At 67.7% G+C, this 55,800-nt stretch carries 51 protein-coding genes and 1 riboswitch (1 of these 52 only partly in view); of the genes, 26 read left to right on the plus strand and 25 right to left on the minus strand.

What is annotated here, in order from left to right:
- Positions 1-111: 111 nt before the first annotated feature.
- Complete coding sequence (locus FYM52_RS10205) at positions 112-1,083, minus strand: tripartite tricarboxylate transporter substrate binding protein (protein ID WP_154164009.1); 972 nt, start codon at positions 1,081-1,083, stop codon at positions 112-114.
- A gap of 130 nt (positions 1,084-1,213) precedes the next feature.
- Entirely contained in the window at positions 1,214-2,134 is a 921-nt protein-coding gene (locus FYM52_RS10210; RefSeq protein WP_154164010.1) for a LysR family transcriptional regulator, read from the minus strand.
- 70 nt (positions 2,135-2,204) lie between these two features.
- Here FYM52_RS10210 and FYM52_RS10215 point away from each other — a divergent pair, with 70 nt between their 5' ends.
- Positions 2,205-2,693, plus strand: coding sequence for a PACE efflux transporter (locus tag FYM52_RS10215; protein ID WP_154164011.1), 489 nt, complete (start codon positions 2,205-2,207; stop codon positions 2,691-2,693).
- A 147-nt stretch (positions 2,694-2,840) separates the two neighbouring features.
- A riboswitch (S-adenosyl-L-homocysteine riboswitch) is annotated at positions 2,841-2,950 on the plus strand.
- Between the two features lie 38 nt (positions 2,951-2,988).
- Positions 2,989-5,727 carry a methionine synthase gene (metH, locus tag FYM52_RS10220; RefSeq protein WP_154164012.1) on the plus strand — a complete coding sequence of 913 codons (2,739 nt, stop codon included), beginning with the start codon at positions 2,989-2,991 and terminating at the stop codon, positions 5,725-5,727.
- A 47-nt stretch (positions 5,728-5,774) separates the two neighbouring features.
- Here the strand turns inward: metH and FYM52_RS10225 are convergent, their stop codons facing one another.
- The 3 genes from FYM52_RS10225 to FYM52_RS10235 all read right to left on the minus strand — a co-directional run bounded on the left by FYM52_RS10225 (position 5,775) and on the right by FYM52_RS10235 (position 7,722).
- Complete coding sequence (locus FYM52_RS10225; protein WP_043378690.1) at positions 5,775-6,224, minus strand: hypothetical protein; 450 nt, start codon at positions 6,222-6,224, stop codon at positions 5,775-5,777.
- A gap of 405 nt (positions 6,225-6,629) precedes the next feature.
- On the minus strand, positions 6,630-7,010 hold the full coding sequence (locus tag FYM52_RS18770; protein ID WP_043378236.1) for a hypothetical protein: 381 nt from the start codon (positions 7,008-7,010) through the stop codon (positions 6,630-6,632).
- Positions 7,011-7,230: 220 nt separating this feature from the next.
- Positions 7,231-7,722 carry a copper resistance protein NlpE N-terminal domain-containing protein gene (locus tag FYM52_RS10235; protein ID WP_051519301.1) on the minus strand — a complete coding sequence of 164 codons (492 nt, stop codon included), beginning with the start codon at positions 7,720-7,722 and terminating at the stop codon, positions 7,231-7,233.
- A gap of 124 nt (positions 7,723-7,846) precedes the next feature.
- Between FYM52_RS10235 and FYM52_RS10240 the strand changes: the two genes are divergently transcribed.
- Complete coding sequence (locus FYM52_RS10240) at positions 7,847-8,908, plus strand: NAD(P)-dependent alcohol dehydrogenase (protein WP_154164013.1); 1,062 nt, start codon at positions 7,847-7,849, stop codon at positions 8,906-8,908.
- Positions 8,909-9,012: 104 nt separating this feature from the next.
- On the opposite strand, the gene FYM52_RS10245 is transcribed toward FYM52_RS10240, so the two are convergent.
- Positions 9,013-11,043 carry an acetate--CoA ligase family protein gene (locus FYM52_RS10245; RefSeq protein WP_154164014.1) on the minus strand — a complete coding sequence of 677 codons (2,031 nt, stop codon included), beginning with the start codon at positions 11,041-11,043 and terminating at the stop codon, positions 9,013-9,015.
- Between the two features lie 531 nt (positions 11,044-11,574).
- Here FYM52_RS10245 and argE point away from each other — a divergent pair.
- The gene (argE, locus tag FYM52_RS10250; protein ID WP_154164015.1) at positions 11,575-12,735 is read left to right on the plus strand and encodes an acetylornithine deacetylase; all 1,161 of its coding nucleotides are present in this window, start codon (positions 11,575-11,577) and stop codon (positions 12,733-12,735) included.
- A 40-nt stretch (positions 12,736-12,775) separates the two neighbouring features.
- A protein-coding gene (locus tag FYM52_RS10255) for an IS5 family transposase (RefSeq protein WP_231907183.1) occupies positions 12,776-13,575 on the plus strand; the annotation gives its coding sequence in 2 pieces (ribosomal slippage) (positions 12,776-13,039 and positions 13,042-13,575; 798 coding nt in all).
- A gap of 60 nt (positions 13,576-13,635) precedes the next feature.
- Here the strand turns inward: FYM52_RS10255 and FYM52_RS10260 are convergent.
- Positions 13,636-14,547: a LysR family transcriptional regulator gene (locus FYM52_RS10260; RefSeq protein ID WP_154164016.1), complete on the minus strand. Its 912-nt coding sequence runs from the start codon at positions 14,545-14,547 to the stop codon at positions 13,636-13,638.
- Positions 14,548-14,624: 77 nt separating this feature from the next.
- Here FYM52_RS10260 and FYM52_RS10265 point away from each other — a divergent pair, with 77 nt between their 5' ends.
- A complete protein-coding gene (locus FYM52_RS10265; protein ID WP_154164017.1) occupies positions 14,625-15,092 on the plus strand; it encodes a CidA/LrgA family protein in 468 nt (155 codons plus the stop codon).
- 3 nt (positions 15,093-15,095) lie between these two features.
- Positions 15,096-15,791, plus strand: coding sequence for an LrgB family protein (locus FYM52_RS10270; RefSeq protein WP_154164018.1), 696 nt, complete (start codon positions 15,096-15,098; stop codon positions 15,789-15,791).
- 72 nt (positions 15,792-15,863) lie between these two features.
- Here the strand turns inward: FYM52_RS10270 and FYM52_RS10275 are convergent, their stop codons facing one another.
- Positions 15,864-17,426, minus strand: coding sequence for an acetyl-CoA hydrolase/transferase family protein (locus FYM52_RS10275; RefSeq protein WP_154164019.1), 1,563 nt, complete (start codon positions 17,424-17,426; stop codon positions 15,864-15,866).
- Between the two features lie 270 nt (positions 17,427-17,696).
- Here FYM52_RS10275 and FYM52_RS10280 point away from each other — a divergent pair, with 270 nt between their 5' ends.
- Complete coding sequence (locus FYM52_RS10280; RefSeq protein WP_154164020.1) at positions 17,697-18,596, plus strand: YihY/virulence factor BrkB family protein; 900 nt, start codon at positions 17,697-17,699, stop codon at positions 18,594-18,596.
- A 186-nt stretch (positions 18,597-18,782) separates the two neighbouring features.
- Here FYM52_RS10280 and FYM52_RS10285 read toward each other — a convergent pair whose 3' ends face one another.
- From FYM52_RS10285 to FYM52_RS10320, 8 genes are all read right to left on the minus strand, one after another.
- A complete protein-coding gene (locus FYM52_RS10285) occupies positions 18,783-20,231 on the minus strand; it encodes an aldehyde dehydrogenase family protein (protein WP_154164021.1) in 1,449 nt (482 codons plus the stop codon).
- A gap of 33 nt (positions 20,232-20,264) precedes the next feature.
- Positions 20,265-21,365, minus strand: coding sequence for an SMP-30/gluconolactonase/LRE family protein (locus FYM52_RS10290; RefSeq protein ID WP_154164022.1), 1,101 nt, complete (start codon positions 21,363-21,365; stop codon positions 20,265-20,267).
- Positions 21,366-21,412: 47 nt separating this feature from the next.
- The gene (locus FYM52_RS10295) at positions 21,413-22,750 is read right to left on the minus strand and encodes an enolase C-terminal domain-like protein (RefSeq protein ID WP_154164023.1); all 1,338 of its coding nucleotides are present in this window, start codon (positions 22,748-22,750) and stop codon (positions 21,413-21,415) included.
- Positions 22,751-22,786: 36 nt separating this feature from the next.
- On the minus strand, positions 22,787-23,770 hold the full coding sequence (locus tag FYM52_RS10300; RefSeq protein WP_154164024.1) for a 2-hydroxyacid dehydrogenase: 984 nt from the start codon (positions 23,768-23,770) through the stop codon (positions 22,787-22,789).
- A gap of 251 nt (positions 23,771-24,021) precedes the next feature.
- Positions 24,022-24,981 (minus strand): tripartite tricarboxylate transporter substrate binding protein, encoded by a 960-nt coding sequence (locus tag FYM52_RS10305; RefSeq protein WP_154164025.1) that lies wholly within the window; start codon positions 24,979-24,981, stop codon positions 24,022-24,024.
- 49 nt (positions 24,982-25,030) lie between these two features.
- Positions 25,031-25,942, minus strand: a complete 912-nt coding sequence (kdgD, locus tag FYM52_RS10310) for a 5-dehydro-4-deoxyglucarate dehydratase (RefSeq protein ID WP_045267600.1) — start codon at positions 25,940-25,942, stop codon at positions 25,031-25,033.
- Positions 25,943-25,989: 47 nt separating this feature from the next.
- A complete protein-coding gene (locus FYM52_RS10315; RefSeq protein WP_154164026.1) occupies positions 25,990-26,967 on the minus strand; it encodes a tripartite tricarboxylate transporter substrate binding protein in 978 nt (325 codons plus the stop codon).
- 236 nt (positions 26,968-27,203) lie between these two features.
- Positions 27,204-28,013, minus strand: coding sequence for a FadR/GntR family transcriptional regulator (locus tag FYM52_RS10320; RefSeq protein WP_154164027.1), 810 nt, complete (start codon positions 28,011-28,013; stop codon positions 27,204-27,206).
- Between the two features lie 186 nt (positions 28,014-28,199).
- Between FYM52_RS10320 and FYM52_RS10325 the strand changes: the two genes are divergently transcribed.
- From FYM52_RS10325 to garD, 3 genes are all read left to right on the plus strand, one after another.
- On the plus strand, positions 28,200-29,495 hold the full coding sequence (locus tag FYM52_RS10325; protein WP_154164028.1) for a glucarate dehydratase family protein: 1,296 nt from the start codon (positions 28,200-28,202) through the stop codon (positions 29,493-29,495).
- A gap of 54 nt (positions 29,496-29,549) precedes the next feature.
- A complete protein-coding gene (locus FYM52_RS10330) occupies positions 29,550-30,551 on the plus strand; it encodes a tripartite tricarboxylate transporter substrate binding protein (RefSeq protein WP_154164029.1) in 1,002 nt (333 codons plus the stop codon).
- A gap of 97 nt (positions 30,552-30,648) precedes the next feature.
- The gene (gene garD / locus FYM52_RS10335; protein ID WP_043385573.1) at positions 30,649-32,202 is read left to right on the plus strand and encodes a galactarate dehydratase; all 1,554 of its coding nucleotides are present in this window, start codon (positions 30,649-30,651) and stop codon (positions 32,200-32,202) included.
- A 75-nt stretch (positions 32,203-32,277) separates the two neighbouring features.
- Here garD and FYM52_RS10340 read toward each other — a convergent pair whose 3' ends face one another.
- The gene (locus FYM52_RS10340; RefSeq protein WP_154164030.1) at positions 32,278-32,619 is read right to left on the minus strand and encodes a YqcC family protein; all 342 of its coding nucleotides are present in this window, start codon (positions 32,617-32,619) and stop codon (positions 32,278-32,280) included.
- 297 nt (positions 32,620-32,916) lie between these two features.
- On the opposite strand from FYM52_RS10340, the gene FYM52_RS10345 reads away from it, so the two are divergent.
- From FYM52_RS10345 to FYM52_RS10365, 5 genes are all read left to right on the plus strand, one after another.
- Complete coding sequence (locus tag FYM52_RS10345; RefSeq protein WP_154164031.1) at positions 32,917-33,780, plus strand: branched-chain amino acid ABC transporter permease; 864 nt, start codon at positions 32,917-32,919, stop codon at positions 33,778-33,780.
- 1 nt (position 33,781) lies between these two features.
- Positions 33,782-34,756 (plus strand): branched-chain amino acid ABC transporter permease, encoded by a 975-nt coding sequence (locus tag FYM52_RS10350; protein WP_154164032.1) that lies wholly within the window; start codon positions 33,782-33,784, stop codon positions 34,754-34,756.
- The gene (locus FYM52_RS10355; RefSeq protein WP_043385576.1) at positions 34,743-35,507 is read left to right on the plus strand and encodes an ABC transporter ATP-binding protein; all 765 of its coding nucleotides are present in this window, start codon (positions 34,743-34,745) and stop codon (positions 35,505-35,507) included. Before FYM52_RS10350 ends, FYM52_RS10355 begins: the two co-directional genes overlap by 14 nt.
- Complete coding sequence (locus tag FYM52_RS10360; RefSeq protein ID WP_154164033.1) at positions 35,494-36,201, plus strand: ABC transporter ATP-binding protein; 708 nt, start codon at positions 35,494-35,496, stop codon at positions 36,199-36,201. The genes FYM52_RS10355 and FYM52_RS10360 overlap by 14 nt, the downstream gene beginning before the upstream one ends.
- A 182-nt stretch (positions 36,202-36,383) precedes the next feature.
- On the plus strand, positions 36,384-37,553 hold the full coding sequence (locus FYM52_RS10365; RefSeq protein ID WP_042411934.1) for an ABC transporter substrate-binding protein: 1,170 nt from the start codon (positions 36,384-36,386) through the stop codon (positions 37,551-37,553).
- A gap of 176 nt (positions 37,554-37,729) precedes the next feature.
- Here FYM52_RS10365 and FYM52_RS10370 read toward each other — a convergent pair whose 3' ends face one another.
- From FYM52_RS10370 to FYM52_RS10380, 3 genes are all read right to left on the minus strand, one after another.
- On the minus strand, positions 37,730-38,503 hold the full coding sequence (locus FYM52_RS10370; protein WP_043385581.1) for an SDR family oxidoreductase: 774 nt from the start codon (positions 38,501-38,503) through the stop codon (positions 37,730-37,732).
- 121 nt (positions 38,504-38,624) lie between these two features.
- The gene (locus tag FYM52_RS10375; protein ID WP_042411930.1) at positions 38,625-39,428 is read right to left on the minus strand and encodes an IclR family transcriptional regulator; all 804 of its coding nucleotides are present in this window, start codon (positions 39,426-39,428) and stop codon (positions 38,625-38,627) included.
- A gap of 104 nt (positions 39,429-39,532) precedes the next feature.
- Positions 39,533-40,303, minus strand: coding sequence for a ferredoxin--NADP reductase (locus tag FYM52_RS10380; protein WP_043385586.1), 771 nt, complete (start codon positions 40,301-40,303; stop codon positions 39,533-39,535).
- Between the two features lie 367 nt (positions 40,304-40,670).
- On the opposite strand from FYM52_RS10380, the gene FYM52_RS10385 reads away from it, so the two are divergent.
- The 5 genes from FYM52_RS10385 to FYM52_RS10405 all read left to right on the plus strand — a co-directional run bounded on the left by FYM52_RS10385 (position 40,671) and on the right by FYM52_RS10405 (position 45,824).
- Positions 40,671-41,870: an ABC transporter substrate-binding protein gene (locus FYM52_RS10385; RefSeq protein ID WP_043385587.1), complete on the plus strand. Its 1,200-nt coding sequence runs from the start codon at positions 40,671-40,673 to the stop codon at positions 41,868-41,870.
- 93 nt (positions 41,871-41,963) lie between these two features.
- Entirely contained in the window at positions 41,964-43,859 is a 1,896-nt protein-coding gene (locus FYM52_RS10390; protein ID WP_154164034.1) for an ABC transporter permease, read from the plus strand.
- Entirely contained in the window at positions 43,856-44,617 is a 762-nt protein-coding gene (locus FYM52_RS10395) for an ABC transporter ATP-binding protein (RefSeq protein WP_154164035.1), read from the plus strand. Before FYM52_RS10390 ends, FYM52_RS10395 begins: the two co-directional genes overlap by 4 nt.
- Positions 44,614-45,390, plus strand: coding sequence for an ABC transporter ATP-binding protein (locus FYM52_RS10400; RefSeq protein ID WP_154164036.1), 777 nt, complete (start codon positions 44,614-44,616; stop codon positions 45,388-45,390). Before FYM52_RS10395 ends, FYM52_RS10400 begins: the two co-directional genes overlap by 4 nt.
- Positions 45,391-45,404: 14 nt before the next feature.
- Positions 45,405-45,824 carry a GIY-YIG nuclease family protein gene (locus tag FYM52_RS10405; protein ID WP_202981137.1) on the plus strand — a complete coding sequence of 140 codons (420 nt, stop codon included), beginning with the start codon at positions 45,405-45,407 and terminating at the stop codon, positions 45,822-45,824.
- A gap of 288 nt (positions 45,825-46,112) precedes the next feature.
- Here FYM52_RS10405 and FYM52_RS10410 read toward each other — a convergent pair whose 3' ends face one another.
- From FYM52_RS10410 to FYM52_RS10425, 4 genes are all read right to left on the minus strand, one after another.
- On the minus strand, positions 46,113-46,712 hold the full coding sequence (locus FYM52_RS10410) for a YiiX/YebB-like N1pC/P60 family cysteine hydrolase (protein WP_162524692.1): 600 nt from the start codon (positions 46,710-46,712) through the stop codon (positions 46,113-46,115).
- On the minus strand, positions 46,709-47,173 hold the full coding sequence (locus tag FYM52_RS10415) for a DUF4878 domain-containing protein (RefSeq protein WP_162524693.1): 465 nt from the start codon (positions 47,171-47,173) through the stop codon (positions 46,709-46,711). The genes FYM52_RS10410 and FYM52_RS10415 overlap by 4 nt, the downstream gene beginning before the upstream one ends.
- Positions 47,174-47,328: 155 nt before the next feature.
- A complete protein-coding gene (locus FYM52_RS10420) occupies positions 47,329-47,928 on the minus strand; it encodes a glutathione S-transferase family protein (protein WP_154164038.1) in 600 nt (199 codons plus the stop codon).
- A gap of 45 nt (positions 47,929-47,973) precedes the next feature.
- On the minus strand, positions 47,974-49,191 hold the full coding sequence (locus FYM52_RS10425; protein WP_370513831.1) for a YbfB/YjiJ family MFS transporter: 1,218 nt from the start codon (positions 49,189-49,191) through the stop codon (positions 47,974-47,976).
- Positions 49,192-49,267: 76 nt separating this feature from the next.
- On the opposite strand from FYM52_RS10425, the gene FYM52_RS10430 reads away from it, so the two are divergent.
- Positions 49,268-50,185, plus strand: coding sequence for a LysR family transcriptional regulator (locus tag FYM52_RS10430; protein ID WP_154164039.1), 918 nt, complete (start codon positions 49,268-49,270; stop codon positions 50,183-50,185).
- A gap of 61 nt (positions 50,186-50,246) precedes the next feature.
- Here FYM52_RS10430 and FYM52_RS10435 read toward each other — a convergent pair whose 3' ends face one another.
- Positions 50,247-51,785, minus strand: a complete 1,539-nt coding sequence (locus FYM52_RS10435; RefSeq protein ID WP_154164040.1) for a YifB family Mg chelatase-like AAA ATPase — start codon at positions 51,783-51,785, stop codon at positions 50,247-50,249.
- A 206-nt stretch (positions 51,786-51,991) separates the two neighbouring features.
- Here FYM52_RS10435 and FYM52_RS10440 point away from each other — a divergent pair, with 206 nt between their 5' ends.
- The 4 genes from FYM52_RS10440 to glcF all read left to right on the plus strand — a co-directional run.
- Positions 51,992-52,330, plus strand: a complete 339-nt coding sequence (locus FYM52_RS10440; RefSeq protein WP_042411906.1) for a P-II family nitrogen regulator — start codon at positions 51,992-51,994, stop codon at positions 52,328-52,330.
- A 26-nt stretch (positions 52,331-52,356) separates the two neighbouring features.
- Complete coding sequence (locus FYM52_RS10445; protein ID WP_081770788.1) at positions 52,357-53,721, plus strand: ammonium transporter; 1,365 nt, start codon at positions 52,357-52,359, stop codon at positions 53,719-53,721.
- Positions 53,722-53,983: 262 nt separating this feature from the next.
- Positions 53,984-55,096 (plus strand): glycolate oxidase subunit GlcE, encoded by a 1,113-nt coding sequence (gene glcE / locus FYM52_RS10450; RefSeq protein WP_154164041.1) that lies wholly within the window; start codon positions 53,984-53,986, stop codon positions 55,094-55,096.
- A 55-nt stretch (positions 55,097-55,151) separates the two neighbouring features.
- On the plus strand, positions 55,152-55,800 hold the 5' portion of the coding sequence (gene glcF, locus FYM52_RS10455; protein WP_154164042.1) for a glycolate oxidase subunit GlcF. Its footprint extends 593 nt past the window's final position; only the first 649 of its 1,242 coding nucleotides appear in the window; it begins with the start codon at positions 55,152-55,154; its stop codon lies off the right edge, out of view.

Consider the following 55,800-nt stretch of genomic DNA (forward strand, 5'->3'; position numbering starts at 1 on the left):
GCCGCCAGGGGCGGGGTGCTGCTGGAGGGAGGAAGGGCTTGGGTCACGCGCCGACTGTAGTGCAAAACCCGGCATGCCCGTGCACGGCCGGGGGGCGCGTGCGCCGGTGGCTCAGAGCTGGATGTTGGCCTGCCGGATGATGGCGGCGTTGTTGCGGCTTTCCTGCTGCAGCAGGGCGGCAAATTCCTGCGGGCTGTGGTGCAGGGCCACGTTGTCGGTGCTGCGCAGCGTGTGCTGCACGTCGGCGGCGGCCAGGGCGCGCTGCACCTCCTGGTTCAGCCGGGCCACGATCTCGGAGGGCGTACCGGCGGGCGCCATGAAGCCAAACAGCGAGGTCAGGTTGGCCGCGGGCACGCCCAGTTCGTCCAGCGTCGGCACCTGGGGCTGGTTGGGCGCGCGCTGCGGGCCGGTGGTGGCCAGCACGCGCAGGCGGCCTTGTTCGATCAGGCTGTTGATCGTGCCAAAGGGGTTGCCCAGCATGACCTCGAAGTGGCCGCCGGCCGCATCGTTCACGGTCTGGCCCACGCCCTTGTAGGGGATGTGGGTGAAGCGGGCGCCGGTCTGGGCCTGGATCTGCTCCAGCATGATGTGCCCGACCGAGCCCATGCCCGAGGTGGCCATGCGGATGCTGCCAGGCTGGGCCTTGGCGCGCGCCAGCAGCTCCGGCCAGTTGGTGGCCGACAGTGCGCTGGTGCCTAGCACATAGACCGGCGAATACATCATCGGGGCCACGGCCACGATGTCCTTGAACGGGTCGTAGGGCAGCTTGCCCAGGTGGGGCGACAGGGTCAGCGGGCTGATGGCGCTCAGGGCCAGGGTGTAGCCGTCGGCCGGGGCGCGGGCCACGTCGGCCATGCCCAGGGTGCCGCCGGCGCCGCCCTTGTTCTCCACCACCAGGGCCTGGCCCAGTTGCTGGCCCAGGTGTTCGGCCAGCTTGCGGCCCACGCTGTCGGTGACGCCGCCGGCGGCGTAGGGAATCACCACGCGCACCGGGCGGGTGGGCCAGGCGGTTTGCGCCAGCACGCTGCTGGGCAGACCCAGGGCGGCGGCACTGACGGAGAGGAACTGGCGGCGATCGATCATGCGGGGGACTCCTTGGTGTGGGGCGGGGCAGACAGGCATGCTGGCGCACCGCGGTCACCCCCTCAAGAGGGTGGACCCGAGGCCGTCAGCCGGTGCCCCCCACAAGCAAGGACAGTGCCGCGCCGTGCGGTCAGGGCGAGCCCCCCCAGGGCGCGTGCTGGCGCAGCCCCTGCACGAAGTGCTGCGCCGCCAGGCCCAGCGGCCGCTGCTGGGACCACACCCAGTCGACGAACAGGCGCGTGCCGTTGCTCAGGTTCTGCATGGGGATCTCCAGCAGCGTCTGGGCCGCGATGTGCGATTCCACCAGGCCCTTGGGCAGCCAGCCCCAGCCCAGGCCGGCGCTGATGAGCTGCAGCGCCGCCTGGTGGCTGTCGGTGCGGCACAGCTGGCGCGAGAAGACAAAGCGCGGGTCGGTCTGCTGCAGGTCGCGGCTGGCGACGAGTACCTGGCGCTGGCCCAGCAGGTGGTCCACGCTCAGGCGCGCGCTGGTGCCGTGCAGGGCCTGCTGCGCCTGCCACGGGGCGAAGTGCGGGGCCATCACGGCCACCAGCACCTCGTGGCCCATCTCCTGGAAGTCCTCGCGGCCGTCCAGGCTGCTGCGCTCGAACACCAGGGCCAGCTGGGCCCGGCCGGCGTGCAGCAGCTCCAGCGCATCGGCCTGCGGGGCGACCAGCACTTCCAGCGCCAGGGCCGGGTAGCGCTCGGTCACCGGGCGCAGCGCGTCGGCCCAGGGGGTGGTCAGCAGCTCCGGGGCAATCGCCAGCGTCAGCCGCTCTTCCAGACCCTGGTGCAGGGCCAGGGCCTGCTGGTTCAACTGCTGCAGCTGCTGGGCCAGCAGCCGGGCCTGGGGTTCCAGGGCGCGCGCGGCGGCCGTGGGCGTGGGCTCGCGGCCCCGGCGGTCGAACAGCTGCAGGCCCAGCTCGGCCTCCAGCTGGCCCACGGCCATGCTGACGGCGGAGGGCACGCGCCCCAGCTGGCGCGCGGCGGCCGAGAACGAGCCGGTGTCGAGCACGGCCAGGAACAGCGGCACTTGTTCGGGGGGGAAGGGCATGGCTGACCTATCAATAAAACTGAAATAACCTAACTTTTGCTGTCAATTTTATGAACATACACTGCGCCGCATGTCTGTTTCTTCCGTGTCTTCTACCGTGTCAGTTGCTTCCCAGGCCGTGGGCCTGCAAGGCGCCAAGCGCCGCATCGTGTTTGTCGGTCTGTACGAGCTCATCGCCATCGTGGCCTCCAGCCTGCTGTTCATGGCCATCGGCCAGGGCGCGGGCAGCTCCGGCGCGATGGCCGTGGTGGCCTCGACCCTGGCCATCCTGTGGAACCTCAGCTTCAACTGGCTGTTCGAGCGCTGGGAGGCCCGCCAGGCCACCAGGGGCCGTTCGGTGCTGCGCCGCGTGGTGCATGCCGTGGGTTTCGAGGGCGGCCTGGCGCTGATCCTGATCCCGCTGATGGCCTGGTGGTTCGGCATCTCGCTGTGGGAAGCCACGGTGCTGGAGGCCGGCCTGCTGGTGTTCTTCCTGATCTACACCTACGTCTTCAACTGGTGTTTCGACCGTGTCTTCGGCCTGCCGGCCTCGGCCCAGGTGCTGGCGCCCCAGGCCTGATCTCCGTTTTTGATAGCTGCCGGCGCTGACTGCATAAGCGCTGGTGGCCAAAAACACCTTCCATCGCCCGCCAGCGCCCCCGCCGTCACCGGGCATAGCGCATGCAGGCTGCCGCAATCCGCCGCAGCCCTCTAAAATCATGGGCTTCGCCCCAAGGAGCGCTGCAGCAGCGCGCGAGCCAGTGATTGGCTGCGCTGTCAGGCTTGGGGCCTGCGGCTGTTGTGCAGCAGCCGCCACTGCAACGGCGTTCACCTGTTCCCACGATTGACTGAGTTTTTTCACACAGGTGAGTGCGATGACCGTTGCTGCCCCCGTTTCTATTCCTCCCATGCGCCTGTCGGGCCTGGAGCCCGTGTTCATCGGCGAGGACACGCTGTTCGTCAACGTGGGCGAGCGCACCAACGTCACCGGCTCCAAGGCCTTTGCGCGCCTGATCCTGAACGAGCAGTACGAGGAAGCCCTGGCCGTGGCGCGCCAGCAGGTGGAAAACGGCGCCCAGATCATCGACGTGAACATGGACGAGGCCATGCTGGACAGCAAGGCCGCCATGGTGCGCTTTCTGAACCTGATCGCCTCCGAGCCCGACATCGCCAAGGTGCCGGTGATGGTGGACAGCTCCAAGTGGGAGGTGATCGAGGCCGGCCTGCGCTGCCTGCAGGGCAAGGGCATCGTCAACTCCATCTCCATGAAGGAAGGCGTCGACGAGTTCAAGAAGCACGCCAAGCTGGTCAAGCGCTACGGCGCGGCCGCCGTGGTGATGGCGTTTGACGAAAAGGGCCAGGCCGACACCTTTGCCCGCAAGATCGAGATCTGCGAGCGCGCCTACCGCATCCTGGTCGATGAAGTCGGCTTTGCGCCCGAGGACATCATCTTCGACCCCAACATCTTCGCCGTCGCCACCGGCATCGAAGAGCACAACAACTACGGCGTCGATTTCATCGAGGCCGTGCGCTGGATCAAGCAGCACCTGCCCGGTGCCAAGGTGTCCGGCGGCGTGTCCAACGTCTCGTTCTCTTTCCGCGGCAACGACCCCGTGCGCGAGGCCATCCACACCGTGTTCCTGTACCACGCGATTGCCGCCGGCATGGACATGGGCATCGTCAACGCCGGCATGATCGGCGTCTACGACGACCTGGAGCCCACGCTGCGCGAGCGCGTCGAGGACGTGGTGCTGAACCGCCGCCCTGATGCCGCCGAGCGCCTGCTGGAGATCGCCGACAGCGCCAAGGGCGCCGCCAAGGACGACAGCAAGAAGCTGGAATGGCGCGGCACGCCCGAGGCCCCCAAGACCGTGGGCGAGCGCCTGGCGCACGCGCTGGTGCACGGCATCACCGACTTCATCACCGAGGACACGGAAGAGGCCTACCAGCAGGTGCTGGCCAAGGGCGGCCGTCCGTTGCACGTGATCGAAGGCCCGCTGATGGACGGCATGAACATCGTCGGCGACCTGTTCGGCGCCGGCAAGATGTTCCTGCCCCAGGTGGTCAAGTCCGCGCGCGTGATGAAGCAGGCCGTGGCCCACCTGGTGCCCTACATCGAGGAAGAAAAGCGCCAGCAGGAAGCCGCCGGCCTGGACGTGACCAGCAAGGGCAAGATCGTCATCGCCACCGTCAAGGGCGACGTGCACGACATCGGCAAGAACATCGTCACCGTGGTCCTGCAGTGCAACAACTTCGAGGTCATCAACATGGGTGTGATGGTGCCCTGCCACGAGATCCTGGCGCGCGCCAAGGCTGAGGGGGCGGACATCATCGGCCTGTCCGGCCTGATCACCCCCAGCCTGGAAGAGATGCAGTACGTGGCCGGCGAGATGCACAAGGACGACTACTTCCGCATCAAGAAGATCCCGCTGCTGATCGGCGGCGCCACCTGCTCGCGCGTGCACACCGCCGTGAAGATTGCGCCCAACTACGAAGGGCCGGTGGTCTATGTGCCCGATGCCTCGCGCTCGGTCAGCGTGGCGCAAAGCCTGCTGGGCGAGGGCAAGCAGGCCTATCTGGACGAGCTGGGCGCCGACTACGACAAGGTGCGCAGCCAGCACGCCAACAAGAAGAAGACCCCGCTGTGGCCCCTGGACCAGGCGCGCGCCAATGCCGCCGTGGTGGCCCACACCCCCGTGGTGCCACGCGTGCTGGGCCGCCGCGTGTTCAAGAACTTCGACCTGGCCGAGATCGCCAGGTACATCGACTGGGGCCCGTTCTTCCAGACCTGGGACCTGGCCGGCCCTTACCCCGCCATCCTGCAGGACGAGATCGTCGGCGAGCAGGCGCGCAAGGTGCTGGCCGATGCCCAGGCCATGCTCAAGAAGATCATCGAAGGCCGCTGGCTGCAGGCCAACGGCGTGATGGGCCTGTTCCCCGCCAACCGCGTGGGCGACGACATCGTGTTCTACACCGACGAGTCACGCAGCCAGGTGCTGACCACCTGGTATGGCCTGCGCCAGCAGACCGAAAAACAGGCCGTGGACGGCGTGCTGCGCCCCAGCCGCTGCCTGAGCGACTTCGTGGCCACCAAGGATTCGGGTATTGCCGATTACGCCGGCCTGTTCGCTGTCACGGCCGGCATTGGCGCCGAGAAGAAGGACAAGGAATTTGAAGCCGCGCTGGACGACTACAGCGGCATCATGTTCAAGGCCCTGGCCGACCGCCTGGCCGAGGCCTTTGCCGAATGCCTGCACGAGCGCGTGCGCAAGGACCTGTGGGGCTATGCCGCCGACGAGCAGCTGAGCAACGAGCAGCTGATCAAGGAGCAGTACCAGGGCATCCGCCCCGCGCCCGGCTACCCTGCCTGCCCGGACCACACAGCCAAGATCGACCTGTTCAAGGTGCTGCAGGCCGAAGAGATCGGCATGACGCTGACCGAAAGCCTGGCGATGAACCCCGCCTCCAGCGTCAGCGGCTTCTACATCGGCAACCCCGAGGCCAGCTATTTCAACGTGGGCCAGATCGGTGAAGACCAGCTGGCCGACATGGCCGAGCGCCGTGGCATGGACATCGACGCATTGCGCCGTTTCCTGGCGCCGAATTTGGGGTGACATCGCCCAGAGGTAAAAAAGGCCGCGTCAGCGGCCTTTTTTTGTTGTTATGTGCCTTGCTCTGCAGCAACCGTTGGTTGCCCCTCTTTTTCTGCACTACGGTCAAACACCAAACTCTTGCCGAAAATGAGTTGAATCCAAGTGGGATAGGTGTATGCAGTGCCTTTGTTGTGATCGATGATGGCGCCAATCCCGCCACCCAGGATGATGTTGCCGAACATGCCCCCGTTGGCTCTGGAGATGGCGCGGCCTGTGGCGTCGTTCTGTTCAGCTGTTTTGCAAACAATATCAAGATCCTTGCTGGATCTTCGAATCTGCACGGTTTCTCCTGATTTGGTGCTAAAGCTACCGTAGTCGTTCGTCAGCTTGCAGTCGGCGCCAGTGACCAGTTTGCCGTCCACTGTTTTGGTTTCAATTCTTACGGGGTGCGTCGAGTCGTTGACAACCGATGCGCAGCCCGTCAGCCACAGGGCGGCTGTGAGTGCTAAATATTTCAAGATGTATCTCCTCCGGCGCGCAATATAGCCGAGTTGCCTTGCCGCTTTGGCACCGGACAACAAGCCGCACTCCATACCGTTTGTGGTGGCTACAGCATCACGTCAACCCGGGTGTATGGCACTCGGTTTGCAAGACGTTAGGTTTGTGCCTGTCTGCCGCCAAGCGTTTTTGTCTCGTGGAGATGTTGATCTTGCTGTGCAGAAAATTCCAAATACCTCAACGACATGCGTCGCACTGTGCGTTGTGCGCGCCAGGCGAGCAACGACTTACCGCATGGGCGGTGTCGCGGTGGTGCAGGTCGCAGGCGCTGCGGTGGACTGAAAAAGAGAGCTGCTTGCGCTTGCTGTGCAAGCGCTACAGGCCAAAAAGGCTTGCAACTTGCAGGCGCCCACCCGCAGGCCGGCTCAGTACGGTGCCAGCTGGATGTTGGCGTGTTCGTCGTGCCGGCCGGTGGTGCTGAGCAGGCGGCGGCCCTGGGCGTCCTGGACGATGAAGCGCACGGGGTCCTGCGGGTCGCGGATGGCGGTCAGGGCGACTTCGCGCACTTGCTGGCCCGACAGGATGACGCCGGTGGCGCGCGGTTCGTGCGGGGGGAAGATCAGGCAGGAGTTGCCGGTCAGCTGGCCCTGGGCGCACTGTGAGGTGCCGTAGAGCTTGGCGGGCTTGCCGAGGTATTCGATATCGATCCCGGGTGGAAACATCAGGGTCTCAGGCAGGGCGTGCTCGTCAAAGCACCCGGACAGAACGAACGCAGCGGCCAGTGCCGCCCAATGTGGCAAACGCATGAACAATTTCTCTTGGCAGCACGACTGAAACCGTTTTCAGCCCGATGGCAGCTGCGCGGGGCAGGCCTCGAAGTGCCAAAGTTTAACAATTGTTACTGCATGCAAGTGAATGTGTGGTGCCGACACGCCGGCCTGCGTGTCCCCCGCGTGTCCGGCGGGGGCGACACCATGGGCCGATGCGGTGCCGCCAGGGCGGTCCCAGGGGGCGGGGCGGCGTGCCTTACTGCGACAGGCTGGTCTTGCGCAGGCGGTAGGCGGGGGTGCTGGTCAGGGCGGCGCCGGTGTGGCGGTCGCGCAGTTCGATCCAGCCTTCGGCCACAAAGAAGCGGTAGGCCGGGGGCTCGGCCTCCTGGCCCAGCGTGACCATGCTGCCGGCGGGCGGGTCGAAGCGGAAGGGGCCCTGGTAGGTCTGGGCCGGTGTGGGCTCGGCATCGCCGCCCAGGCGGCGTTCGCGCACCACGGCGGTCTGGTCGGCGCGCAGCTGCACGCTCATGGCAATGCCGGGGCAGCCGTTGCAGGGCAGGATGGCCTGGTAGGTGCCGGCCCAGTCCAGCATGGTCTGCGGCACGTCCCCCAGCGGGCCGCGGCCCAGCAGGTCGATGCGCGGCGGCGGCACGTTTTCGGTGGGGGGCGGGCTCTGGCAGCCGGCCAGCAGGGCCGCCGTGGCCAGCGACAGCAGAAGGGCCCGGCGGGCGGTGGGGTGGTGCGTCATGGGCAGGAACGATAGCGTTTTTTAATGGTGGTTGTGGCCATGCTAGGGACAATGGCCGTGCTGCCTATCGCCCCGGCCAGTGAAAGCATGTAGGCCATTTCTTACCCCTGCACAGGAGCATTCCATGAGCCAACCCACCCGCGGCTATGCCGCACAGTCGCCCACCAGCCCGCTGGGGCTGTTTCACTTTGTGCGGCGCGACCCGCGTCCCGAGGACGTGGTGATCGACATCCTCTACAGCGGCGTGTGCCACTCGGACCTGCACACGGCGCGCAACGACTGGGGGGGCACGGTCTATCCCACGGTGCCGGGGCACGAGATCATCGGCCGCGTGCGCGCCGTGGGCAGTGCGGTACAGCGTGTCCAGCCCGGTGACATGGTCGGTGTGGGCTGCATGGTGGACAGCTGCCAGGCGTGCCGCGCCTGCGCCAAGGGCTGGGAGCAGTACTGCGAGCGCGGTGCCACCTACACCTACAACAGCGTCGACCGCGTGGATGGCAGCCCCACCCAGGGCGGCTATGCGGAACAGATCGTGGTGCGCCAGGAATTCGTGCTGAAGGTGCCCGGCGGGCTGGACCTGGCCGGTGCGGCGCCGCTGCTGTGTGCCGGCATCACCACCTGGTCGCCCCTGCGCCACTGGAAAGTGGGTCCGGGCAGCCAGGTGGCTGTGGTCGGCCTGGGCGGGTTGGGGCACATGGCCCTGAAGCTGGCCAAGGCCCTGGGGGCCGAGGTCACGCTGTTCAGCCGTTCCCCCGGCAAGGAGGCCGACGCCCGGCGCCTGGGCGCGGACCGGGTGGTCATCAGCACCGACAAGGCGCAGATGAAGGCGGTGCGCGGCCAGTTCGAGCTGATCCTCGACACCGTGCCGTATGCCCACGACCTCAATCCCTACACGCCCACCCTGGCCACGGGCGGCACGCTGGTGCTGGTGGGCTTTCTGGGCAGCCAGGAGCCGCCGCTGAACACCAGCGCCCTGGTGGTCGGGCGCAAGGCGCTGGCGGGCTCGCTGATCGGCGGGATCGCGGAGACGCAGGAGATGCTGGATTTCTGTGGCCAGCACGGCATCACCGCCGATACCGAGGTGATCGCGCTGGAGGACATCAACGTCGCCTACGAGCGCATGCTGCGCAGCGATGTGAAGTACCGGTTCGTGATCGACATGGCGCGCTTCGCGGGCCAGGGTTGAAAAGGCTTTTGCAGTCCGCGCGTGCCTGAGGGGTGAAAACCATCTTTCAGGCACGTCCCGTCTACGCAGTCAGCAATGAAAGCTGAAAAGCTCTGTGCAGGCGCTCAGCGCGGGTCCACACCGCTTTGCTGGGCGATCACGTCCAGCACCGGCAGCGGCCATTGCTGGGCCCAGCCGGCGGCGGCCACGCCCAGCCAGGCGTACAGATCCCATTGGGCCTGCTGGGGCGGGAGGGGCAGCCGGGTTTCGGTGGCGCCGTCGGCGCAGACCACCTGGCCGTCGCGGAGGAAGGCCACGCTGCCCTGCTGGCGGCGGTGCGACTGCAGCACCGGGTGCTGTTCATCCGGGTGCACCCAGACCACACGGCCGGGGCAGGTCGGCGCCAGGTCTTCCAGCGTGGCGTCGCCCGGGGTCAGCACGGCCGTGCCGCCGGGGCGCACGCTGCGCAGCTGGGCCGCCAGCACGCGGCGCTGCACGGCGGCGTCGGTGCCGGATTCGGGCTGGATGATGGCCAGGTCGCACTGCGCGTAGGCCCAGCCGTCCTGCACGGCGGTGTCCAGGTCCTGGGCAATCACCGCGGCCGTGACGGCGCAGTGCATCAGCACGCGCTGGCCGGCCGAGGGGGCTGGGCTGGCGGGCGGCAGCATGCGCTGGGCCTGCAGGTACATGGCATCGCCGCTGGCCACGCCCGTGGTGTGGCCCTGGGCCTGCTGCCAGACGGCCAGGGTCTGCGCGATGCGCAGGCCGGTGTCGGCTTCGGCCAGGATGCCGGTCACGGGAATGCGGCCGTCGGCCGGGTGCGGGAACAGGTGGGTGCAGATGGCCTCGCCCACGGCGCGCGGCTGGCCGTGCACGGGGTACAGGTGCATCAGCAGGCTGGGGCCGGCGTTGACTTCGACGATGGCGCCGCCTTGCTCCAGCATGGGCTGGCGGATGTCCTGCAGCACCATGTCGATGCCGGCAATGTCCAGGCCGATGGTGCGCGCCGCCATGATGGCGTGGTGGGCCACGTCGGGGTGGACTTCGTCGGTGCAGTCCACGGTCAGGTTGCCGGTGCGCAGCAGCAGCACTTCCTGGCCGGCGGCGGGCACGGATTCCGGCTGCAGCTGCTGGCGCTGCAGCTCGACCAGGATCTTGGCGTTCTGCGACAGCTCGATGCGCTCCAGCGTCATGTCCACCAGGCAGCGTGGGTGCTGGTTGATCTGGGCTTCCACCAGCTCGGCCACGGTGGACTGGCCGTCGCCGACCACGCCCAGGGTCTCGCCGCGCGTGGCCGCCACCACCTGGTGGCCGACCACCAGCACGCGGTGCTCATGGCCACGGATGCAGCGCTCCACCAGCACCTGGGTGCCTTCGCGCTTGGCCAGCTGCCAGGCGGCTTCGATCGAGGCCTGGTCCACCAGGTCCAGGCTGACGCCGCGCGCGCGGTTGCCGTCCAGCGGCTTGACCACCACCGGCACGCCCAGGCGCTGGGCGATCTGCCAGGCCTGGGCCGGCGATGCGGCCAGGTCGCCCTGGGGCGTGGGAATGCCGGCATTCGCCAGCAGGCGCTTGGTCAGGGCCTTGTCCGAGGCGATGTCCTGGGCGATGGCCCCGGTCTGGTCGCTCTCGGCCGTCCAGATGCGCTGTTGTGCCGCCCCCATGCCCAGCTGCACCAGGTTGCCCTTGGGGAACAGGCGGTAGGCGGGCAGGTAGCGCTGCAGGGCGGCGTTGGCGATGCAGGCGGTGCTGGGGCCCAGGCATTCCTCGTCGATCACGAAGCGGATGCGGGCCAGGGCGGCAGCCCATTCGACCGCGCGCTGCGTGGCGGACAGGGCCAGCAGTTCCAGGGCCTGCTGCAGCACGCAGCGGCCCAGGGCGGCCTCGCTGGCCTCCAGCACGATGGTGCCGCGGCCATTGGACTGGGGATGGCCTTCGCACACGCGGTCCGGCAGGGCCACGGCCTGCAGCAGGGCGTGCAGCAGCTCTTCGAGCTGGGGCCACAGGGGCGGCTCCATGTCGAGCAGCTGGGCCTCCAGCACCGGGTGCGGGCTCCACAGGTTGTTGCCCGTCCAGTGGCGGGTGCGCAGGACATACGCCTGCTGGCAGTTGTGCACTTTCTCGATGTGCGGGACAGAGGGGTTGAGGACGCGCATAAGCAAGCCTTCAGGGTCTGAAACGGGGGGTGTCTGCTGGCCGTGGACCGCGCTGCCAGGACCAGCAGGCGCGGTGCAGGGTACCACCGGCGGTGGTGTGCCAGCACACGGGGAAAAGGGGTGCGTTGGACGCAGGCATAGACGCAGGCAGTGGCGGGGCCAGGGGGTCAGCGGCGCTGCACCAGGGCAGGCCCATCCACGCGCAGCGGCATGTGAATGTCAGTCATACGGGACTTTCCAAGCCCAGCCCACGTGCGCGGACTGCTGGCTTGCGGTGTGGGGCCTGTTCAAAAGAGCGGAGCGATGCCGCCGGGCAACCATTGTCTGCCATCGCTCCATCGGCAGAAAACAACGGGCGCCAGCTTAACAGGATGGCGGGCCATCTGGGCAACAGTCCGCCAAGGGGCGGGGTTTGCCACGCCGGGGGCAGGGGCGATGGCCGCCCGGGCCGCCGGCACAGCCGGGCTGCACCGTACACTCGCCGTGAGGCCCGGCGCGGTGCGCCCGGGCGGATTGCCGAGCGACCTTTCCATGACCACACCCCACACCCGCAACTGGCTGCAGACCCTGGTGGCCTTCGACACCACCAGCCGCAACTCCAACCTGCACCTGATCGAGCATGTGCGCGATGCGCTGGCCGCGCACGGCGTGCCAGTGCAGCTGTTCAAGTCGCCCGACGGCGCCAAGTCCAACCTGTTCGCCACGCTGCCGGCCCAGGATGGCGGCACCCAGGGCGGCATCGTGCTGTCGGGCCACACCGACGTGGTGCCGGTCGACGGCCAGCAGTGGGACACCGACCCGTTCGCGCTGACCGAGCGCGGCGGCCGCCTGTATGGGCGCGGCACCTGCGACATGAAGGGCTTCATCGCCGCCGGGCTGGCCCTGGTGCCCGAGTTCCTGGCCATGCCGCGGCGCAAGCCGCTGCACTTTGCCCTGTCGTACGACGAGGAAGTGGGCTGCATCGGCGCGCCCGTGATGCTGGAGCAGCTGAAGCTGCAGGGCCAGCGCTTTGACGGCTGCATCGTGGGTGAGCCCACCAGCATGCAGCCCGTGGTGGCGCACAAGGGCATCAACGTGTGGCGCTGCAAGGTGCATGGCAAGGCGGCGCATTCCTCGCTGACGCCCAGCGGCAGCAACGCCATCGAATACGCGGCGCGCCTGATCTGCCGCATCCGCGACCTGGCCGAGGCCTTCAAGGCCCAGGGGCCGTACGACCCGTTCTTCGACGTGCCCTACACCACCATGACCACCAACCGCATCAGCGGCGGGATTGCGGTCAACACCATCCCCGAGCACTGCGAGTTCGCCTATGAGTTCCGCAACCTGCCCGGCATGGCGCCCGACGACATCCAGGCCCAGGTGGAGGCCTATGTGCAGCAGGATCTGCTGCCACGCATGCGCCGCGAGTTTGCCGAGGCGCGCATCGAGTTCGAATCGCTGGCCGGCGCACCGTCCTTCGACAGTGCCGACACCGAGGCCATCAACGTCCTGGTGCAGGCGCTGACCGGCGACCGCGAGAAGCGCAAGGTGGCCTACGCCACCGAGGCCGGCCTGTTCCAGCAGGCTGGCATCCCCAGCGTGGTCTGCGGCCCCGGTGCCATCACCGAGGCGCACAAGGCCAACGAATACGTGGAGCTGGCGCAGCTGGCGCGCTGCGAGCAGTTCCTGCGCAAGCTGGCACAGTCGCTTTAAGAACGTGTTTACGATCCTTCTATGACTCGACAATAGCCGAGTGAAGAGAAAGCCCTACGCCAGCGACGTCAGCAGAGAGAAGTTTGCGCAGATCGAGCCGCTGCTGCGCAGCGTGCGGCGCACCACGAAGCCGGTGACGGTGGACTTGTATGAAGTATTTTGCGCAGTGCTTTACCTGCTGCGCACAGGCTGTCAGTGGCGCTTCCTGCCACCGGAGTTTCCCAAGTGGCAAAGCGTGTACGCCTACTGGCGCAAGTGGAGTGAGCCTGACCAGCACGGTGTGAGCGTGCTGGAGCAGGCTTTAAAAAAAAACAGGTTGGCGCGGCCCGCGAGAAACTGGTGCGCAACGCATGCAGCGCGTTCTTGATCGTGGACGCGCAGAGCGTGAAGAACACGGACACGGCGGCCCTGAAGGGCTATGACGCAGGCAAGAAGGTCTCGGGCATCAAGCGCCACATCGCGGTGGATGCCCAGGGCTTGCCGCATGCCATAGCGGTGACCACGGCTGAGGTGACGGATCGCAAAGGGGCACTGCAGGCGCTCAAGCGCTGCAAGCCCAACCTGGGCCGAGTGCAAAGTGTGCTGTGCGACAGCGGCTACACCGGCAAGCCTTTTGAGCAGGGTGTGCAGGACATTGTGGGCGAGCACGTGACGGTGCAGATCGCCAAGAGGAGTGAGCTGCACACCTTCAAGGTCATGCCCAAGCGCTGGATCGTCGAGCGCAGCTTTGCGTGGCTGGACAAGAACAGGAGGCTATGGAAGAACTGCGAGCGGCTCTTGAACACCAGCCTGCAATTCGTCCACTTGGCTTTCCTGGCCCTACTGCTCAGGAGATCGTAAACACGTTCTAAGCATTAAGGTCCAAACAGGCTGCAGCGCTTGCCCTGCTTGCGCAGGCAGCTATGTTTTTGCTGTGCCGATGGCGTGGGCCTCCGCGGGCGGATAGACCTCGCGCACGCAGTCCAGCCAGGCCCGGGCGGCGCGCGACAGGTAGCCCGGCCGCCACATCAGGGCCACGTCCCAGGTGATCGCCGGGCCGACCAGCGGGCGGCTGGCCACGCGCTGCGGGTCGTACTGGGCGATGACGTGCTCGAACATCACGGCCACGCCCACGTCGGCGGCCACCAGGTGGCCGATGAAGTCCCAGTAGCGGGTCTGCAGCGTGACCCGGGGCGTGAAGCCCGCCGCCGCGCACTGCTGCAGCACATGCTCGTGCAGCGCGAAGTCCGAGGTGTAGAGCACCAGCGGCAGCTCGCGCAGGTCCTGCCAGCGCATCGGCAGGTTGGGGTCGGTCACACGGTGCGCGGGCAGCACCACGCGCGTGGTCTGGCGCGCCACGGTGTAGCGTTCCACTGCCGGGTCGGGCGCGTCGAACAGGCCCAGCGCCAGGTCCAGCTGGCCCTCCTGGATCATCTGGTAGTGGGCGCGCGCGCCCTGTTCGTTGACCTGCAAGTTCACGCCCGGAAAGCGCTGCTGGAACCGGGCGATCACCGGCGCCATGTAGTGGCCGGCGGTGGGCATGATGCCCACCGACAGCTCGCCGCGCGTGATGTCGTCCACCTCGGCCACCTGCTGGCGCAGCAGCCGGGCCTGCTCCAGCATCTCCAGCCCGCGGTCATGGACCACCTGCCCGGCGTCGGTCAGTTGCACCCCCCGGCCCTCGCGCAGCAGCAGCGGGCCGCCCAGCTCGTCCTCCAGCGCCTTGACCATCTTGCTGATGGTCGGCTGGGTCACATGCAGCGTCTCGGCCGCGCGGGTGAAGCCGTTCTGGCGCACGACCTCGATGAAGTAACGCAGGGCACGCAGGTCCATAGGGATTCCTTTATGGCATCGATTTGATGGAAATTATTCATTTTACGAATATGTGGGTAAACCCTAGACTTTGCGTTATGTCAAAGTTGTCGTTCCTGTCCGCCCAACCCTTCACCGCCCGTGCCGCCCAGCGTGCCTGGCCGCTGGCCAAGGGGGTGCTGCAGGTGGGCCTGCTCAGCGCCATCTGGGTGAGCATGGACGTGCTGCGCCAGCACTTTGGCTGGGGCATGCCGGCCGGCCTGATCGGCTTCGGCCTGCTGGCCGTGGGCCTGTTCACCGGCCTGGTCCAGGCCCGCTGGCTGCAAAGCGGCACCAACTGGCTGCTGGCCGAGATGCTGCTGTTCTTTGTGCCTGCGATGCTGGTGGTCACCGAATACCCCGACCTGATCCGCCACCAGGGCCTGCGCATCCTGGCGGTCATCGTCACCAGCACCGCCTGCGTGATGGCCGCGACCGCCCTGGCTGTGGACCGGGTCTACCGGTTCGAGCTGTGGCTGGCGCGGCGCCGGTCCTCGCGCGAGGCCAGCGCGCCAGGGAGGGGCTGAGCCATGCTGTCGAACGAAGTCATCGGCGTGCTGTCCTTGCTGGCCACCGTGGTCTGCTACGCGTTCAACAAACGCCTGTACCGCCAGCACCCGCACCCGCTGCTGATGCCCATCGTCGCCACGCCCATGGTGCTGATCGGCCTGGCCCTGCTGACCCGGGTCAGCTACCCGCAGTACATCGCCCAGACGCACTGGCTGGTGTGGCTGCTGGGGCCGACCACGGTGGCGTTTGCGCTGCCGCTGCACGAACACCGCCAGCTGCTGCGCAAGCACTGGATGTCGATCGCCACCGGCGTGCTGGTGGCCAGCACGGTGTCCATCGCCACCACCATCGCGTTTGCCGATCTGTTCGGCCTGTCTGAAGCGCTGCAAAAGGGGCTGGCCGTGCGCTCCGTCACCACGCCCTTCGCCATCGAGGCCGAGAAGGTGCTGGGCGGCCCCACCGATCTGGCGGCGCTGTTCGTGCTGCTGACCGGCGTCAGCGGCATGCTGATGGGCGAGACCGTGCTGCGCCTGCTGCCGCGCGTGCGCAGCAAGCTGGCGGCCGGGGCCATCTTCGGCGGTGCGGCCCACGGCAGCGGCGTGGCCAAGGCGCGCCAGTTCGGCGAGGTGCAGGCCGTGGTGGCCTCGCTGGTGATGATGATTGCCGGCGCCGTGAATGTGCTGGCGGCGCCCTGGGTGCGGAATATATTCTTCTAAAAATATAGCTTCTAGCGCTGATGGGGCAAGCGCTAGAAGCCAATGAGGTGCTGAATTGCGTGGCGTTGCCACTCAGGCGGCGCGCAGGATCGGGGCGGGCGCGTGCATGCTGCCGGTCTTCAGGTAGCGCTGGTGCCAGGCGTAGGCCTCGTCCAGCAGGTGCGGCGTGTGCTTGCCCGGCGCCTCGCGCAGCGCGCGCTCCAGGTAGTCGGTCATCGCGGCCTGGTAGTCGGGGTGCACGCATTTCTCGATGATCAGGCGTGCGCGCTGCACCGGCGCCAGGCCGCGCAGATCGGCCAGGCCCTGCTCGGTGACGATGACCTGTACATCGTGCTCGGTGTGGTCCACGTGGGACACCATGGGCACGATGCAGCTGATCTTGCCGCCCTTGGCCATGGACGGCGTCATGAAGATGGACAGGTAGGCGTTGCGCGCAAAGTCGCCGCTGCCGCCGATGCCGTTCATGATGGACGAGCCCATGACGTGCGTGCTGTTGACGTTGCCGTACATGTCGGCCTCGATCAGCGCATTCATGGAAATCAGACCCATGCGGCGGATCAGTTCGGGGTGGTTCGAGATTTCCTGCGGGCGCAGGATGATGCGCTGGCGGTAGTACTCGATGTTGGCCAGAAAGCGCTCCATGGCGGCGGGGCTGAGCGCCAGTGAGGTGGTGGAGGCCGTATCCAGCTTGCCGGATTCCAGCATGTCCAGCATGCCGTCCTGCAGCACTTCGGTGTAGGCGTTCAGGTGGTCGAAGGGGCCGTGGTTCAGGCCGGCCAGCACGGCGTTGGCGATGTTGCCCACACCGGACTGCAGGGGCAGCAACTCGGGCGGCAGGCGGCCCCCTTGCACCTCGTGCTGCAGGAAGTCAATGATGTGCTGGGCAATGCGCTGCGAGTCGGCATCGGGCGGCGTGAAGCCGGCCAGCTTGTCGCGCTGCTGTGTGGGCACCACGGCAATCACCTTGCTCAGGTCGCAGTGCAGGTAGGGGTCGCCAATCCGGTCGAACGGGTGCTCCATGGGAATCGGCTTGCGCTTGGGCGGTACGGCGGCGCCGTAGTAGATGTCGTGCATGCCCTCCAGCTCGGCCGGCTGGGCGCTGTTGACTTCCAGGATGATCTTGTCGGCCTGCTCCAGCCAGGTCTTGTTGTTGCCCACCGAGGTCGAGGGGATCAGGCGCCCGTCGGGCAGGATGCCCGCCACCTCGATCACCGCCACGTCCAGGTGGCCCAGAAAACCGAACCACACGTACTGCGCCACGTGCGAGAGGTGGATGTCGACGTACTGCATGCGGCCGTCGTTGATCTCCTTGCGCACCGTCGGGTCGGACTGGTAGGGCAGGCGGCGTTCGATGCCGTGCACCTTGGCCAGGGCGCCATCCAGCTCGGCCGAGGTGGAGGCCCCCGTCCACAGGCTGATGCGGAAGTTGCCGCCCTGCGCGTTCTGTTCTTCAATGCGGCGCGCCAGCGCCTGGGGCACGGCCTTGGGGGCGCCGGCTGGCGTGAAGCCGCTCATGCCCAGCGTCATGCCGGACTGGATCAGGCTGGCTGCCTGGTCGGCCGTCATGATGCGTTCGCGCAGGGCGGGGCACAGCACGCGGTCCGCGGGGGAAGCGTGGGTGAAAGTCGTGTGCATAGGGGCGGTCTCCACGGCGGCACTGTCGTTGCATGTGCGCCTTGTTGTCTTTTTTCGGGTTGCACCTTAGGTGGCAACCCGCAGTGAAACACAAGCCCCAGCCCAATGCCAGCGTAGTTGATCAGGGAAAACGCGGGTGGCGCAGAGGGTGCCAGCCGTGCTTTGGTCCACGCCGGGCGCCCCCAAAAACCGGCGCAGGCCAACCCCGTGGGCGCGGCGACGGCATGGGCTGACACGGGGCCGACCACGGTGGCGGTCACAATCGCCGGCATGGCCCTTGCACTTTCTCGCTGGACAGCTGGCGCGGCACGACTGGCGCGCCCCTTCACCCCGTTGATCGACGCCGTGCGGCTGTGGCTGGAGGCCGACGGCCTGCGCATGAGCGCGGCCATGACCTTCTATGGCCTGCTCAGCCTGTCGCCGCTGGTCTTGCTGGTGGTCGGCCTGCTGGGCTGGTGGATGGACCGCAGCGTGGTCGAAAGCACCTTGCTGGAGCAGGTGCACGGCGTGATGGGCGAACGCGGCGCCAGCGTGGTGCAGGCGGCCATGGCCAGCGCGCAGCGGCCTGCTGAAGGGCGGCTGGCATCGCTGGTGGCCTTTGTGCTGCTGCTGTCGGGCGCCACCGGGGTGTTTGTGGAACTGCAGAACGCCCTGGACAAGCTGTGGCGCCATGGGCGCAGCGATGCCCCGCCACCGCGCAAAGTCTGGTGGAAGCTGGCCACGCTGCGCCTGCGCGGGCTGGCCTATGTGCTGGTGCTGGGCTTCTTGCTGCTGGTGACCATGCTGCTGTCCACCGCGCTGAAGCTGTTCACCCAGCTGGCCGGCGCCTGGCTGGACATGGCACCGCCGGGGCTGCTCATCAGCGTGCTGAACGAAGCCGTGTCCTTTGCCGTGGTCACGGTGCTGTTTGTGGGGCTGATGCGCCTGGGCACCGGGATCCGGCCGGCCTTGCGCCACCTGGTCTGCGGTGCCGTGGTCGGGGCCGCGCTGTTCACGCTGAGCAAGCAGGCCCTGGCCTGGTACCTGTCCACGGCGGCCGTGGTTTCGGCCTATGGCGCGGCGGGGTCGCTGGTGGTGGTGCTGATGTGGATTTACGTGACGTCCGCCATCCTGCTGCTGGCCGCCAGCGTGGCCAAGGCGCTGGACCTCAGGGCTGCAGCGCCGCCCTGAGGCCGGGTGCGCTTGGCGGTGCAGGGGCCTGGTCGGCACCGTGCTGCGGCGCTGTTCTTCTAAAATCAGAGCGCCTGGCGCTTGTGGCACCTGGGCTGCAGCCTGTTTTGGTTCGCATGCCCGCTGCCCGGGCGTAAAAAAACCGGGCCGAAGGCCCGGTATCAAGAGAAGAAAGTGGAACCCGGTTTACGCCAGCGTATAGGCCGTCTTGACCGTGGTGTAGAACTCCTGGGCATAGCGGCCCTGCTCGCGGGGCCCGTAGCTGCTGCCCTTGCGACCGCCAAACGGCACGTGGTAGTCCACCCCCGCCGTGGGCAGGTTGACCATCACCATGCCCGCCTGGCTGTGGCGCTTGAAGTGCGTGGCGTACTTCAGGCTGGTGGTGGCAATGCCGGCCGACAGACCAAACGGCGTGTCGTTGGCCATGGCCAGCGCCTGCTCGTAGTCCTTCACGCGGATCACGCTGACCACGGGGCCAAACACCTCTTCGCGGTTGATGCGCATGCCGGCTTCGGTGTCCACGAACAGCGTGGGCGCCAGGTAAAAGCCTTCCTTGCCGCTGCCGGTGTGGCAGGCCACGCGGGCGCCACCGGCGGCGAGTACCGCACCTTCGGCCTTGGCGATCTCCACATAGCTCAGGTCCTGCTCCAGCTGGGCCTGGCTGACCACCGGGCCCATGTCGGTGCCGGCGGCACGCGCATCACCCACTTTGATCTTGGCCATGCGGGCCTGCAGGGCCTCGATGAAGGCCGGATAGATCTGGTCGGTCACGATGAGGCGGCTGGAGGCCGTGCAACGCTGGCCGGTGGAGTAGAAGCCGCTTTGGGCCGACAGTTCCACGGCCTGGTTCAGGTCGGCATCGTCCAGCACGATCTGGGGGTTCTTGCCGCCCATTTCCAGCTGCACTTTCTTGCCGCTCTTCACGCAGGCTTCGGCAATGCCGCGGCCCACGCCTACCGACCCCGTGAAGCTGATGGCGGCCACATCGGCGTGGTTGACCAGGGCTTCACCGATCACACGGCCGCGGCCCATGACCAGGTTGAACACCCCGGCAGGAATGCCCGAGCGGTGGATGATGTCGGCCAGGGCCCAGGCACTGCCGGGCACCAGATCCGCGGGTTTGAGCACCACGCAGTTGCCGAAGGCCAGGGCCGGGGCGATCTTCCAGGCCGGGATGGCGATGGGGAAGTTCCAGGGCGTGATCAGGCCGACCACGCCAATCGGCTCGCGCGTGATCTCCACGCCGATGCCGGGGCGCACCGACGGCACGGTCTCGCCCGACAGGCGCAGGCATTCACCGGCAAAGAACTTGAAGATCTGGCCGGCACGGCCGACTTCGCCAATCGCTTCGGGCAGGGTCTTGCCTTCCTCGCGGGCCAGCAGCTCACCCAGCTCGGCCTTGCGGGCCAGGATCTCGGTGCCAATCTTGTCCAGGGCGTCGGAGCGCGCCTGGATGCCCGAGGTGGACCAGGCGGGAAACGCGGCAGCGGCGGCGGCCACGGCGGTGTTCACGTCGGAGGCACCGCCCTGGGCGTACTCGCCGATCACATCGGACAGGTCACTGGGGTTGGTGTTGGGGGCGTAGGACTGGCCGGGGGTCCATTGGCCGTTGATGAGGTTGTGGTGTGGGGTCATGGGTGTACTGGGGGATGAAAGAGGGGCTGTGTGTCACACGGCGCCATGTGTTTCCACATAGAGCGCGTAGAGGGAGTGGCTGCTGGCCATGTAGAGCCGGTTGCGCTTGGGGCCGCCGAAGGCCAGGTTGGCGCAGCGTTCGGGCAGGCGGATGAAGCCGATGGGCTTGCCCTGCGCGTTGAACACCTTGACACCGTCCATCTCCTCGGATTTGCCCAGGGGCAGGTGGGCCTGCATGCCGCCGCCGATGTCGGAGGCCTCGGGCGCGAAGGCCCCCGAGAAGCCCCAGCCGCACCACAGGTTGCCGTCGCGGTCCACGCGAAAGCCATCCAGGGCGCCGGGGCCGGCCGCGTCGATCAGCTTGGTCTTGTTGGACAGGGTGTGGCCGTCGGCCGCGACATCGAAGCTCCAGACACTGCGGTGGGGCGTGCCCTTCCATTCGACGACGTAGAGCTTTTTCTCGTCGGGCGAGAACGCCAGGCCGTTGGGGTTGACGAGGTCGGTGATGACTGCGGTGATCTGGCCGTCGCGGCCGATGCGGTAGACATTGGTGGTGGCCTGCTCGGGCGTGGCGCGCGATCCTTCCCACTCGCCATTGATGCCGAACAGCGGGTCGGTGAACCAGATGCTGTCGTCCGACTTCACGACCACGTCGTTGGGTGCATTCAGGCGCTTGCCCTCGAAGCGGTCGGCCAGCACCGTGATCTGGCCGTTCTTCTCGGTGCGCACCACGCGGCGCGTGACCGAGTGCTCGCAGCTGATCAGCCGGCCCTGGCGGTCGCAGGCGTTGCCATTGGCATAGTTCACGCCCTCCTTGTGCACCGAGAAGCGGCCGGTCTTTTCCTCGTACTTCATCAGGCGGTTGTTGGGGATGTCCGACAGGATCAGCGTGCCCGTGTCCGGGAAGTAGGCTGGCCCTTCGGCCCAGCGCATCCCGCTGCCCAGCTGCTCCACGGTGCTGCTGTAGATGCGGTACTTGGCAAAGCTGGGGTCCAGGATGTAGACGGCCGGGTCCGGGTAGCGCTGGTTCGGTACAAAGCCGAAGGACTGCGCACCGACGCTGGCGCCGATGGCACCCAGTGCCGAGGCTCCCACGCCCTGCAGCAGGCGTCGGCGGTTGAGGGTGGATGGCATGGCGTGTCTCCTGTGTGTGTCGAAGGGGGAACCGGGCGCGGCGGGGTTCAGCGCACCATGCAGGGGCGCTTGTTGTCGAACTTCCAGCCGGGGATCAGGTGCTGCATGGCGATGGCGTCGTCGCGCGCGCCCAGGCCGTGTTCCAGGTACAGGGCGTTGGCGCGCTGCAGGGCAGCGCGGTCCACGGTCACACCCAGGCCGGGGGTCTTGGGCACTTCCACAAAGCCGCCTTTGATCTGCAGCGGGTTCTGCGTCAGGTACTGGCCGTCCTGCCAGATCCAGTGCGTGTCGATGGCCGTGACCTTGCCGGGCACGGCGGCGGCCACGTGGGTGAACATGGCCAGCGAGATGTCGAAGTGGTTGTTGGAGTGCGAGCCCCAGGTCAGGCCCCAGTCGCGGCAGGTCTGGCCCACGCGCACGGAGCCGGCCATGGTCCAGAAATGCGGGTCGGCCAGCGGGATGTCCACGGACTGCAGCGACAGGGCGTGCACCATCTGGCGCCAGTCGGTGGCGACCATGTTGGTGGCCGTGGGCAGGCCGGTGGCGCGGCGGAATTCGGCCATGACTTCGCGGCCCGAGAAGCCGCCTTCGGCGCCACAGGGGTCTTCGGCATAGGCCAGCACGCCGCGCATGTCGCGCATCAGGCGGATGGCGTCCTTGAGCAGCCAGCCGCCGTTGGGGTCCAGGGTGACGCGGGCGTCGGGGAAGCGCTGGGCCAGCGCGGTCACGGCGTCGACCTCCTGCTCGCCGGTCAGCACACCGCCTTTGAGCTTGAAGTCGTTGAAGCCGTAGCGCGCATAGGCGGCTTCGGCCTGGCGCACGATGGCCTCGGGCGTCATGGCCGTCATGTGGCGCACCTGGTGCCAGTCGTCCGTGCCCAGCGTGTCTTCGCCGGGCTTGACGTAGTCCATGCCGGTCTGGTCGCTGGGGCCCACGAAGAACAGGTAGCCCAGCATTTCCACGCGGTCGCGCTGCTGGCCTTCGCCCAGCAGGGCGGCCACGGGCACCCCCAGGTGCTGGCCCATCAGGTCCAGCAGGGCGGATTCGATGGCGGTCACGGCGTGCACGCCGATGCGCAGGTCAAAGGTCTGCAGGCCACGGCCGCCGGTGTCACGGCCTTCCAGGGATTTCTGCACCGCCTGCAGCAGCTGCAGGTGCTGGCCGATGGAACGGCCGATCAGCACCTGCTTGCTGTCCTCCAGCGCCTGGCGGATGCCTTCGCCGCCCGGTACCTCGCCCACCCCCGTATGGCCCGCGCTGTCGTGCACCAGCACGATGTTGCGGGTGAAGTAGGGCGCATGCGCGCCGCTGAGGTTCATGAGCATGCCGTCGCGGCCGGCGACGGGGATGACTTCGATTTCGGTAATGGTCGGGGTGCTGGACATGGCGGTCTTTGGGGGCTGTGTCAGAAAAGGAAAGGTCTATGCGGCGGTGGCCGTCTGCTGCGCGGCCGACCAGGGCACTTCGGCCTCGGGCTCGCCCGTGGCGATGAATTGCGCCAGGTTGCGCAGCACCAGGTCGGCCATGGCGCGGCGGGTTTCGTGCGTGCCGCTGGCGATGTGCGGGGCCAGCACCACGTTGTCCAGGGCCAGCAGGGCGGGCAGGGGGCGGGGTTCGTCCTCGAACACATCCAGGCCGGCACCGGCGATGCGCTGGTGCTGCAGGGCCTCGGCCAGGGCGGCTTCGTCGACCACGCTGCCGCGGGCCACGTTGACCAGGAAGCCCTGCGGGCCCAGGGCGGCCAGCACCTCGGCATTCACCAGGTGGCGCGTGCCGTCACCACCGGCGGCGGTGATGACCAGGATGTCGGCCCAGCGCGCCAGCTCCAGCAGCGAGGGCAGGTACTGGTGGGGCGAACCTTCGACGGGGCGGCGGTTGTGGTAGGCCACGTCCATGTCGAAGCCCGAGGCGCGGCGCGCCACGGTGCTGCCGATGCGGCCCATGCCGAAGATGCCCAGGCGCTTGCCGCTGGCGCGGGTGTGGATGCCGAAACGGCCCTGGCTCCAGCCGCCGCGGCGCACGAAACGGTCGGACGCGCTCAGGCCGCGCGTGGCGTCCAGCAGCAGGGCAAAGGCCAGGTCGGCCACGCAGTCGTCGAGCACGCCGGGCGTGTAGCCCACACGGGCGCCGCGGCGCAACAGGGCGTCCTGGTCCAGGGCGTCAAAGCCCACGCCAAAGCTGCTCACGAACTTGAGCTGGGGCAGGGCGTCGACCACGCGGGCTGGCAGGCCCAGGGCGGCCGTGGTGACCAGGTATTCGAACTGCGCACCGTGCTCGGCCAGGAAGCGGTCGGGGTCCGGCTGCTCGGACAGCAGCGTCACCGCATAGGCCTGGGCCAGCTCGGCATCGAGCTGGGGCAGTGGCATCTTGCCGTATTGCAGAACGCGTGGTCGGGTGGTCGCCATGCTGGGAAATCCTTGGAATTTGCGGGGGCCTGAAGCCCCGGTGGAAAGGGCCTGCCGGGAGGCAGGCCTGCGGAGATGGCCCGGGGGCCAACCCACATTTCTATCTCAGTGGCCCGTCGTGCGCGGGGTCCCCAAGGCCGTTGGAAACGGGCGCGGCCAGAGGTGGTGGGCACCGCGCACGGGCCGCCCCGCCCAGCTCTGGCACAGCCAGGAAGGGCGAAGGGGCAAAGCGACGCAGGCGGTGCGGCATGTCAATCCGCCGTGATTTTTCGGGTCTGGATCAATTGCTTCCAGCGATCGTTTTCCTGGGCCTGGAAGCGCGTGAATTCCTCGGGGGTGTTGCCCACGATCTCCAGTCCCTGCTCCAGAAAACGTTTGCGGATGTCGGGCTGCTGCACGGCGGCAATCGCGGCCTTGGCCAGCTTGGCCTTCACATCGGCGGGCAGGCCCTTGGGGGCGGCCATGCCTTGCCAGGAGTAGACCTCGGCGCCCTTGACTCCGGCCTCGGCCAGCGTGGGCACATCGGGCAGCACGGGCGAGCGCTGGGTGCCGGTCACGGCAATCGCGTGCAGCTTGCCGCTGCGCAGGTGGGGCAGGACGGCATTGACGTTCTGGAACGAGAAGTCCACCTGGCCGCCCAGCAGGTCGGTGATGGCCGGGGCGCCGCCCTTGTAGGGCACATGCATCGCCTCGGTGCCGGTCTGCTGCCAGAACAGCTCGGCCGACAGGTGGTCGGAGGAGCCATTGCCCGAGCTGGCAAAGCTGATCTTGCCCGGGTTGGCCTTGAGGGTGGCGATCACCTCGGCCACGGTGCGTGCCTTTTGCGAGGTGCTGGCGACGAGCACATTGGGCGCCTGCACGGGGATGGTGATGTAGTCGAAATCCTTGCTGGCGTCGTAGGGGACGTTCTTGATCAGGTGCGGCGTGATGACGTAAGGGCCCAGCGAGGCGACGAGCAGGGTGTAGCCATCGGCTGGGGCGCGCTTGACGGCGCCGGCGCCGATGGTGCCGGTGGCCCCAGGACGGTTTTCCACCACGAAAGGCTTGCCCAGCTGCTCGCCCATGCTCAGGGCCACGGCACGGGCCACCATGTCGGTGGAGCCGCCGGCCGGGAAGGGCACGATGACGTTGACAGCCTTGTCCGGAAAGCTGCCGGAGGCCTGGGCCGAGAGTGCGAGCAGGGCGCCCACTGCGATCAGTATTTTTTTCATGCGCGTGTCTCCTGGGGCCGGCAGGTGCGGGCACCTGCCGGGGACCGGTTTATTGGGGGCCGAGTTTGTCGATCAGGGCCTTCAGCTCTTCCACCTCGTGGGGCTTGAGGTCCGACAGCGGGGCGCGCACCGGGCCGGCATCGTGGCCGACGATCTTGGCGCCGGCCTTGATGATGCTGACGCCATAGCCTTCCACGCGGTTGCGGATCTGCAGGTAGGGCATGAAGAATTCCTTGAGCAGCTTGTGCTGCGTGGCCTGGTCGTCGGTGCGCACGGCTTCGTAGAACTGCATCGCCGTCTTGGGGATGAAGTTGAAGACGGCGGACGAGTACACGGGCGTGCCCAGGGCCTTGTAGGCGGCGGCATAGACCTCGGCCGTGGGCAGGCCACCCAGGTAGGAGAAGCGGTCGCCCATCTTCATGAAGATCGAGGACATAGTCTCGATGTTGCCCATGCCGTCCTTGAAGCCCACCAGGTTGGGGCAGCGGTCGGCCAGGATGGCCAGCGACTCGGGGGTGAAGCGGCTGCGGTCGCGGTTGTAGACGATGACGCCGAACTTCACGCTCTTGCAGACCTGCTCCACGTGGGCGATCAGGCCTTCCTGGCCGGCTTCGGTCAGGTAGTGGGGCAGCAGCAGGATGCCGTGGGCGCCCAGGCGCTCGGCCTCCTGGGCGTGGGCGATGGCGGTGCGGGTGGGGCCGCCGGCGCCGGCGATGATGGGCACCTTGCCGCGGCAGGTGTCCACCGCGGTCTTGATGATCTGGCCGTATTCCTCACCGTACAGCGAGAAGTACTCGCCCGTGCCGCCGGCGGCGAACAGCGCGCTGGCGCCATAGGGGGCCAGCCATTCCAGGCGTGCGGCATAGCCCTTGGCATTGAAGTTGCCCTGGGCATCAAAGTCCGTCACGGGGAAAGACAGCAGGCCGGAGCTCATCACTTGTTTCAGGTCTTGGGGGGTCATGGTGTTCACGGAAGAAAAGGGTGGACGGGAGAGCGGAAAAACGGGGGTCAGTCGAGCTTGAGGCCGACTTCTTGCACCACCTTCTGCCAGCGCCGGCGTTCGGTGCTGATGAAGCGGGCGGTCTCGGCGGGGTTCATGGTCACGACCTCGGCGCCCTGGCCGGTCAGGCGTGCGCGCACTTCCGGGTTGCGGATGGCGGTCACCAGGGCTTCGTGCAGGCGTTGCACCACGGCTTCGGGGGTCTTGGCCGGTACGACCACGCCCTGCCAGGTGCCGGTCTCGAAACCGGGCACGCCCTGTTCGGCGATGGTGGGCACGTCGGCGGCCAGGGGCATGCGGGCGCCCTTGGACAGGCCCAGCAGCTTCAGTTTGCCGCTTTGCACATGGGGGAAGGTGGCCAGCATGCCGTTCATCAGCACCTGGGTCTGGCCGGCGACGGTGTCCTGGATGGACTGCACGCCGCCCTTGTAGGGCACGTATTCCCACTTGGCGCCGGTGGCGCGGGCCAGCTCCACGCCGGCCAGGTGGGGGGCGCTGCCGGTGGCGGTCACGGCGAAGTTCAGGTCCTGCTTCTTGGACAGGGCCACCAGCTCCTGCAGGTTGTTGGCCGGCACCGAGGGGTGGACCACCAGCAGGTGGGGCGAGTAGGCCAGCATGGCCGTGCCGCGCAGGTCCTTGCCCAGGTCGAAGGGCAGCTTGGTGTACAGCGAAGGCGAGATGGCCAGCGCGCCCAGGTCGCACAGCAGGAGGGTGTGGCCGTCGGGCTGGGCCTTGGCCACGAAATCAGCACCCAGGTTGCCGTTGGCGCCGGGCTTGTTCTCGATGATCACGGGCTGCTTGAGCTGCTGCGTCAGCAAGGGACCGATGGTGCGCGCAATGATGTCGGAGCTGCCGCCTGGAGGGTAGGGCACGACCAGGCGGATGGGTTTGCTGGGCCAGGCATCGGCCGCCAGCAGCGGGCCGGTCAGCAGGCTGGTGGCCGCCAGGGCCAGTAGTGAGCGCAGGACGCGAGAGCGACGGACCATGGTGCTTGTCTCCTTGTTGTGATCAGTCATCATACAACTAGGGGTTTGCAATTCCAAGCCGTCAAATACTAGGGGAAACGCGGGGATGGGTGGTCCTGGTGCTGGCAGGCGGTGGGCACTTTGAGGGTCAAAATGCCCGCTGGCGCAGGTGCATCAAGCGCCAATAGCTATGGTTTTTGTTTTGCCGCGTTGGCTGCCCGTGCCCTGGTGCGCGGCGGGCGTGGCCCGACCGGTGCTCAGGCGTCGACGCTGGGCTGGGCGGACTGGCTCAGGCGCTGGGCCAGGCGCAGGCGTTCGCGCGAGTTGGTCAGGTGGATGCGCATGGCCGCGCGGGCCGATTCCGCATCCTGGCGCTCGATGGCGGAATAGATTTCCTCGTGCTCCCGGTTCACGCGGCGCAGGTAGTCGGGGTCGCGGGGCGAGGTGTGGATGGAGGTGATGCGGTTGCGCGGGATCAGCAGGTTGCCAAAGTGCTCCAGGATGTCCTGGAAATAGCGGTTGCCCGTGGCCTGCGTGATGCTCAGGTGGAAGGCCAGGTCGTAGGCCACCGTGTCGTTGCCCTGGGCGAAGTGGTATTCGAAGGCCTCCAGCGCGGTGCGCATGGCCTCCAGGTCCTGGGGCTGGCGGCGCTGGGCCGCCAGGCCGGCGGCCTCGGTCTCCAGGCTGATGCGCAGCTCCAGCACGGCCAGCACATCCACCGATTCGCTGAGTTCATGGGCGCTGAGCACCGGTCCCGGGTTGTGCCGCGTCGGCAGCACGAAGGTGCCGATGCCGTGGCGGGTTTCGACCAGGCCGGCGGCCTGCAGCTTGGACAACGCCTCGCGCACCACGGTGCGGCTGACGTCGTAATTGCGCACCAGCTCGGACTCGGTGGGCAGCTTGTCCCCCTCGCGCAGCAGGCCCTGGCGGATCTTGTGGCCGAACTCCTCCGACAACAGGCTGGCCAGGTTGCGGCTGCCACGCCCGGCTTTGCTGCGCAGGGCAGCACCCTCCTGGGGCACGGAAGTGGCGGGGGCTTGGGGTAATTCCGATGTCAGGCTGCGCATGGGCATGATGATAATCGCTTTATGTTGTATGACAACGTACCTCAAGACCTGTGTGACCCAGCCCGGGTCACCCCCTGTCGCTGCCCTGGCCGCTCGCTCGCGGGTGCCGGGCGGCAGGCGGCGCCCGCGTTCCCGGAACGCTGGATACACAGGCCTGCGCCCGATATCCATCCCTGATCCTGCACGATGAGTACTTCCCACGCGATCCGCCACATCCGCATCACGCCCATTGCCTTCCGCGATCCCCCGCTGCTCAACGCGGCCGGCATCCACGAGCCCTGGGCCCTGCGCTCCATCATCGAGATCGAAACCGCCTCGGGCCTGGTCGGCATCAACGAAAGCTATGGAGACCAGTCCATGCTGGAGGCGCTGGCCAAGGCAGCGCCGGCCCTGGTCGGCCTGTCGCCCTGGGCGTTGAACGACATGGAGGCCCGCGTGGCGGCCCTGGTCACGCCGCCCCAGCTCACGGCCTCGGAATTCCTCGGCCAGCAGGTCTCGCTGGCCCCGGGCACCCATGTGTCCAAGACCGTGGCCAAGGTGGTCAGTGCCTTCGAAGTCGCCATGCTGGACCTGCAGGGCCAGATGGCCCAGGCCCCCATCGTCGACCTGCTGGGTGGCCCTGCGCGCGACCGCGTGCCCTACTCAGCCTATCTGTTCTACAAATACGCCGAGCACGTGGGCCAGCCCTACGCCCCTGACGCCTGGGGCGAGGCCCTGACGCCAGCGCAGCTCGTGGCCCAGGCCCGGCGCATGATCGACCAGTACGGCTTCCAGAGCATCAAGCTCAAAGCCGGCACCCTGCCACCCGAGCAGGAGGCCGCCGGCATCCTGGCCCTTGCCGAGGCCTTCCCCGGCACGCCGCTGCGCATCGACCCGAATGGCAACTGGACCGTGGAAACCAGCCTGCAGATCGTGCAGCAGCTGCGCGGCGTGCTGGAGTACTACGAAGACCCGGCCCCGGGCCTGGACGGCATGGCCGCCGTGGCGCGCGAATGCGAGGTGCCCCTGGCCACCAACATGGTGGTGACCGACTTTGCCGAATTCCGCCGCAATGCCGACATGGGCTGCCCGGTGAAGATCGTCCTCAGCGACCACCACTACTGGGGCGGCCTGCGCGCCACGCAGCGCCTGTCCACGCTGTGCCAGACCTTCGATCTGGGCCTGTCCATGCACAGCAATTCCCACCTGGGCGTGAGTCTGGTGGCCATGACGCACCTGTGTGCCAGCGTGCCGCAACTGACCTATGCCTGCGACACCCACTACCCCTGGCAGGACGAGGAAGTCGTCGAAGGCGGCCGCCTGCAGTTCGAGCAGGGCAGCCTGCGCGTGCCCACCACCCCCGGCCTGGGCGTGACGCTGGACCGCACGGCCCTGGCGCGCCTGCACGACAACTACCTGCACTGCGGCATCCGCAACCGCGACGACCTGGGCCAGATGCGCAAGTACGACCCGTCCTTCACCGGCCACCAACCCCGTTTTTGATTCACCCATCCACAGCGCAAGAAGACGCTTTTTGTTCCACAGGAGACAATCGCCATGCAACGTCGCACTCTGATCCAGCACACCCTCGCCGCCAGCTCCTTGCTGCTGGGCGCATCCATGCTCGCCGCGCCCGCCCTGGCCCAGGGCAACTGGCCCACCAGCAAGCCCATCACCTACCTGGTGCCCTTTCCACCCGGGGGCAATACCGACACCCTGGCGCGCGTGATTTCCCAGCCGCTGAACAAGGCGCTGGGCACGTCGGTGATCATCGAGAACAAGGGCGGCGCCGGTGGCAGCGTGGGCTCGGCCCTGGCGGCCCGCGCGCCTGCGGATGGCTTCACCATCCTGGGTGGCACCATCAGCTCGCACGCCATCAACGTCAGCCTGTACTCCAAGCTGGACTACGACCCCGTCAAGTCCTTCACCCCCATCGCCATGCTGGGTTCCGGACCGCTGGTGCTGGTGGTGCCGGCGTCCAGCCCCTACAAGACCCTGGCTGAAGTGCTGGCCGGCAGCAAGTCCAAGGCTTCGGCCGGCGGCCTGACCTCGGCCTCGCCGGGCAACGGCACCTCCAACCACATGGCGATGGAGCTGCTGGCCTACCAGACCGGCGTGAAGTTCACCCACGTGCCCTACAAGGGCAGCGGCCCCGCCGTGCAGGACGTCATGGGCGGGCAGGTGGACATGATGTTCGACACCGCCCTGGTCGTGGGTCCGCACATCCAGGCCGGCAAGCTGCGTCCGATTGCCGTCACCAGCTCCAAGCGCCTGGAGTCGCTGCCCGATGTGCCCACGATTGCCGAATCCGGCGAAAAAGGCTTCGACATGGGCTCCTGGCAGGCTGTGTTTGCGCCGGCTGGCACCCCCAAGGCCATCGTGGACCGCCTGCACGATGAGATCATGAAGATCGTGGCCACGCCCGAGGTGCAGGCCCGCCTCAAGAGTTTTGGCATGCAGCCTTCGCGCATGACGCCCGCCGAGCTGGCCGAGTTCCAGAAGGCCGAAGTGACCAAGTGGGCGGCCGTGATCAAGGCGGCTGGCATCAAGGCCGACTGAGTCCACCCCTGTGCGCGCCGTGCCGCTGCCTCCGGGTGGCGGTCGCGGTGCGTGGGGTCCCGCGTGCGGGGCCCCGGATAACCGAGACGAGATTGTCATGAGCACCCCCCTTCCCCTTGCCATCACCATGCACGCGGCCGACAACGTGGCCATCATCGCCAACGATGGCGGCCTGCCTGCCGGCACCGTGCTGCCCAGCGGCCTGACCCTGCGTGACGCCGTGCCCCAGGCGCACAAGGTGGCCCTGGTGGACATCCCCGCCGGCGGGGTGATCCGCCGCTACAACGTGGCGATTGGCTACGCGCAGCAGCCGATTGCCGCAGGCAGCTGGGTGCACGAAAAACTGCTGCAGATGCCCGAGGCGCGCTCGCTGGAGGGCTTGCCCATTGCCACCGTGCAGCCGCCCGTGCTGGAGCCGCTGGAGGGCTACACCTTCGAGGGCTATCGCAATGCCGACGGCTCCGTGGGCACGCGCAACATCCTGGCCATCACCCAGACCGTGCAGTGCGTGGCCGGCGTGACCGACTTCGCCGTGCAGCGCATCAAGGCCGAGCTGCTGCCCAAGTACCCCAACGTGGACGACGTGGTGGCCCTGGCCCACACCTACGGCTGCGGCGTGGCCATCGACGCCCCCGATGCCGTGATCCCGATCCGCACCGTGCGCAACCTCAGCCTGAACCCGAACTTCGGCGGCGAGGTCATGGTGGTCAGCCTGGGTTGCGAGAAGCTGCAGCCCGAGCGCCTGCTGCCCCCGGGCAGCTTTCCCATCGTGGACGAGCGCGAGCAGGCACTCGACGTGGTTTGCCTGCAGGACGACGCCCATGTGGGCTTCATGTCCATGGTCGATTCCATCCTGCGCCAGGCGGAGCAGCACCTGCGCCGCCTTAACGCGCGCCGCCGCGAGACCGTGCCGGCCAGCGAGCTGGTGGTTGGCGTGCAGTGCGGCGGCAGCGATGCCTTCAGCGGCTTCACGGCCAACCCCGCCGTGGGCTTTTGTACCGACCTGCTGGTGCGCGCGGGCGCGTCCGTGATGTTCTCGGAAGTGACCGAGGTGCGCGACGGCATCGACCAGCTGACCTCGCGCGCGTCCTCGCCCGAGGTGGCCGAGGCCATGATCCGCGAGATGGCCTGGTACGACAATTACCTTAACAAAGGTCGCGTGGACCGCAGCGCCAACACCACGCCCGGCAACAAGAAAGGCGGTCTGTCGAACATCGTGGAAAAAGCCATGGGCTCCATCGTCAAGAGCGGCAGCGCCCCCATCACGGGCGTGCTCTCGCCCGGCGAGAAGCTGCAGCGCAAGGGCCTGACCTATGCTGCCACGCCGGCCAGCGACTTCATTTGCGGCACGCTGCAGCTGGCGGCCGGCATGAACCTGCACGTGTTCACCACGGGCCGTGGCACGCCCTACGGCCTGGCCGAGGTGCCGGTGATCAAGGTGGCCACGCGCCACGACCTGGCGCGCCGCTGGCACGACCTCATGGACATCAATGCCGGCACCATCGCCACGGGCGAGAAGACGATTGCCGACGTGGGCTGGGAGATGTTCCAGTTCATGCTGGACGTGGCCAGTGGCCGCAAGAAGACCTGGGCCGAACAGTGGAAGCTGGCCAACCAGCTGGTGCTGTTCAACCCGGCGCCGGTGACCTGAGCGCACGGCGCCGCACCCTGCAAAAAGCGCTGCCTCGGCAGCGCTTTGCTTTTTGGGGGGATGCCCGGGTGTGGCCTAGCCCGCGGCGGCCACAGTCAGCGTGGCATCGATCCGAGCCAACACCTGCAAGGCCGTGGCGTGGGGGCCCTGGGGAAAGCGGTTGTTCCATTCGTGCTCGGCCAGCGGGTGCACGCTGCAGTTGCCGGGCAGGGGGGCGTTGGCGTCCAGCAGCGCATGCAGGCGCGGCACGAACACCCACTGCAGCCATTCCTCGATCTGCAGGGTGTCGTACATGAAGGGCATGGTCGATGCCAGGGCCTGCTCCGACGGCGGCTGCGCGCCCCACAGGGCGGCCGCGCGCAGTTCGGCTTCCAGTTGCTGCAGGTGGTGGCGCAAGGTGGTGGATGTATCGCTCATGGTGCGATTGTCCCCGCTTCGCCAATCCCTGACAGGTCACCGTGGTTGCCCTCATAAGGTTTCCCCGCAGGCCGCGTCAACTAGGTTACTGCGCGGGCCTTCAAACCTTCGGGGTTTGCCCGGAATTGTTCTGCACAGCGGAATTTCCCACTGTTTATTTGCGAAAGCTGGCCCTAGTCTGGACTGACAGCGGGGTGCCGGCCAGCGCTGCCAACCGATCAAGGAGACAGGGATGCAGAACAACACCACGGCCGTTGGCGCAGGCGTGCGCGACGGCCACCAGGGCAGGAGGGCGTGATGGACGTTCTTTTGCAGCAAGTGCTCAATGGCCTGACATTGGGCGGTATCTACGGGCTGGTGGCGCTGGGGCTGACCCTGGTCTACGGCATCTTGCACGTACCCAATTTCGCGCACGGTGCGTTCTACATGGTCGGCGCCTTTGTCGCCTTCCACGCGATGAACGCCTGGGGCCTGGGCTACTGGCTGGCGATGCTGGTGGCCGCAAGCGTGGTGGCGGCGATGGCCGTGGTCAGCGAGCGGCTGGTCTTCACGCCGCTGCGCAACGCCTCGGGCATCCACCCCATGGTGGCCGCCATCGGCGTGCTGCTGTTCCTGGAGGCGGCGGCCCAGGCGCTCTGGGGCGCGGATTTCCAGCGCATGCAGACACCCTACACCAGCATCATCGACCTGGGCGGCGTGACCGCGCCGGCCCAGCGCCTGCTGATTATTGCCGCGGCCTTTGCGCTGATGGTGGCGCTGCACCTGTTCCTGACGCGCACGGTGGTGGGCTCGACCATCATCGCCATGGCGCAAAACCGCGATGGGGCCTCCATCGTCGGCATTGACGCCCAGCGCGTGGCCATGCTGACCTTTGCCATCTCCGGCGTGCTGGCGGCCGTGGCGGCCACGCTGTACGCGCCCATCAACCTCGTCTACCCGGCCATGGGCCATCTGGTGATCACCAAGGCCTTCGTGATCATCATCCTGGGCGGCATGGGCAGCATTCCCGGCGCCATCGTGGGGGGGCTGATCATCGGCTTTGCCGAGAGCTTCGGCGCCTACTACATCTCGACCGACTACAAGGACATCATCGCCTTCGTGCTGCTGGTGGTGATCCTGTCGATGCGCCCCGAGGGCCTGTTTGCAAAGAGGGGGCGCTGAGATGCAAGCTTTTATCGATAGCAAACTGGCCTGGGGGCTGCTGCTGGCGGCCAGCCTGGCCTTCCCCTGGGTGGCGGGCAACGACTACCACCTGACGGTGATGAGCACGGCCTACATCTTCGCCATCGCCACGCTGGGGCTGAACCTGATCACGGGCTACACCGGCCAGCTCAACCTGGCGCATGCCGGCTTCATGGCCGTGGGGGCCTACACCGTGGGCATCCTGACCGTGGACCATGGCTGGAGCTTCTGGGCCGCCTTCCCCATGGCGGGGGTGGTGAACGTGGTGCTGGGCTATGGCGTGGGCCTGCTGTCGCTGCGGCTGAAGGGGCACTTCTTTGCCATCTTCACCCTGTGCGTGGGCTACATCATGTTCCTCATCATCGAGAAGTGGGAGGGCCTGACCCACGGCACGGTGGGCATCATGGGCATCCCCGCGCCCGAGCCGATCGGCGCCATCAGCTTCGAGTCGCCGCTGGCGCTGTACTACCTCACGCTGGGCTTTCTGGTGCTGGCCGTGTGGGCCATGCGCCGCATCGTCAAGTCGCTGCTGGGGCGCACCTTCATCGCCATCCGCAACAGCGACGAGCTGGCCGAGGCACTGGGCATCAACCTGATGCGCAACAAGACCCTGGCCTTCATGCTCAGCGTGTTCTACGCCGGCATGGCGGGCGGGCTGTACGCGGGCTTCGTGCGCTTCATCGGCCCGGACCTGGCCGGCACGCACCACACCTTCGACATGATGATCTTCATGATCGTCGGCGGCCTGGGCACGGTGCTGGGCCCGCTGCTGGGCGCCATCGGCATGCCGTGGCTGACGCAGTCGCTGCAGTTCCTGCAGGAGTACCGCTTCATCGTCTTCGGCCCCATCCTGGTGGCGCTGGTCATCTTCCTGCCCCACGGCATCGTGGGCAGTTTTCTGGCGTGGCGCGCGCGCCGTGCGGCCAAGGAGGGCCGGCCCCATGCTCAAGATTGAACACCTGACCAAGCGCTTCGGCGGGCTGGCGGCGGTCAACGACGTCAGCACCGTGATCGAGGCCGGCAAGATCAACGCCATCATCGGCCCCAACGGCGCAGGCAAGACCACGTTCTTCAACCTGATCAGCTCCATGCACAAGCCCACCAGCGGCACCATCACCTTCAACGGGCGCGATGTGACTTCGCTGCGCCCGGACCAGGTGGCGCAGCTGGGCGTGGCGCGCACCTTCCAGGCCACGTCGCTGTTCGACAAGGCCTCGGTGCTGGACAACCTGATCGTCGGCCACCGCCTGCGCACCCGCTCCGGGCTGTGGGATGTGCTGCGCGGCTCCAGCCGCCTGCGCGAGGAGGAGCGCGTGTGCCGCGAGAAGGCGCGCGATGCGCTGGACTTCGTCGGCCTGTCGCACATCGCCCACCGCCTGGCGGGCGACATCACGCAGGAGGAACGCAAGCGCGTGGCCTTTGCGCTGGCGCTGGCCACCGACCCGCAATTGCTGCTGCTGGACGAACCGGCTGGCGGCGTGAACCCGGAGGAGACCGAGGGCCTGGCCCAGCTGATCCGCAAGTTCGTGCGCCACGGCATGACGGTGGCCCTGATCGAACACAAGATGGGCATGATCATGAGCCTGGCCGACAAAATCCTGGTGCTGAGCTATGGCGAGAAGATCGCCGAAGGCACGCCCGACGAGATCCGCCGCAACCCGGCGGTGATCGACGCCTACCTGGGGAGCGAGCATGCTGAAGTTTGAGAACGTCTCGCTGAAATACGGCAGCTTCCTGGCGCTGGACCAGGTCAGCCTGCATGCCGACCAGGGCGAGCTGGTGGTGCTGCTGGGCGCCAACGGCGCCGGCAAGAGCTCGCTGTTCCTGACGGCCAGCGGCATCCACAAGGCTGCTGGCGGCTCCATCACCTGGAACGGCCAGGAGCTGGTGGGCCGCAAGCCCTCGGCCATCGTGCAGTCCGGCGTGGTGCAGTGCCCCGAGGGGCGCAAGCTGTTCCCACAGATGAGCGTGCGCAAGAACCTGGAGCTGGGCGCCTACGTGCACCGCCGCGACCCGGGTCCCAGTCGCCAGACGCTGGAGGAGGTGTTCGCCCTGTTCCCCATCCTGCGCGACAAGCAGCACGACCCGGCCGGCTCGCTGTCGGGCGGGCAGCAGCAGATGGTGGCCATCGGCCGCGCCATGATGGGTCGCCCCCGGGTGCTGCTGCTGGACGAACCCTCGCTGGGCCTGGCGCCGCTGGTGATCAAGCAGATGTTCGAGGTCATCGAGCGCATCAATGCAGCCGGCACCACGGTGCTGCTGGCCGAGCAGAACGCGTTTGCGGCGCTGAAGATCGCCCACCGCGCCTATGTGCTGGAAAACGGCCGCATCGTGCGCGAAGGCGCGCCCGCGGCGCTGCTGGCCGATGACTCGATCCGCAAGGCGTACATCGGGGCATGACACCCCCTGAGGCGCTGTGCGCCTTCCCCCATCCCTGGCGGGGTCCGCCAGAGGGGGGCGACATCCGCGCTGCGGGGCGGCCCTGGTGCGATGTCCCCCGCGAAGGTGAGCGATTTTCACTGCGCCGAGGTGCGCAGTTCTGGTTCCGCAACGCAAGACACACCACACACAAGGAGACAACCATGCGTGCATTTTCTCGACTCAATCGCCGCCAGCTGACCGGGCTGGCCCTGGCCTGTGCGGCCACCTGGGCTGCGCCGGCGATGGCGCAGGACGTGGTCAAGATCGGTTACTCGGGGCCGCTGTCGGGCGGCGCCGCGCAGTACGGCAAGAATGCGCTGGACGGCATGCTGCTGGCGGCCGACGAACTCAATGCCGCCAACCTGGAGGTGGGCGGCAAGAAGGTGAAGTTCGAGATCGTGCCGCTGGACGACAAGTACAACCCGTCGGAGACCGCCATCAACGCCCAGCGCCTGGTGCAGCAGCACAAGACGGCGGCCATCCTGGTGCCGCATTCCGGCGGCATCTTCGCGGTGCAGACCACCAACGAGCGCAGCAACTTCATCGTGCTGGCCTACAGCTCGGTGCCGCAGATCACCAACCGCGGCAACAAGCTGACGCTGCGCATTCCGCCGGAGTTCACCACCTACATCGAGCCCTTCTCCAGCTACCTGATGCAGCGCTATGGCAAGAAGGTGGCCATGGTGGGCGCGGACCACGACTACGCCAAGGCCTGGGCCGCGGCCTTCAAGCCCGGCTGGGAAAAGCTGGGCGGCAGCGTGGTGGCCGAGAACCCCATGAGCTACAACCGTGCCACCGACTTCTACAGCGGCGTCAGCAAGGCGCTGGCGGCCAAGCCCGATGTGCTGTTCGTCGGCGGGGCCTCCGAGCCCACGGCCCTGGTCGTCAAGCAGGCGCGCGAGCTGGGTTTCAAGGGCGGCTTCCTGGTCATGGACCAGGCCAAGCTGGATGAGATGGCGCGCGTCGTCGGCGGCCTGGAGGTGCTGGAAGGCGCCATCGGCGTGCTGCCCGTGTCGGCCGACCCTTCGCCCGACAACCAGGCCTTCATCGCGCGCTTCGGCCAGAAGTTCGCGGGCCGCGTGCCCGGCTCCGAGGCCCTGTGGAACTACACCGCCGTGCACGCCACGGCCAAGGCCATGCAGCTGGCTGGCTCGGCCACCGATGCCAAGGCCATCCACGCCAAGCTGGATGCGGGCTACAAGGCGCTGTCGCCCCAGGTGAACCCCGGCGGCGTGTTGGGCGTGGACGACAAGGGCGGCACCCTGACCCGCGAGCGCGGTGGCGCGGTGCAGGACGGCAAGATCACCGTGATCAGCACCGACAAGAAATAAACCGACAGGTCGGTCACACCCCCAACAAAAAGCGCACCGAGGTGCGCTTTTTGTTGGGTCAACATGGCCATGGAATCATCAGTAAAAAGAGCGGTTTGCGCTTGCCCAACCATGATTTCAAGGTGTTTTGTGTCTGAAATCATTGAATGGTCAGCGCGAACCGCTCCTTTTTTCAATCAGATCAGGCTGGCGCCACCGTCCAGCACCAGGGCCTGGCCGGTCATGTGGCGCGAGGCGTCCGAGGCCAGGTAGACGGCCGCGCCCTTCAGGTCCTCCTCGCCGCCGATGCGGCGCAGCGGTGCCCGCGCGATCAACTGGTCGCCCAGCTGGTCGATCAGGCCGTTGGCCAGCTTGCTGGGGAAAAAGCCCGGGCAGATGGCGTTCACGCGGATGCCGTACGGCCCCCACTCGGACGCCAGGGTGCGCGCCAGGTGCACGGCGGCGGCCTTGGAGGTGTTGTAGGCCACGGTGTGCATGCCCGGTGGCGTGCCCTTGAAGGCCGCCACCGAGGCCGTGATGATGACGTTGCCCTGGCCCTTGGGAATCATCACGCGCTTGGCCACCTCGCGCGTCAGGAAGAAGGGCGCGGAGACGTTGAGGTTCATGACCTTGTGCCAGGCTGCGTCGGGGTAGTCCTCGGCCTTGGCGCCCCAGGTGGCGCCGGCGTTGTTCACCAGGATGTCGATGCTGCCCAGCTCGGCCAGCACGGTATCGACCAGCGCCGGAATGGCGTCGAACTGCTGCAGGTCGTTGGTGAAGGTGGCGACCTCGATGCCCAGGCCTTCGAGGTGGGCCTTGGCGGCCGCCAGCTCGTCGGCCTTGCGCGCCGTGATGGCCAGGCGGGCCCCCATCTCGCCCAGGGCCTCGGCCATCTGCAGCCCCAGGCCGCGCGAGCCCCCGGTGATCAGCGCGGTCTTGCCGGCCAGGTTGAACAGTTGTCGGACGCTCATGCCGTGTCTCCTTGCTTGTTGGTGTGGACTGGAGAGTCCGCAGCGCGGAACGCTCCAGCAAACATCCTAGGAGAGGCGGCGCGGCGGCGCTGTCGTCTCGGTAACTGCTGCCGGCGCGGCGCTAGGCCTGGTAGATGGCCTGCTGCAGGCGGCGCACCATGCGCTCCAGCTCGGGCCGGGCGCGGGACATCAGCAGGTCGGCGGAAATCAGCCGCGCCGGGCCGCCGCAGCTGATGGCCATCAGCGGCAGACCACGGCCCGGCGAGAAGGCCAGGGCGATGGCGTTGACGTGCGGCAGCCAGTCGCCGAAGGAGGTGGTCAGCCAGGGGTGGGGGCGCTCCTGGTGCTGCGGCCACTGCGCCGCCAGGGGCTGGACGGCGGCCCACTGCTCGGGCGCATGGGCCTGCAGGTAATCCAGCGCCTGCAGGCGCTCCTTCACCGGGCAGGCCGCCAGCCAGGCGCGGCCCACGGCCGTGGTGCCCAGCGGCAGGCGCGTGCCGATGTCCAGGTCCGAGTCCATGGGCAGCGGGCTGGGGCAGTGTTCGATGTAGACCATGCTGTGCCGGTCGCGCGCGGCCAGGGCCACCTCGGCCTGCGTCAGGTCGCACAGCTTTTGCATCAGCGGCCGTGCGATCTTGCGCACATCCAGCCCCGACAGCATGGCGCTGCCCAGGGCCAGCGTGGCCGTGCCCAGGCGGTACTTGCCTTCTTCGGGCACGTGGATCAGGTAGCCCAGCGCGGTCAGCGTGTGCGTCAGGCGCGAGACCGTGGACTTGGGCAGCCCGCAGCGGCGCGCGATGTCCTGGTTGCCCAGCAGTTTCTCGCCGGAACGAAAGCACGACAGCACCTCCAGGCCGCGTGCCAGGGCGGTGATGTAGTTGCGGTCGGGGGCGGCGGGCAGGGCCGGGTCGCGAAGGGCAGGCATGCCCTGGATTATGGAAACCCCCGGCGCGCGGCGCCACAGGGCTTTCGCCAACAAAAAGGCCCGCCGCGGCGAACCGGGGCGGGCCTTGGGCAGAGAGAGCGGGATTACTTCTCGACGAAGGCGCGTTCGATCACGAAGTCGCCGGGCGTGGTGGTGTTGCCTTCCTTGAAGCCGCGCACTTCCATCATGTGCTTCAGATCGGCCAGCATGGCGGGGCTGCCGCAGAGCATGACGCGGTCGGTCTCGGGGTTCAGCGCGGGCAGGCCCAGGCACTGGGGGAACACGTTGTTGTTGATCAGGTCGGTGATACGGCCTTGGTTGCGGAAAGGCTCGCGCGTCACGGTGGGGTAGTAGTGCAGCTTGCCCTTGACGATCTCGCCCAGGAATTCATGCTCGGGCAGTTGCTCGAACATCTCCTGGTAGGCCAGTTCCTTGACCTCGCGCACGCCGTGCACCACGACCACGTTGTCGAACTTCTCGTAGGTCTCAGGGTCGCGCGCCACGGCCAGCCACGGGGCCAGGCCGGTGCCGGTGCCGATCAGGTACAGGTTCTTGCCGGGCAGCAGGTAGTCGATCAGCAGTGTGCCCGTGGGTTTCTTGCCGACGATGATGGTGTCACCGACCTGGATGTGCTGCAGGCGCGAGGTCAGGGGGCCGTCCTCGACCTTGATCGACAGGAACTCCAGGTGCTCCTCGTAGTTGGGGCTGGCGATGGAGTAGGCGCGCAGCAGGTTCTTGCCGTCGACCTTCAGGCCGATCATGGTGAAGTGGCCGTTGGAAAAGCGCAGCGACGTGTCGCGGGTGGTGGTGAAGGAAAACAGGCGGTCGGTCCAGTGGTGCACGGACAGGACGCGTTCTTCGAGGAAAGCACTCATGATGACAAAAGACGGGTAAAGCAAAAATGGGCACAGCCTGCCCGAGCGTTAGCAGCCAGGTGGCGAACCTTGGGTGCTGCGCATATGCACAGCGGGTATAGCGGGCCGGCTTCTTATAAGGTAGACCGCTATTGTCCGAGAAATGCGGTCCCACGGGTGCGGTTGCCGTCCGAGATTTGATATGGATTAGTAATAAGCACCTGCCTGTCTGGCTTGACAAGGATTAATGCTCGGAATTAGCATAAGTGCCCGTGCACGCCGTGGCGGCACTTTTTTTTAGTCATAAATACTCAATTTGAGTATTAATTGGCGGCATCCGTCAGCAGACGCGCAGAGCTGCACCGGGTGGCGCCGTGGAGGACGACATATGCAAAAGCGCTGGGCGTTGCCCTTGATGGCCTTGGCCGCTGTTCCTGCCTGGGCGCAGGGGGTGCTCAAGATTGGGGAGGTCAACAGCTACAAGGCCATGCCGGCCTTCCTCGAGCCCTACAAGAAGGGCATGGACCTGGCGGTGCAGGAGATCAATGCCGCGGGCGGGCTGCTGGGCAAGAAGGTGGAGCTGGTGGTGCGCGATGACAACGGCAACCCCGGCGACGCCGTGCGCGCCGCCGAAGAGCTGTACACGCGTGAAAAGATCGACGTGCTGACCGGCTCCTTCCTGTCGCACGTGGGCATGGCGCTGACCGACTACGCCGGGCAGAAGAAGCGCTTCTTCCTGGCCTCCGAAACCCTGACCGACAAGGTGGTGTGGGCCAATGGCAACCGCTACACCTACCGCCTGCGCGGCTCGACCTACATGCAGACGGCGATGCTGGTGCAGGAGGCCAAGAAGCTGAACAAGAAGCGCTGGGCCATCGTCTACCCCAACTACGAGTACGGCCAGTCGGCCGTGGCGACCTTCAAGCAGCTGATGCAGCAGGCCCAGCCGGACATCGAATTCGTTGCCGAGCAGGCGCCCCCGCTGGGCAAGATCGACGCCGGCGCGGTGGTGCAGGCGCTGGCCGATGCCAAGCCCGATGCCATCTTCAACGTGCTGTTCTCGGTGGACCTGGGCAAGTTCGTGCGCGAAGGCAACACCCGTGGCCTGTTCAAGGGCCGCCAGGTGGTGGGCCTGCTGTCGGGCGAACCCGAGTACCTGGACGCGCTGCGCCAAGAAGCGCCCGAGGGCTGGATCGTCACCGGCTACCCCTGGTATGCCATCAAGACCCCGGCCCACGATGCCTTTCTGAAGGCCTACCAGGCCGCGTACAAGGACTATCCGCGCCTGGGCACCATCGTCGGCTACAACGCCATCCAGTCGCTGGCTGCGGGCATCCGCAAGGCTGGCAGCACCGACACCGAGGCCCTGATTCGCGCCTTCCAGGGGCTGCACGTGGACACGCCCTGGGGCCCCATCACCTACCGCCCGCAGGACCACCAGTCCACCATGGGCGCTTATGTGGGCAAGACCACCTACAGCAAGGAGCTGCAGCGCGGCGTGATGGTGGACTTCTACTATGCCGATGGCAAGGACTACCAGCCCTCGGACGCCGAGGTCAAAAAGCTGCGTCCCGCCAGCGCACAATAAGCCACCGGGGCGAACAGCCACCCGGGCCTGGGCGCCCGGGTGGCTTTTTCACACCTGCCACACAGCAATCCTGAGTTTGAGGAGCATTGCCGCATGAGCGCATCTGGCCTGCTGGCCCAATTGCTCAACGGGCTGGCCAGCGCGTCGTCGCTGTTCCTGGTGTCCGTGGGGCTGTCGCTGATCTTCGGGGTCACGCGCACCATCAATTTCGCGCACGGCTCGTTCTTCATGCTGGGCGCCTACCTGGCGTTCACCAGCGTCGAGACCCTGGCGCCGAGCCTGGGCTTTTGGCCGGCGCTGCTGCTGGCACCGCTGGTCTGCGGTGTGCTGGGCGCGCTGACCGAAATGCTGCTGCTGCGCCGCATCTACCAGGCGCCCGAGCTGTTCCAACTGCTGGCCACGTTTGCCCTGGTGCTGGTCATCAAGGACGCGGCCCTGTGGCTGTGGGGGCCGGAGGAGCTGTTCGGTCCGCGCGCCGCGGGCTTCGAGGGCGCGGTCGACATCCTGGGCCGCAGCTTTCCCACCTATGACCTGCTGCTGATCGCCGTTGGCCCGCTGGTGCTGCTGGGCCTGACCCTGCTGCTGACGCGCACGCGCTTCGGCATCCTGGTGCGCGCGGCCACGCAGGACCGCGAGATGGTCGGCGCGCTGGGCGTGAACCAGGCCTGGCTGTTCACGGCGGTGTTCGCCCTGGGCACGCTGCTGGCGGGCCTGGCCGGTGCGCTGCAACTGCCGCGCGAGCCGGCCAGCCTGGAGATGGACATGACCACCATCGGCGCCGCCTTCGTGGTGGTGGTGGTGGGCGGCATGGGCAGCATCCCCGGCGCCTTCATCGCCGCGCTGCTGATTGCGCAGATCAAGGCCGTGTGCATCTGGCTGGGCGTGCAGGAAGTGCTGGGGGTGACGGTGTCGTTCTCCAAGCTGACGCTGGTGGTGGAATTCCTGGTCATGGCCGCCGTGCTGATCTGGCGCCCCTGGGGCCTGCTGGGCCGGCCCCAGGCCCCGGCACGCGTGGCAGGCACGCCCGAGCAGCCGCTGCGCCTCGCCGGGGGTGCCGGCCGCACCGCCTGGGCCGTGCTGCTGCTGGGCCTGGTGCTGCTGCCGCTGGCCGCCGGCCAGGACAGCTATGCCACCGTGCTGCTGACCGATATGCTGATCGCCGCGCTGTTCGCGGCCAGCCTGCACTGCATCCTGGGTCCGGGCGGGCTGCACTCGTTCGGCCATGCGGCGTACTTCGGACTGGGGGCCTATGGCGCGGCCCTGGCCGTGCGGGCGCTGGATCTGCCCATGGAAGCGGCCCTGCTGCTGGGGCCCCTGGCCGCCGTGGCCGGGGCCCTGCTGTACGGCTGGTTCTGCGTGCGCCTGTCGGGCGTGTACCTGACCATGCTGACCCTGGCGTTTGCGCAGATTACCTGGGCCATCGTGTTCCAGTGGGATGCGGTCACCGGCGGCAGCAACGGCCTGACCGGGGTCTGGCCCTCGGCCTGGGCCGACCAGGGCGCTGCCTTCTACTGGCTGGCGCTGGCCGTCTGTGCTGCAGGTCTGTACCTGCTGCGCCGCCTGCTGTTTGCGCCCCTGGGCTATGCGCTGCGCGCCGCGCGCGACTCCGCCGTGCGCGCCGATGCGATTGGCCTGGACGTGCGCCGCATCCAGTGGACGGCCCTGGTGGTGGCCGCGGGCTTTGCGGGCGTGGCCGGGGCACTGTTCGTGTTTTCCAAGGGCAGCGTGGCCCCCGACAGCCTGGGCGTGACCCGCAGCGTGGATGCGCTGGTCATGGTCCTGCTGGGCGGGATCCAGACCCTGGCGGGGCCGGTGGTCGGCTCGGCGGCCTTCACCTGGCTGCACGACACGGTGGCGCGCAACACCGATTACTGGCGCGCGCTGATGGGCGCCATCATGCTGCTGCTGGTGCTGCTGTTTCCGCAGGGGCTGGCCGGATCGGCGCAGTGGCTGGGGCGCCGGCTGGCGCGGCGCGGAGGTGGGGCATGACACTGCTGCAGGTCGAACAACTGAGCAAATCCTTTGGCGGCGTGCAGGCCGTGCAGGGCGTGTCCCTGGCGCTGCAGGCCGGCGAGATGCTGGCCCTGATCGGGCCTAACGGCGCGGGCAAGAGCACCACCTTCAACATGGTCGGCGGGCAACTGGTGCCCGACCGTGGCCGCGTGCTGCTGCGCGGGCAGGACATCGCCGGGCTGGCGCCGCGCGCCATCTGGCGACGCGGCGTGGGGCGGACCTTCCAGATCGCGCAGACCTTTGCCTCGTTCAGCGTGGTCGAGAACGTGCAGCTGGCCCTGCTGTCGCACGACCGGCGCACTTTCCGCTGGTGGCCGCGCGCCGCCACCCACCGCCGGGACGATGCGCTGGCCCTGCTGGAGCAGGTGGGCATGGCGGCGCAGGCCGACCGGCCCTGCAGCGAACTGGCCTATGGCGATGTGAAGCGCGTGGAGCTGGCGCTGGCGCTGGCCCACGACCCGCAGCTGCTGCTGATGGACGAACCCACGGCCGGCATGGCGCCGGGCGAGCGCGTGGCGCTGATGCAGCTGACGCGTGACCTGGCCCGGGCGCGGCAGATGGGTGTGCTGTTCACCGAACACAGCATGGACGTGGTCTTCGGTCTGGCCGACCGCGTGGCCGTGCTGGTGCGCGGCCAACTGCTGGCCGAAGGCACGCCGCAGGCCATCCGCGACGATGCGCGGGTGCAGCAGGCCTACCTGGGCACGGGCTGGGTGCTGGAGGCACAGGAATGATGGAAATAGAGAGCAGCATGGGCAAGCAGGACGGGCGTGAACAGCCTAAAACACCCTTGCTGCAGGTCGACGACCTGCACGCCTGGTACGGCGCCGCCCACATCCTGCACGGCGTGTCGGTGCAGGTCGGGCGCGGCGAGGTCGTGGCGCTGATGGGGCGCAATGGCGCGGGCAAATCCACCACGCTCAAAAGCATTGCCGCCCTGGTGCCGCGCCGCGAAGGAAAAATTCTTTTCAGGGGCGAGGACCTGGCGCGCAAGGCCGCGCACCAGATCGCCCAGCGTGGCCTGGGCTATGTGCCCGAGGACCGGCGCATCTTCACCGAGCTGACGGTGCTGGAGAACCTGGAAGTCGGCCGCCAGCCGCCGCGCACCTGGCCCGACGGGACGGCGGTGCCGCACTGGACGCCTGAAAAGTTGTTTGCACTGTTCCCGAACCTGGGCGAAATGCCCGACCGCCTGGGCGGCCGCATGAGCGGTGGCGAGCAGCAGATGCTGACCGTGGCGCGCACGCTGATGGGCCAGCCCTGCCTGGTGCTGCTCGATGAACCGTCAGAGGGCGTGGCCCCGCTGATCGTGGAGCAGATGGCGCGCACCATCCTGCAGCTCAAGCAGGCGGGCATCGGCATCCTGCTGTCCGAGCAGAACCTGCCCTTCGCCCAGGCCGTGGCCGACCGCGCCTATGTGCTGGAGAAGGGGCAGATCGTCTGGTCCGGCGCCATGGCGGCGCTGGCGGGCGATGCGAATGTGCGCAGACAATATCTGGGTGTTTGAGCGAGGACCCTACCGTGCAACGTGCGCTGCAAATTGTGTATGTACTGACCAATCCTGCGATGCCCGGGCTGGTCAAAATTGGGAAGACCACACAGGACGAGGTCGAGGTGCGGATGAAGCAGCTCTTCAGTACCGGAGTTCCCGTGCCTTTTGACTGTGCGTTTGCTTGCCGTGTGCACGATTCAGCAGAGGTCGAGAAGGCCTTGCACCATGCATATGGGAATGCGCGTGTGAATGCGAACCGCGAATTCTTCCGGATTGAGCCTGATCGCGTCATCTCAATCCTGAAGTTATTGCATGTGGAAGATGCCACCAAGGATGTCGAAAGCGTGATTGAGGCCGATGCGACCCAGGCTGATTTGCAAGCGGCTGAGACGATGAAGAAACGCCGTCCACGGATGAATTTCACAGAGCTGGACATTCCCCCTGCATAGTGTTTTGTGGTTTAAAGACGCCTCGGCACAAGTGACGGTTTGTGGTCCTAAAACGGTCCGTTTCCAGGGCGAGGAATGCTCACTGACTGCGGCGACGAGGAAGGTGCTGGGCTATCCGGATAACTATCCTTTGCAGCCTTCTCCTTGATGGACTTTCCATGGAAAGACCATCAAGGAGATTTATGAAAATTGCTACGCCGAGGTAGACGAAGAGTAAGCACAGCAGTCGCTGCGTGGATGTGAGTGCCGGCCTGGCGTGCGCCAGCAGCACCTGGGCATGCCGGTGCGCTACGGCGTGATCGGCAGCACGGGCGTCAGGGCCTGCAGCTGGGGCGCGCGCCGCAGGCCGCTGGGCAGCAGGTAGCGGCCGCGCAGCAGCGGCAGGGTCACGTCGGTGTAGGCCACGTCCAGGGCCACACCGCCGTGCTGCCAGGCCTGCACCGCCAGTGTGGTGCAGTACAGGCCGCGTTCGGCGTCCACCAGATCGAAGGCACGGCCCTGCTGGGCCAGGGCCCAGGCCACGGCCTGCTGGCGGGCCGGAGCGCTGGCGGGCACCCGGTACAGCTGGTAGGCCCGGGCGCGTTGCGGGTCCAGGTAGAAGTCCAGCGTGTCTAGCACTACGGCATCGGGCTGGCCGGGCTTTTCGGACGGGGTGGCGTGCAGCACCTGCCAGGGGCCAGTGGGATCGGTCGGTGCCACCAGCAGGCCCACGTGGCTGAAGTCGCTGGTGTCGACGGCGCGCACCAGGTGGCTGATGGTCTCCGTGCCCTGGCGGAACAGCAGGTCACCGGCGGCGGCCTGTGCGGGCAGTGGCGGGGTGGCCCCGGCATGCCCACCGACCAGCAGGGCCAGACCGAAGGCGACGCTGTGGCGCCGCCACGCACTCACAGCTGGACTTTCCAGACGCCGTTGTCCAGGAACAGGTTCATGCGCTCGCGGCGGGTGTTGCCATCGCCGTAGGTGACCAGCACCCGCAGCTGGATGACGTTCTCTCGGGTGGCAGAGGGCACGCGTTCCACGATCTCCACCTTCTGCAGCCCGCCCTTGGCGTCGACCTTGGATTTGGCGCCGGCCAGCATCTGGCGCAGCTTGGGGGTCAGCTCGGCCAGTTGCTCTTTGGAGAGGCTGCGTGCCGAGACCATGCTGATGCTCCGGTCGAAATCACCATCGGCCAGCGCGCGGTAGAAGCGCTGCACCAGGGCATCCTGCAGTTCCTCGGGGGTGGCCTCGGGGGCGGCGGTGTCAGACGGGGCGGTGGCGCAGCCTGACAGGCCCAGGGCCGAGGCGGTGAACAAGCCCGCCAGCAGGCAGTGGCGGCGGGAAATGCAGGCAGAAACAGAAGAAGACACAGGACCATCCCCAAAAATTAGCAATGGGCCAGTGTAGTGGACGGGGCATGAAAAAAGACGGGAGGGCCTGTGCTGCCTGCGGAAGTAGCTATCGATTTATGGGGGTGCGGTGGGGTGTGACAGCACCCCCCAGCGGCGGTGCCGGGGCCAGGCCCTCACTCAAACCGGGTGGCGTGCAGGCTGGGGCGCTGGCGGGCGGCCTCCAGCCAGGCGTGCAGGCGTGGATAGGCATCGGCGGGCAGCAGCGCCGGCAGGCGAAAGCGCACGTACTCCAGGCCCACGGCCACGGTGATCTGGTCCAGGCTGAAGTCAGCGCCCACGGGGCGCGGCGGCGTCTGCTCCAGCTGCGCCAGGGTACGGCCCAGGGCGGCCAGGCGGCGCTGGCCCAGCACGCTGGCATCGGCCTCGGTGCCCTGGTACTTGCGCGCAATCACCACGGCAAACGCGGCTTCCATCAGGCCATAGCCCACGCTGGCCTGGGCCAGCACCGCAGCGCACTGCGTGGGGGGCACCAGGGCCGGGCCGGTGCCGATCTGGTCCAGGTACTGGGCGATCAGCAGGGATTCGGCGATCGCCTGGCCCTCGTCCGTCACCAGCACCGGGATGCGCAGTTGGGGGTGGACGGCCAGCAGGGCCGGGTCGTGGTTCCAGGGGTCGGACCAGACCAGCTGCACGCGCTCGGCCAGGCCTTTCTCCAGCGCGGCAATGCGGGCCACGCGGGCAAAGGGCGAGGTGGTGTTCAGAAACAGTTGCATGGTGGGTTCACAGAGAGATGCAAAAAAAGAAGCAATCAGCGCTTGTCAGGCCTGTGCAGGTGTGGTTTTTGGTCGTGAAAACGCCACCAGCAGCGTGCCCAGCGCCAGGGCCGTGCAGCCCAGGGCAAACAGGCTGCGGTAGCTGCCGGTGCTGGCGTAGACATAGGCCATCAGGTAGCCGGCCGTGGCCTGCAGCAGCGCAAAGGCGGCGGTGGCATAGCCCCACATACGCTTGTGGCGCGCCGGGCCGATGAGCTGCATCAGGTAGCCCGAGGTGATGGCCGCCATGCCGGGCGACAGCGCTCCGACAACGAAGCCCGAGACCGCATGGCCGGCAAAGCCGGCCCAGACCAGGGGCAGGCCGATGGCCACCGCCTTGAGGGCGTAGGCCCCGGTGGTGGTGCGCCACCAGCCCCAGCGCGTGGCACACAGCGCAGCGCACAGCGGGCCGGCCACGGCACCCAGGCCGAACATGGCCCATTGGGTGGAGGCATAGCCGGCGCCCAGGTGCAGCTCGCGCGCCAGATAGTCCACCCAGAACACGGTGTGCGGCACAAAGCCGAAGCCATCCGTGGTGTAGGCCAGGAACACCAGCACCACCGGCAGGCTCCACACCAGGGCGGGCGGGCTCGGCACCTGGGGGCCGGGCGTCACTGCCATGGGCACGGGCGCCGGCAGCTGGCGCGCCTGGCGCACGCCCCACCAGGTGGTGGCCGCGCAGACCAGGGCCAGGCCCCACCAGACGGCGCTCAGGCTTTGCTGCGCCAGGGCCGGCACCAGGGTGGCCGACAGCAGCGCGCCCACGCCGATGCCGCTGAACATCAGCGGCCCCAGCGCTGCGCGGCGCGCCAGCGGCGTGGCCGCCATGGCCACCGAGGGGCCCAGCACCATCAGTGTGGCCCCGGCAATGCCGGACACCAGGCGCCAGATGAAGAACACGGCCATGGGCTGGGCCATGCTGCAGCCCAGAAAACTCAGCGTCACCGCGATCCAGCAGCCCTGCAGCACGCGCACGGCGCCCAGGCGCTCGGCCAGCGGTGCGGCGGCCAGCGCCCCGATCAGGTAGCCCAGCAGGTTGGCCGCGCCCAGGTAGGCCACCTGCTCGCCGGTGAACCAGCCCGCCAGCACCATCTGCGGCATCAGCGCGGTGTAGGCAAAGCGCGCCAGCCCGACGCCGCTGAGCGTGGCCAGAAAGCCGGTGAGGAAAAGCGGAAGTTCGTTGCGTTGGATCACGGCGCGCAGGGTCGGGTGGCAGGAGTCCACAGCTTAGCGGCGTGCTGCATCTTGTCCAATGATTCAAAATGAAGGCAGAAATCTTCTTTCGTGATGAGGTGGTGCCATGCAACTCAAATCCCTGCGCATCTTCGAGGCCGTGTGCGAGACCGGCAGTTTCGGCGCGGCCGCGCAACAGCTGCACACCGTGCAGTCCAACGTGACGGCCCACATCAAGAAGCTGGAGGAAGAGCTGGGCGCGCAACTGCTGGAGCGCAGCACGCCGGTGGTGCCGACCTCGGCCGGGCGGCTGCTGCGCGGCCATGCGCGGCACATGCTGGCCTCGCACGACGAGGTGCTGGCCCTGCTGCAGGGCCGCCAGGCGGCGCCGGGGGCGCTGTGCATCGGCTCCATGGAGACCACGGCCGCGCTGCGCCTGCCGCCGCTGCTGGCCCAACTGCACCGCCGCCACCCCGGCATGGTGATGGAGCTGCGCACCGGCCCCACGGCCTTTCTGGTCGACGAGATGCTGGCCGGGCGGCTGGACTGCGCCCTGGTCGCCGGCCAGCCACCGCAGCCGCGATTGCAGGCCTGGCCGGTGTTCCGCGAAACCCTGGTACTGGTCGGCAGCGCGCCGCTGGCGCAGTTCCCCACGCCGCAGCAGCTGTGCCAGCAGCCCTTCCTGGCCTTCCGCCAGGGCTGCAGCTACCGCCAGCGCATTGAGCTGCTACTGGCCAGCCAGGGCATCACCTCGGCGCGCATCATGGAGCTGGGCTCGCTGGACGCCATCCTGGGCTGCGTCGCCGCCGGCATGGGCTATGCGCTGCTGCCCCAGTCCGTGGTGCAGGCCCAGCAGGCGCGCTTTGGCGTGCAGGGCTGCGCGCTGCCCCCGGGTCTGGCCGACATCGCCCGGGTGGACACCTGCCTGGTCAGCGGTCCCGAGGCCAGCTGGTCGCCCGCGTTGCGCGCCTGGGTGCAGCTGCTGCACGAGACCGTGGCGCCGCCCCAGCAAATGGCCGAAGCCGAAGAACTCCTGATGGCATAGCGCCCTGCGCAGGCGCAGCAAGCGTTGCAGGCCAATTTGGCAGGTTTTTTTGAGGCGGTGCTCAGGGGCTGGCGGGCACCAGGGTGCGGCGGTACTGCATGGCCTCGGCCACGTGGGCACTGGCGATGTGGGGGCTGCCGGCCAGGTCGGCGATGGTGCGTGCCACGCGCAGCGCGCGGTGGGTGGCGCGGGCCGACCAGCCCAGGCGGTCGGCAGCCTTGCGCACCAGGGCGGCAGCGCTGTCCTCCAGCTGCAGGTGCTGCTCCAGCGCGTCGCCCTGCAGCAACTGGTTGCTGCAGCCCTGGCGCTGCAGGGCCCGCGCCCGCGCCTGGGCCACGCGGGCCTGCACGGCCTGGCTGCGTTCGCCCTCGGCGCTGGCCAGCAATTGCTCGGCCGGCAGGCTGTGCACCTCGACGTGCAGGTCGATGCGGTCCAGCAGCGGGCCGCTGAGCTTGCCCTGGTAGCGCGCCACTTGGTCGGGCGTGCAGCGGCAGCTGCGCTGGGCGCTGCCCCAGAAGCCGCAGGGGCAGGGGTTCATGGCCGCAATCAGCTGAAAGCGCGCCGGGAACTCCGCGCTGTGCGTGGCGCGGGCGATGGTGATGCAGCCGGTCTCCAGCGGCTCGCGCAGGGCCTCCAGCGCGCTGCGGCTGAATTCGGGGAATTCGTCCAGGAACAGCGTGCCGTGGTGGGCCAGGGAGATTTCGCCGGGCTTGGGCGGTGAGCCTCCGCCGACCAGGGCCACGGCGCTGGCCGTGTGGTGCGGGTGGGCGGTGCGGCGCTGGCCCCACTGCGTGGCCTGGAAGCGCCCGCACAGGCTGGCGATGGCCGCGCTTTCGACGGCCTCCTGCTCGGTCATCGGTGGCAGTAGGCCGGCAAACCGGTGGGCCAGCATGGACTTGCCCGAGCCGGGCGGGCCGACCAGCAGCACGGCATGGCTGCCGGCGGCGGCAATCTCCAGGGCGCGCTTGGCCTGGACCTGGCCCTTGACCTCGGCCAGATCCAGCAGGGTCCGGGGCGCCTGGCGCGGTGGCGGCGGCATGCGCTGCCAGCCTGCGCTGGCGCGGTCGTGCGGGGTGGCACCCGGGGGCAGCAGCTGCGCCACCACATCCAGCAGGTGGGCGGCGCCATAGACCTCGGCCTGCGGGGCGCAGGCCGCCTCGGCGGCGCTGTCCAGCGGCAGCACCAGGCGTGCCGGGGTCTGCCCCCAGGGCAGGGCCAGGCTGGTGGCCAGGGCCCCGCGCACCGGCCGCAGCTCGCCGGACAGCGACAGCTCGCCCGCGAACTCCCAGCCGTGGAGCCGCGCCGCATCGATCTGCCCGCTGGCGGCCAGGATGCCCAGGGCGATGGGCAGGTCGAAGCGGCCGGAGTCCTTGGGCAGGTCGGCCGGCGCCAGGTTCACGGTGATGCGCTTGTTGGTCGGAAATTCCAGGCCGCTGTTGACGATGGCGCAGCGCACGCGCTCGCGGGCTTCCTTGACCTCCACGTCGGCCAGCCCCACCAGGGCCAGGCTGGGCAGGCCGTTGGCCAGATGCACTTCCACGGTGACGGCGGGCGCTTGCAGCCCCAAAAGGGCACGACTTTGGACGCAAGCCAGGCTCATGGGGCGGTTCTCCCTCAAAAGGTGCACAAAAAAGCAGCACATGCCACCGCGGGTTTGCACTAAAGTGGTGCATCGCGCGATGTTTCCAGATGTGCACTGTAGAACGCGGGCCTGCTCCGCTTCAAGGCCGTTGGTTGGCACGCTCCATGCTTAAAGGGCTTGTCACAACACTTTTTACAACTGCCAGCTTCCCGGAGGAACGTCTTATGAAAATGGTGTCAGCCATCATCAAGCCCTTCAAGCTCGACGAGGTGCGCGAAGCACTGTCACAGCTTGGCGTACAGGGCATCACCGTGACCGAGGTGAAGGGCTTCGGCCGCCAAAAAGGTCACACCGAGCTGTACCGCGGCGCCGAATATGTCGTCGACTTCCTGCCCAAGGTGAAGCTGGAAGCCGCGGTCGACGATGCCGTGCTCGAGCAGGTGATCGAAGCCATCGAAGGCGCGGCCCGCACCGGCAAGATCGGCGACGGCAAGATTTTCGTTTACGACCTGGAGCAGGTCGTGCGCATCCGTACCGGCGAGACCGGCAAGGAAGCCCTGTAACCCACCCCCTAATGCAAGAGACTGACATGAAAAAATCGCTCCCTGCCATCTCACTGGGTCTGGGCCTGCTGGCCGCCGCCACCGGTGCCATTGCGCAAGAAGCTGCCCCCGCCGTGGCGGTGGTGGCCGAAGTCGTCGCCGAAGCGGCCGCGCCTGCCGCCCCCGTCCTGAGCGCCGGCGACACCGCGTGGATGCTGACCTCCACCATGCTGGTGATCCTGATGGTCATCCCTGGCCTGGCCCTGTTCTACGGTGGCCTGGTGCGCTCCAAGAACATGCTGTCCGTGCTGGCCCAGGTGTTCACCGTGTTCTCGCTGATCACCGTGCTGTGGGCGGTCTACGGCTTCTCGCTGGCCTTCGGCGGTGAAGGCAAGTTCTTCGGCAGCTTCGACAAGCTGTTCCTGGCCGGCATCACGCCCGACACCCTGTCGGCCATGCTGCCCACCATCCCCGAATACGTGTTCGTGGCCTTCCAGTCCACCTTCGCCGCCATCACTGTGGCGCTGATCGTGGGGGCCTTTGCCGAACGCATCAAGTTCGCGGCCGTGATGATCTTCTCCGTGCTGTGGTTCACCTTCAGCTACATCCCCATGGCCCACATGGTCTGGGGTGGTGGTCTGCTGGCGGCCGATGGCGCGCTGGACTTCGCCGGCGGCACCGTGGTGCACATCAACGCGGCCGTGGCCGGCCTGGTGGGCGCCTACATGGTGGGCAAGCGCATCGGCTTCGGCAAGGAAGCCCTGCCTCCGCACAGCCTGACCCTGACCATGGTCGGTGCCTCCCTGCTGTGGGTGGGCTGGTTCGGCTTCAACGCCGGCTCCGCCGGTGCCGCCAACGGCATCGCTGGCCTGGCCTTCATCAACACCATCCTGGCGACCGGCGCCGCCGCCGTGTCCTGGATCGTGGCCGAAGCCCTGCACAAGGGCAAGGCCTCCATGCTGGGCGCTGCCTCGGGTGCCGTGGCCGGTCTGGTGACCATCACCCCTGCCGCTGGTTTCGTGGGCCCCATGGGTTCCATCGTCATGGGTCTGATCGCTGGCCCTCTGTGCCTGTGGGGCGTGTCGGGCCTGAAGAAGATGCTGAAGGTCGATGACACCTGCGACGTGTTCGGCGTGCACGGTGTGGGCGGTATCCTGGGTGCCATCCTGACCGGTGTGTTCGCCTCGCAAAGCCTGGGCGGCACGGGTGGTCTGACCCCCGACACCTTCGCCATGGGTGCGCAGGTCTGGGTGCAGTTCAAGAGCGTGATCGTGACCATGGTCTGGTGCGGTGTGGTCTCGTTCATCTGCTTCAAGGTCGCAGATGTCCTGGTGGGTCTGCGTGTCGCTGAAGATGCTGAGCGCGAAGGTCTGGACATCACCACCCACGGTGAGTCGGCCTACAACCGCTGAGCAAGGCGCCCGGGCGGCACCCCCGCCCCCGCGCAAGCTGAAACCGCCCTTCGGGGCGGTTTTTTCATGGGCGGTCCGCCCCCAGCGGTCCAGCCCATTCCTGGCGGGGGGGTGATCACCCGCGGTGGGCCGTGGTGCCTGAGGGCATGGCCGCCGCCGCGGGCCCAGGGCGCTGCGCGTCCTGCTGATTCACACCCGGCGTTCAAAAAATTCACACGGCGGCGACTGGCAAATTCCGGCAGCACGGCTACGATGCACGGCCATGGACGCTGCCCTTTTCCAGATCGCCGAGCGCGTACGCGCCGCCCTTGCTGACCACACCCCGCTGCGGCTGCGCGGCGGTGGCAGCAAGGACTTCCACGCCCTGCAACTGCAGGGGGACCTGCTGGACACCCGGGACTGGCGCGGCATCGTCAGCTACGAGCCCAGCGAGCTGGTGGTGACGGTGCGCGCCGGCACGCCGCTGGCCGAACTGGAGGCCGTGCTGGCCGCCCAGGGCCAGTGCCTGGCGTTCGAGCCACCGCACTTCGGCGCCGCCACGGTCGGGGGCATGGTGGCCACTGGCTGGTCCGGCCCGTCCCGCGCCAGCGTGGGCGCGGTGCGCGACTACGTGTTGGGTGTGGAAATCCTGAACGGGCGCGCTGAGTTGCTGCGCTTCGGCGGCCAGGTGATGAAGAACGTGGCCGGCTACGACGTTTCGCGCCTGATGGCGGGCAGCTGGGGCACGCTGGGGCTGATCACCGAAGTCAGCCTCAAGGTGTTGCCGGTGGCTCCGGGCGAGACCACGCTGCGCTTTGACGGCCTGTCGCAGGCCGAGGCCCTGCAGCGCCTGAACCAGTGGGGCGGTCAGCCACTGCCGCTGAATGCCAGCTGCTGGGTGCCCGACGCGGCGGGTGCCGACACCGGTACGCTGTACCTGCGCCTGCGCGGCGCGCGTGCCGCCGTCGAGGCCGCCTGCCGCAGCCTGGGCGGGGTGCGCCTGGACGATGCCGCCACGGCCGCCGACTGGCAGGCCTGCCGCGAGCAGACCCTGCCCTGGTTTGCGCAGCGCGCGGCCGACCACGTGCTGTGGCGCCTGTCCGTGCCGCAGACCGCACCGGTGCTGGCGCTGCCGCACGGGGTGGGCGCGCCGCTCATCGAATGGCAGGGCGGCCAGCGCTGGGTGCAGGCCCCGCGCAGCCAGGGCCCGGCGCTGCAGGCGCTGGCGCAGTCTGTGGGGGGCAGTGCTTCGCTATTCAGAGCTGAAGGCGCAGGCCAGATCAGCGCCAGCCCGATATTTGATGTGCAAAACCCGGCGGTGCAGCGCATCCAGGCCCAGCTGCGCCAGGCCTTCGATCCGGTGGGCATTTTCAACCCCGGGCGCACCATGGCGTGACCCCGGGCCCGCACGGCCCGGCACCCCATCAAAACCATTCCAGAGACACCCCACCATGCAAACCCACCTCGCCCCGCAATACCGTGGCACGCCCGAAGGCCAGGAGGCCGAAGCCATCCTGCGCAAATGCGTGCACTGTGGCTTTTGCACCGCCACCTGCCCCACCTACCAGGAGCTGGGCGATGAGCTGGATGGCCCGCGCGGCCGCATCTACCTGATCAAGCAGGTGCTGGAAGGGCAGGCGCCCACGCGCGCCACCCAGCAGCACCTGGACCGCTGCCTGACCTGCCGCAATTGTGAATCCACCTGCCCCAGCGGGGTGCAGTACGGCCACCTGGTGGACATCGGCCGCAAGGTGGTCGATGCGCAGGTGCCCCGCCCGCTGGGCGAGCGCTTGCAGCGCTGGGCCTTGAAGGAAGGCCTGACGTCGCCGCTGTTTGCCCCGGCCATGAAGCTGGGCCAGGCCGTGCGCCCGCTGCTGCCCGCCGCCATCCAGGCCAAGGTGCCGCCCAGGGGCGAGCACGGCGCCTGGCCCACGCGCAGCCATGCGCGCAAGGTCTTGCTGCTGCAGGGCTGCGTGCAGCCGGCAATGCTGCCCAACATCAACTACGCCACGGCGCGCGTGCTGGACGCGGTGGGCATCCAGACCCTGGTGGTGGCGCAGTCGCAGTGCTGCGGTGCGGTGAAATACCACCTCAACGACC

This window comes from Comamonas sp. CAH-2 (assembly GCF_009668305.1).
Classification (GTDB): Bacteria; Pseudomonadota; Gammaproteobacteria; order Burkholderiales; family Burkholderiaceae_C; genus Comamonas; species Comamonas aquatica.

Excerpts from the sequence above, each read along its gene's own strand:
- FYM52_RS10395 (WP_154164035.1), top strand. The coding sequence starts at position 43,856 with ATGACACTGCTGCAGGTCGAACAACTGAGCAAATCCTTTGGCGGCGTG.
- FYM52_RS10370 (WP_043385581.1), bottom strand. The coding sequence starts at position 38,503 with ATGAGCGTCCGACAACTGTTCAACCTGGCCGGCAAGACCGCGCTGATC.
- FYM52_RS10380 (WP_043385586.1), bottom strand. The coding sequence starts at position 40,303 with ATGAGTGCTTTCCTCGAAGAACGCGTCCTGTCCGTGCACCACTGGACC.
- FYM52_RS10400 (WP_154164036.1), top strand. The coding sequence starts at position 44,614 with ATGATGGAAATAGAGAGCAGCATGGGCAAGCAGGACGGGCGTGAACAG.
- FYM52_RS10235 (WP_051519301.1), bottom strand. The coding sequence starts at position 7,722 with ATGACGCACCACCCCACCGCCCGCCGGGCCCTTCTGCTGTCGCTGGCC.
- FYM52_RS10305 (WP_154164025.1), bottom strand. The coding sequence starts at position 24,981 with ATGAAAAAAATACTGATCGCAGTGGGCGCCCTGCTCGCACTCTCGGCC.
- FYM52_RS10340 (WP_154164030.1), bottom strand. The coding sequence starts at position 32,619 with ATGAGCGATACATCCACCACCTTGCGCCACCACCTGCAGCAACTGGAA.
- FYM52_RS10280 (WP_154164020.1), top strand. The coding sequence starts at position 17,697 with ATGGCCCTTGCACTTTCTCGCTGGACAGCTGGCGCGGCACGACTGGCG.
- FYM52_RS10315 (WP_154164026.1), bottom strand. The coding sequence starts at position 26,967 with ATGGTCCGTCGCTCTCGCGTCCTGCGCTCACTACTGGCCCTGGCGGCC.
- FYM52_RS10285 (WP_154164021.1), bottom strand. The coding sequence starts at position 20,231 with ATGACCCCACACCACAACCTCATCAACGGCCAATGGACCCCCGGCCAG.
- FYM52_RS10260 (WP_154164016.1), bottom strand. The coding sequence starts at position 14,547 with ATGGACCTGCGTGCCCTGCGTTACTTCATCGAGGTCGTGCGCCAGAAC.
- FYM52_RS10375 (WP_042411930.1), bottom strand. The coding sequence starts at position 39,428 with ATGCCTGCCCTTCGCGACCCGGCCCTGCCCGCCGCCCCCGACCGCAAC.
- FYM52_RS10355 (WP_043385576.1), top strand. The coding sequence starts at position 34,743 with ATGCTCAAGATTGAACACCTGACCAAGCGCTTCGGCGGGCTGGCGGCG.
- FYM52_RS10435 (WP_154164040.1), bottom strand. The coding sequence starts at position 51,785 with ATGAGCCTGGCTTGCGTCCAAAGTCGTGCCCTTTTGGGGCTGCAAGCG.
- FYM52_RS10275 (WP_154164019.1), bottom strand. The coding sequence starts at position 17,426 with ATGCACACGACTTTCACCCACGCTTCCCCCGCGGACCGCGTGCTGTGC.
- FYM52_RS10295 (WP_154164023.1), bottom strand. The coding sequence starts at position 22,750 with ATGTCCAGCACCCCGACCATTACCGAAATCGAAGTCATCCCCGTCGCC.
- FYM52_RS10325 (WP_154164028.1), top strand. The coding sequence starts at position 28,200 with ATGAGTACTTCCCACGCGATCCGCCACATCCGCATCACGCCCATTGCC.
- FYM52_RS10390 (WP_154164034.1), top strand. The coding sequence starts at position 41,964 with ATGAGCGCATCTGGCCTGCTGGCCCAATTGCTCAACGGGCTGGCCAGC.
- FYM52_RS10420 (WP_154164038.1), bottom strand. The coding sequence starts at position 47,928 with ATGCAACTGTTTCTGAACACCACCTCGCCCTTTGCCCGCGTGGCCCGC.
- FYM52_RS10430 (WP_154164039.1), top strand. The coding sequence starts at position 49,268 with ATGCAACTCAAATCCCTGCGCATCTTCGAGGCCGTGTGCGAGACCGGC.
- FYM52_RS10365 (WP_042411934.1), top strand. The coding sequence starts at position 36,384 with ATGCGTGCATTTTCTCGACTCAATCGCCGCCAGCTGACCGGGCTGGCC.
- metH (WP_154164012.1), top strand. The coding sequence starts at position 2,989 with ATGACCGTTGCTGCCCCCGTTTCTATTCCTCCCATGCGCCTGTCGGGC.
- FYM52_RS10440 (WP_042411906.1), top strand. The coding sequence starts at position 51,992 with ATGAAAATGGTGTCAGCCATCATCAAGCCCTTCAAGCTCGACGAGGTG.
- FYM52_RS10245 (WP_154164014.1), bottom strand. The coding sequence starts at position 11,043 with ATGCGCGTCCTCAACCCCTCTGTCCCGCACATCGAGAAAGTGCACAAC.
- FYM52_RS10270 (WP_154164018.1), top strand. The coding sequence starts at position 15,096 with ATGCTGTCGAACGAAGTCATCGGCGTGCTGTCCTTGCTGGCCACCGTG.
- argE (WP_154164015.1), top strand. The coding sequence starts at position 11,575 with ATGACCACACCCCACACCCGCAACTGGCTGCAGACCCTGGTGGCCTTC.
- FYM52_RS10300 (WP_154164024.1), bottom strand. The coding sequence starts at position 23,770 with ATGGCGACCACCCGACCACGCGTTCTGCAATACGGCAAGATGCCACTG.
- FYM52_RS18770 (WP_043378236.1), bottom strand. The coding sequence starts at position 7,010 with ATGCGTTTGCCACATTGGGCGGCACTGGCCGCTGCGTTCGTTCTGTCC.
- glcE (WP_154164041.1), top strand. The coding sequence starts at position 53,984 with ATGGACGCTGCCCTTTTCCAGATCGCCGAGCGCGTACGCGCCGCCCTT.
- FYM52_RS10445 (WP_081770788.1), top strand. The coding sequence starts at position 52,357 with ATGAAAAAATCGCTCCCTGCCATCTCACTGGGTCTGGGCCTGCTGGCC.
- FYM52_RS10290 (WP_154164022.1), bottom strand. The coding sequence starts at position 21,365 with ATGCCATCCACCCTCAACCGCCGACGCCTGCTGCAGGGCGTGGGAGCC.
- FYM52_RS10360 (WP_154164033.1), top strand. The coding sequence starts at position 35,494 with ATGCTGAAGTTTGAGAACGTCTCGCTGAAATACGGCAGCTTCCTGGCG.
- kdgD (WP_045267600.1), bottom strand. The coding sequence starts at position 25,942 with ATGACCCCCCAAGACCTGAAACAAGTGATGAGCTCCGGCCTGCTGTCT.
- FYM52_RS10205 (WP_154164009.1), bottom strand. The coding sequence starts at position 1,083 with ATGATCGATCGCCGCCAGTTCCTCTCCGTCAGTGCCGCCGCCCTGGGT.
- FYM52_RS10240 (WP_154164013.1), top strand. The coding sequence starts at position 7,847 with ATGAGCCAACCCACCCGCGGCTATGCCGCACAGTCGCCCACCAGCCCG.
- FYM52_RS10385 (WP_043385587.1), top strand. The coding sequence starts at position 40,671 with ATGCAAAAGCGCTGGGCGTTGCCCTTGATGGCCTTGGCCGCTGTTCCT.
- FYM52_RS10320 (WP_154164027.1), bottom strand. The coding sequence starts at position 28,013 with ATGCGCAGCCTGACATCGGAATTACCCCAAGCCCCCGCCACTTCCGTG.
- FYM52_RS10350 (WP_154164032.1), top strand. The coding sequence starts at position 33,782 with ATGCAAGCTTTTATCGATAGCAAACTGGCCTGGGGGCTGCTGCTGGCG.
- FYM52_RS10210 (WP_154164010.1), bottom strand. The coding sequence starts at position 2,134 with ATGCCCTTCCCCCCCGAACAAGTGCCGCTGTTCCTGGCCGTGCTCGAC.
- garD (WP_043385573.1), top strand. The coding sequence starts at position 30,649 with ATGAGCACCCCCCTTCCCCTTGCCATCACCATGCACGCGGCCGACAAC.
- FYM52_RS10330 (WP_154164029.1), top strand. The coding sequence starts at position 29,550 with ATGCAACGTCGCACTCTGATCCAGCACACCCTCGCCGCCAGCTCCTTG.
- FYM52_RS10345 (WP_154164031.1), top strand. The coding sequence starts at position 32,917 with ATGGACGTTCTTTTGCAGCAAGTGCTCAATGGCCTGACATTGGGCGGT.
- FYM52_RS10265 (WP_154164017.1), top strand. The coding sequence starts at position 14,625 with ATGTCAAAGTTGTCGTTCCTGTCCGCCCAACCCTTCACCGCCCGTGCC.
- FYM52_RS10215 (WP_154164011.1), top strand. The coding sequence starts at position 2,205 with ATGTCTGTTTCTTCCGTGTCTTCTACCGTGTCAGTTGCTTCCCAGGCC.